Source organism: Saccharospirillum alexandrii (assembly GCF_043641555.1).
GTDB classification, from domain to species: Bacteria; Pseudomonadota; Gammaproteobacteria; order Pseudomonadales; family Natronospirillaceae; genus Saccharospirillum; species Saccharospirillum alexandrii_A.
Genome location: NZ_JBHZRJ010000002.1, coordinates 549,342 through 606,045 on the forward strand (window position 1 = coordinate 549,342; position 56,704 = coordinate 606,045).

The 56,704-nt window shown below is 57.3% G+C and carries 55 protein-coding genes and 1 tRNA gene (2 of these 56 only partly in view); 22 read left to right on the top strand and 34 right to left on the bottom strand.

The annotated features are described in order from the left end of the window. The 3 genes in view from ACHUE7_RS08395 to ACHUE7_RS08405 are tightly spaced (each overlapping or abutting the next) and all read right to left on the bottom strand, a layout consistent with a single transcriptional unit that may run on beyond the window. A protein-coding gene (locus tag ACHUE7_RS08395; RefSeq protein ID WP_394169570.1) for an ABCB family ABC transporter ATP-binding protein/permease crosses the window boundary here: on the bottom strand, positions 1-308 show its start. Its footprint begins 1,501 nt before the window's first position; the window shows 308 of its 1,809 coding nt (coding positions 1-308); the start codon lies at positions 306-308; its stop codon lies beyond the left edge, outside the window. Further along, positions 309-1,073, bottom strand: coding sequence for a pseudouridine synthase (locus ACHUE7_RS08400; RefSeq protein ID WP_394169571.1), 765 nt, complete (start codon positions 1,071-1,073; stop codon positions 309-311). Then, positions 1,066-1,293 carry a hypothetical protein gene (locus ACHUE7_RS08405; protein WP_348475531.1) on the bottom strand — a complete coding sequence of 76 codons (228 nt, stop codon included), beginning with the start codon at positions 1,291-1,293 and terminating at the stop codon, positions 1,066-1,068. The genes ACHUE7_RS08400 and ACHUE7_RS08405 overlap by 8 nt, the downstream gene beginning before the upstream one ends. A 123-nt stretch (positions 1,294-1,416) precedes the next feature. Between ACHUE7_RS08405 and ACHUE7_RS08410 the strand changes: the two genes are divergently transcribed. Then, positions 1,417-1,977 carry a hypothetical protein gene (locus ACHUE7_RS08410; protein WP_394169572.1) on the top strand — a complete coding sequence of 187 codons (561 nt, stop codon included), beginning with the start codon at positions 1,417-1,419 and terminating at the stop codon, positions 1,975-1,977. Between the two features lie 169 nt (positions 1,978-2,146). Here the strand turns inward: ACHUE7_RS08410 and hda are convergent, their stop codons facing one another. Together hda and ACHUE7_RS08420 are read right to left on the bottom strand one after the other, a co-directional pair. Next, positions 2,147-2,842 (bottom strand): DnaA regulatory inactivator Hda, encoded by a 696-nt coding sequence (gene hda, locus ACHUE7_RS08415; protein WP_394169573.1) that lies wholly within the window; start codon positions 2,840-2,842, stop codon positions 2,147-2,149. A gap of 86 nt (positions 2,843-2,928) precedes the next feature. Beyond that, positions 2,929-4,002: a DUF2066 domain-containing protein gene (locus tag ACHUE7_RS08420; protein WP_394169574.1), complete on the bottom strand. Its 1,074-nt coding sequence runs from the start codon at positions 4,000-4,002 to the stop codon at positions 2,929-2,931. A 246-nt stretch (positions 4,003-4,248) separates the two neighbouring features. Between ACHUE7_RS08420 and purM the strand changes: the two genes are divergently transcribed. The 4 genes from purM to ACHUE7_RS08440 all read left to right on the top strand — a co-directional run bounded on the left by purM (position 4,249) and on the right by ACHUE7_RS08440 (position 7,744). Beyond that, positions 4,249-5,289, top strand: a complete 1,041-nt coding sequence (gene purM / locus ACHUE7_RS08425) for a phosphoribosylformylglycinamidine cyclo-ligase (protein WP_394169575.1) — start codon at positions 4,249-4,251, stop codon at positions 5,287-5,289. 2 nt (positions 5,290-5,291) lie between these two features. Next, complete coding sequence (purN, locus tag ACHUE7_RS08430; RefSeq protein ID WP_394169577.1) at positions 5,292-5,942, top strand: phosphoribosylglycinamide formyltransferase; 651 nt, start codon at positions 5,292-5,294, stop codon at positions 5,940-5,942. Next, positions 5,939-6,658 carry a DUF3108 domain-containing protein gene (locus ACHUE7_RS08435; protein ID WP_394169578.1) on the top strand — a complete coding sequence of 240 codons (720 nt, stop codon included), beginning with the start codon at positions 5,939-5,941 and terminating at the stop codon, positions 6,656-6,658. The genes purN and ACHUE7_RS08435 overlap by 4 nt, the downstream gene beginning before the upstream one ends. A gap of 87 nt (positions 6,659-6,745) precedes the next feature. Beyond that, positions 6,746-7,744 (top strand): 2-hydroxyacid dehydrogenase, encoded by a 999-nt coding sequence (locus ACHUE7_RS08440; RefSeq protein ID WP_394169579.1) that lies wholly within the window; start codon positions 6,746-6,748, stop codon positions 7,742-7,744. Positions 7,745-7,828: 84 nt separating this feature from the next. Here ACHUE7_RS08440 and rplT read toward each other — a convergent pair whose 3' ends face one another. From rplT to thrS, 4 genes are all read right to left on the bottom strand, one after another. After that, positions 7,829-8,185, bottom strand: a complete 357-nt coding sequence (rplT, locus tag ACHUE7_RS08445) for a 50S ribosomal protein L20 (protein WP_127555127.1) — start codon at positions 8,183-8,185, stop codon at positions 7,829-7,831. Between the two features lie 59 nt (positions 8,186-8,244). Beyond that, positions 8,245-8,439, bottom strand: a complete 195-nt coding sequence (gene rpmI, locus ACHUE7_RS08450) for a 50S ribosomal protein L35 (protein ID WP_028669579.1) — start codon at positions 8,437-8,439, stop codon at positions 8,245-8,247. Positions 8,440-8,695: 256 nt separating this feature from the next. Beyond that, on the bottom strand, positions 8,696-9,238 hold the full coding sequence (gene infC, locus ACHUE7_RS08455) for a translation initiation factor IF-3 (RefSeq protein WP_127555125.1): 543 nt from the start codon (positions 9,236-9,238) through the stop codon (positions 8,696-8,698). Next, positions 9,235-11,172 (bottom strand): threonine--tRNA ligase, encoded by a 1,938-nt coding sequence (thrS, locus tag ACHUE7_RS08460; RefSeq protein WP_348475538.1) that lies wholly within the window; start codon positions 11,170-11,172, stop codon positions 9,235-9,237. The genes infC and thrS overlap by 4 nt, the downstream gene beginning before the upstream one ends. Before the next feature lie 350 nt (positions 11,173-11,522). On the opposite strand from thrS, the gene ACHUE7_RS08465 reads away from it, so the two are divergent. Beyond that, positions 11,523-12,788, top strand: a complete 1,266-nt coding sequence (locus ACHUE7_RS08465; protein ID WP_394169580.1) for an efflux RND transporter periplasmic adaptor subunit — start codon at positions 11,523-11,525, stop codon at positions 12,786-12,788. Continuing rightward, positions 12,788-15,868, top strand: coding sequence for an efflux RND transporter permease subunit (locus tag ACHUE7_RS08470; RefSeq protein WP_394169581.1), 3,081 nt, complete (start codon positions 12,788-12,790; stop codon positions 15,866-15,868). Before ACHUE7_RS08465 ends, ACHUE7_RS08470 begins: the two co-directional genes overlap by 1 nt. An 8-nt stretch (positions 15,869-15,876) precedes the next feature. Here the strand turns inward: ACHUE7_RS08470 and ACHUE7_RS08475 are convergent, their stop codons facing one another. Together ACHUE7_RS08475 and ACHUE7_RS08480 are read right to left on the bottom strand one after the other, a co-directional pair. Further along, complete coding sequence (locus ACHUE7_RS08475) at positions 15,877-17,682, bottom strand: ABC transporter ATP-binding protein (RefSeq protein WP_394169582.1); 1,806 nt, start codon at positions 17,680-17,682, stop codon at positions 15,877-15,879. Positions 17,683-17,697: 15 nt separating this feature from the next. Next, positions 17,698-18,915: an MFS transporter gene (locus tag ACHUE7_RS08480; protein WP_348475542.1), complete on the bottom strand. Its 1,218-nt coding sequence runs from the start codon at positions 18,913-18,915 to the stop codon at positions 17,698-17,700. Positions 18,916-19,197: 282 nt separating this feature from the next. Here ACHUE7_RS08480 and ACHUE7_RS08485 point away from each other — a divergent pair, with 282 nt between their 5' ends. After that, positions 19,198-20,457, top strand: coding sequence for an MFS transporter (locus ACHUE7_RS08485; protein WP_394169583.1), 1,260 nt, complete (start codon positions 19,198-19,200; stop codon positions 20,455-20,457). On the opposite strand, the gene ACHUE7_RS08490 is transcribed toward ACHUE7_RS08485, so the two are convergent. Further along, the gene (locus tag ACHUE7_RS08490; RefSeq protein WP_394169584.1) at positions 20,395-20,949 is read right to left on the bottom strand and encodes a mechanosensitive ion channel family protein; all 555 of its coding nucleotides are present in this window, start codon (positions 20,947-20,949) and stop codon (positions 20,395-20,397) included. The two genes, ACHUE7_RS08485 and ACHUE7_RS08490, sit on opposite strands and share 63 nt — an antisense overlap. A 121-nt stretch (positions 20,950-21,070) precedes the next feature. Between ACHUE7_RS08490 and ACHUE7_RS08495 the strand changes: the two genes are divergently transcribed. Then, positions 21,071-21,805 (top strand): VC0807 family protein, encoded by a 735-nt coding sequence (locus tag ACHUE7_RS08495; protein ID WP_394169585.1) that lies wholly within the window; start codon positions 21,071-21,073, stop codon positions 21,803-21,805. Positions 21,806-21,966: 161 nt separating this feature from the next. Here ACHUE7_RS08495 and ACHUE7_RS08500 read toward each other — a convergent pair whose 3' ends face one another. Continuing rightward, positions 21,967-22,281 carry a hypothetical protein gene (locus tag ACHUE7_RS08500; protein ID WP_028669587.1) on the bottom strand — a complete coding sequence of 105 codons (315 nt, stop codon included), beginning with the start codon at positions 22,279-22,281 and terminating at the stop codon, positions 21,967-21,969. Between the two features lie 263 nt (positions 22,282-22,544). Between ACHUE7_RS08500 and ACHUE7_RS08505 the strand changes: the two genes are divergently transcribed. Continuing rightward, complete coding sequence (locus tag ACHUE7_RS08505) at positions 22,545-23,069, top strand: META domain-containing protein (RefSeq protein ID WP_394169586.1); 525 nt, start codon at positions 22,545-22,547, stop codon at positions 23,067-23,069. A 70-nt stretch (positions 23,070-23,139) separates the two neighbouring features. Here the strand turns inward: ACHUE7_RS08505 and ACHUE7_RS08510 are convergent, their stop codons facing one another. The 3 genes from ACHUE7_RS08510 to ACHUE7_RS08520 form a co-directional block, all read right to left on the bottom strand. After that, positions 23,140-26,409 (bottom strand): S8 family serine peptidase, encoded by a 3,270-nt coding sequence (locus ACHUE7_RS08510; RefSeq protein WP_394169587.1) that lies wholly within the window; start codon positions 26,407-26,409, stop codon positions 23,140-23,142. Positions 26,410-26,785: 376 nt separating this feature from the next. Then, positions 26,786-27,583 carry a hypothetical protein gene (locus ACHUE7_RS08515; protein ID WP_394169588.1) on the bottom strand — a complete coding sequence of 266 codons (798 nt, stop codon included), beginning with the start codon at positions 27,581-27,583 and terminating at the stop codon, positions 26,786-26,788. Between the two features lie 31 nt (positions 27,584-27,614). After that, the gene (locus ACHUE7_RS08520) at positions 27,615-28,364 is read right to left on the bottom strand and encodes an FCD domain-containing protein (protein WP_394169589.1); all 750 of its coding nucleotides are present in this window, start codon (positions 28,362-28,364) and stop codon (positions 27,615-27,617) included. Between the two features lie 170 nt (positions 28,365-28,534). On the opposite strand from ACHUE7_RS08520, the gene ACHUE7_RS08525 reads away from it, so the two are divergent. The 4 genes from ACHUE7_RS08525 (at position 28,535) to ACHUE7_RS08540 (ending at position 33,069) form a co-directional block, all read left to right on the top strand. Further along, positions 28,535-29,308, top strand: a complete 774-nt coding sequence (locus ACHUE7_RS08525) for a (Fe-S)-binding protein (RefSeq protein WP_394169590.1) — start codon at positions 28,535-28,537, stop codon at positions 29,306-29,308. 3 nt (positions 29,309-29,311) lie between these two features. Then, positions 29,312-30,769 carry a LutB/LldF family L-lactate oxidation iron-sulfur protein gene (locus tag ACHUE7_RS08530; RefSeq protein WP_394169591.1) on the top strand — a complete coding sequence of 486 codons (1,458 nt, stop codon included), beginning with the start codon at positions 29,312-29,314 and terminating at the stop codon, positions 30,767-30,769. After that, on the top strand, positions 30,766-31,419 hold the full coding sequence (locus ACHUE7_RS08535; RefSeq protein ID WP_394169592.1) for a LutC/YkgG family protein: 654 nt from the start codon (positions 30,766-30,768) through the stop codon (positions 31,417-31,419). The genes ACHUE7_RS08530 and ACHUE7_RS08535 overlap by 4 nt, the downstream gene beginning before the upstream one ends. 84 nt (positions 31,420-31,503) lie before the next feature. Continuing rightward, positions 31,504-33,069, top strand: coding sequence for a methyl-accepting chemotaxis protein (locus ACHUE7_RS08540; RefSeq protein WP_394169593.1), 1,566 nt, complete (start codon positions 31,504-31,506; stop codon positions 33,067-33,069). 3 nt (positions 33,070-33,072) lie between these two features. Here ACHUE7_RS08540 and ACHUE7_RS08545 read toward each other — a convergent pair whose 3' ends face one another. Beyond that, positions 33,073-33,861, bottom strand: a complete 789-nt coding sequence (locus tag ACHUE7_RS08545) for a MipA/OmpV family protein (protein WP_394169594.1) — start codon at positions 33,859-33,861, stop codon at positions 33,073-33,075. A gap of 290 nt (positions 33,862-34,151) precedes the next feature. Between ACHUE7_RS08545 and ACHUE7_RS08550 the strand changes: the two genes are divergently transcribed. From ACHUE7_RS08550 to ACHUE7_RS08570, 5 genes are all read left to right on the top strand, one after another. Then, positions 34,152-35,045: a chemotaxis protein gene (locus tag ACHUE7_RS08550; protein ID WP_394169595.1), complete on the top strand. Its 894-nt coding sequence runs from the start codon at positions 34,152-34,154 to the stop codon at positions 35,043-35,045. A gap of 75 nt (positions 35,046-35,120) precedes the next feature. Beyond that, positions 35,121-35,540 (top strand): S24 family peptidase, encoded by a 420-nt coding sequence (locus ACHUE7_RS08555; RefSeq protein WP_394169596.1) that lies wholly within the window; start codon positions 35,121-35,123, stop codon positions 35,538-35,540. 521 nt (positions 35,541-36,061) lie between these two features. Further along, a complete protein-coding gene (locus ACHUE7_RS08560) occupies positions 36,062-36,550 on the top strand; it encodes a hypothetical protein (protein WP_394169597.1) in 489 nt (162 codons plus the stop codon). Positions 36,551-36,749: 199 nt separating this feature from the next. Next, on the top strand, positions 36,750-37,148 hold the full coding sequence (locus ACHUE7_RS08565) for a globin (RefSeq protein WP_394169598.1): 399 nt from the start codon (positions 36,750-36,752) through the stop codon (positions 37,146-37,148). 109 nt (positions 37,149-37,257) lie between these two features. After that, a tRNA-Val gene (locus ACHUE7_RS08570) sits at positions 37,258-37,334 on the top strand. 92 nt (positions 37,335-37,426) lie between these two features. Here ACHUE7_RS08570 and ACHUE7_RS08575 read toward each other — a convergent pair. The 8 genes from ACHUE7_RS08575 to tcdA all read right to left on the bottom strand — a co-directional run bounded on the left by ACHUE7_RS08575 (position 37,427) and on the right by tcdA (position 46,182). Then, positions 37,427-37,630 carry a 2-hydroxymuconate tautomerase family protein gene (locus tag ACHUE7_RS08575; protein ID WP_394169599.1) on the bottom strand — a complete coding sequence of 68 codons (204 nt, stop codon included), beginning with the start codon at positions 37,628-37,630 and terminating at the stop codon, positions 37,427-37,429. A 13-nt stretch (positions 37,631-37,643) separates the two neighbouring features. After that, complete coding sequence (locus ACHUE7_RS08580) at positions 37,644-38,390, bottom strand: alpha/beta fold hydrolase (protein WP_394169600.1); 747 nt, start codon at positions 38,388-38,390, stop codon at positions 37,644-37,646. Between the two features lie 252 nt (positions 38,391-38,642). Continuing rightward, positions 38,643-40,661 (bottom strand): excinuclease ABC subunit UvrB, encoded by a 2,019-nt coding sequence (gene uvrB / locus ACHUE7_RS08585; RefSeq protein WP_348475562.1) that lies wholly within the window; start codon positions 40,659-40,661, stop codon positions 38,643-38,645. A gap of 79 nt (positions 40,662-40,740) precedes the next feature. After that, a complete protein-coding gene (locus ACHUE7_RS08590; protein WP_394169601.1) occupies positions 40,741-41,931 on the bottom strand; it encodes an amino acid aminotransferase in 1,191 nt (396 codons plus the stop codon). A gap of 122 nt (positions 41,932-42,053) precedes the next feature. Then, a complete protein-coding gene (locus ACHUE7_RS08595; protein ID WP_394169602.1) occupies positions 42,054-42,866 on the bottom strand; it encodes a pseudouridine synthase in 813 nt (270 codons plus the stop codon). A gap of 54 nt (positions 42,867-42,920) precedes the next feature. Continuing rightward, entirely contained in the window at positions 42,921-44,780 is a 1,860-nt protein-coding gene (locus ACHUE7_RS08600; protein WP_394169603.1) for a TIGR03545 family protein, read from the bottom strand. A 12-nt stretch (positions 44,781-44,792) separates the two neighbouring features. Then, on the bottom strand, positions 44,793-45,296 hold the full coding sequence (locus tag ACHUE7_RS08605; RefSeq protein WP_394169604.1) for a TIGR03546 family protein: 504 nt from the start codon (positions 45,294-45,296) through the stop codon (positions 44,793-44,795). A 79-nt stretch (positions 45,297-45,375) separates the two neighbouring features. Further along, the gene (tcdA, locus tag ACHUE7_RS08610; RefSeq protein WP_394169605.1) at positions 45,376-46,182 is read right to left on the bottom strand and encodes a tRNA cyclic N6-threonylcarbamoyladenosine(37) synthase TcdA; all 807 of its coding nucleotides are present in this window, start codon (positions 46,180-46,182) and stop codon (positions 45,376-45,378) included. Between the two features lie 202 nt (positions 46,183-46,384). Between tcdA and ACHUE7_RS08615 the strand changes: the two genes are divergently transcribed. Next, positions 46,385-47,533, top strand: coding sequence for a MalY/PatB family protein (locus ACHUE7_RS08615; protein ID WP_394169606.1), 1,149 nt, complete (start codon positions 46,385-46,387; stop codon positions 47,531-47,533). Here ACHUE7_RS08615 and ACHUE7_RS08620 read toward each other — a convergent pair. Further along, positions 47,497-47,844 carry a DUF3024 domain-containing protein gene (locus ACHUE7_RS08620; RefSeq protein WP_394169607.1) on the bottom strand — a complete coding sequence of 116 codons (348 nt, stop codon included), beginning with the start codon at positions 47,842-47,844 and terminating at the stop codon, positions 47,497-47,499. The genes ACHUE7_RS08615 and ACHUE7_RS08620 overlap by 37 nt on opposite strands. A gap of 3 nt (positions 47,845-47,847) precedes the next feature. Between ACHUE7_RS08620 and ACHUE7_RS08625 the strand changes: the two genes are divergently transcribed. Both ACHUE7_RS08625 and ACHUE7_RS08630 read left to right on the top strand, forming a co-directional pair. Further along, complete coding sequence (locus ACHUE7_RS08625; protein WP_127555093.1) at positions 47,848-48,075, top strand: DUF3820 family protein; 228 nt, start codon at positions 47,848-47,850, stop codon at positions 48,073-48,075. Then, complete coding sequence (locus ACHUE7_RS08630) at positions 48,072-48,767, top strand: M48 family metallopeptidase (protein ID WP_394169608.1); 696 nt, start codon at positions 48,072-48,074, stop codon at positions 48,765-48,767. Before ACHUE7_RS08625 ends, ACHUE7_RS08630 begins: the two co-directional genes overlap by 4 nt. Before the next feature lie 19 nt (positions 48,768-48,786). Here ACHUE7_RS08630 and ACHUE7_RS08635 read toward each other — a convergent pair whose 3' ends face one another. The 8 genes from ACHUE7_RS08635 to prfB form a co-directional block, all read right to left on the bottom strand. Further along, the gene (locus tag ACHUE7_RS08635; RefSeq protein ID WP_394169609.1) at positions 48,787-50,352 is read right to left on the bottom strand and encodes a methyl-accepting chemotaxis protein; all 1,566 of its coding nucleotides are present in this window, start codon (positions 50,350-50,352) and stop codon (positions 48,787-48,789) included. Between the two features lie 122 nt (positions 50,353-50,474). Beyond that, positions 50,475-51,854: an ATP-binding protein gene (locus ACHUE7_RS08640; RefSeq protein ID WP_394169610.1), complete on the bottom strand. Its 1,380-nt coding sequence runs from the start codon at positions 51,852-51,854 to the stop codon at positions 50,475-50,477. A gap of 7 nt (positions 51,855-51,861) precedes the next feature. Then, positions 51,862-52,545, bottom strand: coding sequence for a response regulator transcription factor (locus ACHUE7_RS08645; protein ID WP_127555089.1), 684 nt, complete (start codon positions 52,543-52,545; stop codon positions 51,862-51,864). Continuing rightward, a complete protein-coding gene (locus ACHUE7_RS08650; protein ID WP_394169611.1) occupies positions 52,526-52,870 on the bottom strand; it encodes a PepSY domain-containing protein in 345 nt (114 codons plus the stop codon). Before ACHUE7_RS08650 ends, ACHUE7_RS08645 begins: the two co-directional genes overlap by 20 nt. 16 nt (positions 52,871-52,886) lie before the next feature. Then, a complete protein-coding gene (locus tag ACHUE7_RS08655; RefSeq protein WP_394169612.1) occupies positions 52,887-53,453 on the bottom strand; it encodes a glycine zipper 2TM domain-containing protein in 567 nt (188 codons plus the stop codon). A gap of 594 nt (positions 53,454-54,047) precedes the next feature. Beyond that, complete coding sequence (locus ACHUE7_RS08660; RefSeq protein WP_394169613.1) at positions 54,048-54,512, bottom strand: DNA binding protein; 465 nt, start codon at positions 54,510-54,512, stop codon at positions 54,048-54,050. Positions 54,513-54,525: 13 nt separating this feature from the next. Continuing rightward, entirely contained in the window at positions 54,526-56,028 is a 1,503-nt protein-coding gene (gene lysS / locus ACHUE7_RS08665) for a lysine--tRNA ligase (protein ID WP_394169615.1), read from the bottom strand. Positions 56,029-56,109: 81 nt separating this feature from the next. Further along, the gene (gene prfB / locus ACHUE7_RS08670; protein ID WP_394169616.1) for a peptide chain release factor 2 occupies positions 56,110-56,704 on the bottom strand; it runs 501 nt beyond the window's last position. Within the gene, positions 56,110-56,704 belong to an annotated coding region that runs on past the window's edge; the region does not span the whole gene.

The following is a 56,704-nucleotide window of genomic DNA, read 5'->3' on the forward strand; positions in this document are numbered from 1 at the left end:
GCATCGCGCAGCTCGCCAAACGCCACCGAAGTGAAGCGGAAAAAACCATAGGCGAACAAAAACGCCAGAGGCACGGCAACCACCTGGGCTTGTTGCGAATCGAGCCCGTCAACGATGTGCTTCAGTGCCCAGGGCATGGCGACTGCCACCCCTTTGGCGGCTACCAGAAACACCAGAGCGATGGCAACACGCCCGCGGTAGGCCCATAAATAAGGCCAGAGTGATCGGGCGATGAACCCGAGATCGAGATCGGAAACCGTCTTGGCCGTTGATTCCGACGACCGATTTTGTGCGTTACCGGGCCCCATTTAATCGGTTTCCTGTCCTGTCGATACGTTGGATTGCAGGCTATACCAGCCAAGCTGGCGAAGCAGATCAGTCCAATCGCCATTCAGTCCGGCCCGAAGGCACAGGCGCTCGCCCGTTTCCGGGTGCGACAGACTCAATTCCATGGCGCGCAGAGCCAGTGTACTGAGCACCAGATGCTGCGCCGCCCAGTGATTGTGATGCCGGTCGCCATAGCGTGTATCGCCCAGAATCGGGTGGCGCAACGTTTTGAGATGCCGGCGTATCTGGTGCTTGCGCCCGGTTTGCGGGCGACACTCGAGCAGGCTCAGCCGAGCCTTGGGGTAACGGCTGACGGCCAGGCCGACTTCGGCAATGGCCAGGCGGCGAAATCGCGTCTCTGCTGGCTGAGCAGCCTTGTTTTGCTGTGCTTTGCGGTCCGAAACGGCATCGGTTTCTTCCACCAACGCCCGGTCACACCCAAAGGCTTCGGCGGTGAAACCACGAGCCAGTGCCCAGTAGGTTTTGGTAACCGTGCGGCTGGCAAATTGGTCCGCCAGGTGGCGCGCCACGCCTGCGGTTTTGCCTACCAGTACGATGCCAGAGGTGGGCCGGTCGAGCCGGTGCACGGTATGAACCGGCGCCCCTTGCAGGTAGTGTTTTACCCGGCCTGCCAGCGTGTCGGTGGCGGAACGGTCAATCCAGCTGGGGTGCATCAGCAAGCCAGCGGGTTTGTCGACGGCCAGCAACCAGTTATCTTCATAGAGAATACGCAGTGGCTCAGCCATCTACGTCATCGTCGTCTTCAACCAGTTCGGTGGTAACCGTTTCGCCACACACCCGGCACTGCCCTTCAATGAACAACCGCCCTTTCAGCGTATATTCAACCGGATCCGACATGCCCAAATCCACTTGCTGGCAGTGGTTACACCAGGTGTTTTCCAGAAAAGCACTTTGTTCTTCAGCATCCCGTTCGTAAAAATCGCGGAGCTGGCGTTCATCACTCATCGTTCCGACACCCTTTCTTCAGTACAAAGCCGCAAGTATAGGGGATGCCTTGTCCGGTGTCCTGTGCCTCGGGCCTTGTGACCGTTATACTGCGCGCCTTTACTGATGACGGAAACGAACCCGATGCAATTACCGGTTTTTATCGCCTTTGAAGTGACGGATGAAGATCAGGGGTACCCCTATTCGGTTGCCTGGAGCCTGAAAAACGGCCAGTACAAAAGTGTTCTGCTCAAGCCGGAAGACGCCTGGCTCATCGACTGGGACAGCGGGCAGAATGCCGCCGGCGCCCCGCCCCTGCAAGACTTGCTGGATCGCGGCGAAACCGTGCTGGATGTGCTAAAGGAATGGGCAGAAGACCTGAACGACGGCGAGGTCTACTGCGAAGACCCGGCTCTGGTGGAGTACTGTCTCGACATGATGTACGACGCCTACGACAAAGAGGTCGCCGCTGAGGTCGTCCCGGTTAGCGAGCTGTTTACCGACATCGACCCTCTGGATCTGGATGATCAGCGCCGCTGGATCATGGATACCGAAGGCCTGATGGCGGTTCAGGCGGAAGACTCGGTGCGCACCTATATCCATCTCTATGCACAGGTACACGGCCTCGAACCTGAACCGGCAGACGACGAGTCAGACCATGAAGAGGAAGCCCCGCGTGACCCGGAAGAGGACGAAGGGCTCTAACAGGCTGTTGAAATTCAAAGAATTTCAGCGGCCTGTTACCGGAACAAGGATGTTCCGGCAAAATCAATGACGATTAAGTCATTGATTTTGTGAGAGAAGCAAAAATCGTAATTTTTTGATTCTCGTGTTTTGAAAAAGGCAGGAAGCCTTTTTCAACAACCTGATAAGCTCAGAGCCCGAGTTCAGATTTCACAAAGGGAATGGTCAGCCGGCGCTGCTGGGCCAGAGAACCATGATCCAAGCGTTCGAAGGCATCCACCAGCGCTGTCATCGAGCGTGCCGTGCGGTTGATCAGAAAGGCCGCCACATCCGGTTCCATGGTGAGCCCCCGGCGCCGCGCCTTCCAGATCAGCCAGTCGGTCTTCTGTTCGTCGGTCAGCGGCTGAATGTGAAAGGTTAAGCCCCAGCTCAGGCGCGAAGCCAGATCGGGCAAGGCGACGGTAGGGTGTAGCGGGCTGGTGTGGCTGGTGACCAGCAATACGCGGCCACTGTCTCGCATCCGGTTGAACAAATGAAACAGTGCCTCTTCCCAGTCGGGCAGTCCCGCAATGCTGTCGATGTCATCGAGTGCCAGCACCGCCATTTCATCCAGCCCTTCCAGGGCGTCCGGGCCGTATTGCACACAATCGGCCAGCGGCAGATAGAGACTCTCCAGCCCCTGCGATTGCAAGTCGTGAACGCAGGCCTGCAGCAGGTGGGTGAGGCCGGAGCCGCTCGCACCCCAGAGATAGATCAGAGTTTCATCCAGACGCGCCAGGGCATGGCGCAAAGCGCCCAGCGTTTGGGCGTTGTCACCGGGCAGATAGTCTTCAAAAACGGCATCTTCCCGAAAGGTGACACCAAGAGGGAGTTGTTGAATCGCCACTCAGAATCTCCTGGCGGCCGGCATGATGCTCAATCCTGCCGGGTCGTTAAAATCAGTCAGCGTTGGCCCGGGAAAAAGACGGGTAATCATTGCCAGTGATACACCAGTTCGTTATCGAGCTGGGCTTCCAGGGTAAGCTCTTCAACCGGCAGAATCCGGCGGTCCAGCGCCAACACGTCCCTTAGCTGGTTGCGGTCACCGCTGATCTCAAGATCATATTGCACCGAGTCTGCCTCAACCTGGCGCAAGGTGATCTGGGAGACCACATTCAAGGATTCGAGATAGCGTTCCACGGCGGCCAGTGTCGCCAGCTCAGTGACGTTATTTACCCGCAAGGCCAACTGCCCAGCCATTGCCGGGTCCCGCAACACAGCGTACTGATCGGCAATTCGGTTCGACAGTTCATCGGCCAGGGTCTGCATCAGTTCCGCTTCGGACTCTCCGGTGACTTGCAAGCGCTCACGGTTGCCGCGCACCAGAAACACCAGGTCGGCCTGAAAGCCGCCACTTTGTCGCGCCACCCGGCCAACCGCAATGGCATCGCTGGGGTATCGCTCCGATGCGGCTTCAATATCGCCCGTAAACAGACCATAGATGTCGGTAAAAGAGACATTAAGGGTATCGGTCAGATCCATGATCGGCAGCAAGACCGGCAGGCCGCGTTCATTGAGCCGGTTGCCCAGCGCCACCGCCAGGTCATGGTTGTCACCATCGGTCAGAATACGGTCTCGCCCTTGCAGCCGGTCGCCCAGCCACAATAGCACTTCGGGGCGGCGCGTTCCCCAGACCGGCAACCGCTGGTTCACCAGCCATTGTTCAATGGCCTGCTGGTCAAACTGCATGACCATGCGCTTGGTCGCTACGGATTCACCGAGCACATTGGTCAGCAGGGTGTCGCTTGCCTGGAAGCGGAAGGTCGACAGGTAATCGGTTGCGTTGCGCAGCAAAGGCTCTGTACGCCCCTGGCTGGCAATGTCGGCATCACCGGTCGCCCGAATCAATACCCGGCCCAGTGCTTCCCGTACTGCCTGATTCTGATCCCGATCGGAGGCATTCTGAGCAAGAATGGCTGAATCGGAATAGACATCCACCGTCCGGGCCGCCCAGACAGGCAGTGCCAGCAACAGCAAACAGGCAAGGGAGACAGTTCGAAAAAGCATAAGTCCGGCTTCTATTAGGTGATGATCGACTATTGTGACAGAGCGCGCTGTGAAAATCAGGTCGTGTCGTCGATATTATTGTGCAAAGCGATCGTCATTTCCTGACCGAACAGACAAGCTGATTCCAGACACAGGGCCTGCTACAATCCGCGCGCCCAAGAGGGCTGTGGCCAGGATCGTCACCCGCTGACGCAACGGTACTGACCAGACCCTTCTTTTATCCGATTTGCCGCAATGGAGCCAGTGATGTCAGACGCGCCCAAACCCCTGAGTTACAAAGACGCCGGTGTTGATATCAACGCTGGCAATGAATTGGTGGAACGCATCAAAGACACCGTTAAACGTACCCGACGCCCCGAAGTCATGGGTGGCCTGGGTGGTTTTGGCGCCCTCTGTCGTATTCCCAGCCACTATAAGAAGCCGGTTCTTGTCTCTGGCACTGATGGGGTTGGCACCAAATTGAAACTGGCCATGGAACTGGGACGTCACGACACCATTGGCATCGATCTGGTCGCCATGTGCGTGAACGACCTGATCGTCTGCGGCGCCGAGCCGCTGTTCTTTCTCGATTACTACGCCACCGGCAAACTGTCGGTCGATATCGCCTCTCGGGTGGTGCAAGGCATTGGTGAAGGCTGTCAGCAGGCGAACTGCTCGCTGGTCGGCGGCGAAACTGCAGAAATGCCCGGCATGTACCAGGGCGATGACTACGATCTGGCCGGTTTCTGCACTGGTGTGGTCGAAGAAGACAACATTATTGACGGCACCCGGGTTCGCGTTGGCGACAGCGTGATCGGCCTGCCCTCCTCTGGCCCGCATTCCAACGGCTATTCACTGATTCGCAAGGTCATCGAGGTCTCCGGCGCTGACCTGCAACAGCCTATGGGCGAAACCACCCTGGCCGATGCGCTGATGGCCCCGACCCGCATTTACGTAAAATCGGTGTTGCGCCTGCTGGCCAACCAGTCCGTTCATGCCATCTCCCACATCACCGGCGGCGGTTTCTATGAAAACTTGCCAAGAGTGGTACCCGAGACACTGGCGATCCGCCTGAATGCCCACAGCTGGACTCAGCCACCGGTTTTCGACTGGCTGAAGAAAGCAGGCAACATTGATGCCCACGAAATGTACCGCACCTTCAACTGCGGCATTGGCCTGGTGCTGGTTGTGCCCGCCAGTGAACAGGAAGACATTCTCAGCCAGCTCAAAGCCAGTGGCGAAAGCCCGGTGGTAATGGGTCAGGTTGAGCAACGCACGGGCGACGCTGTCATCATCGACGGGGTTTAACCGTGACTCGCATCGTTGTGCTGATCAGTGGCGGGGGCTCCAATCTGCAATCACTGCTCGATCAGTGCCAGACGGATTCAATGGATGCCAACATCGTCGCGGTGATTTCAAATCGTCCTGACGCCTTCGGTCTGTCAAGGGCACGTCAGGCGGGCGTAAAGGCACTCACGCTCGACCACACCGGCTATGCCGACCGGGCAGCCTTTGACGCTGCCCTGGCTGAGCTGATCGAAGCCCAGAAACCCGACCTGATTGTTCTGGCGGGTTTTATGCGCATACTCACCGACGATTTCGTCAGACGATTTCCAGGGAAGATGATCAACATCCACCCTTCCCTGCTGCCCCGGTACCCTGGCCTGAATACCCACCAGCGTGCGCTCGACGCCGGCGATTCGAAAGCTGGCGCTACCGTGCATTTTGTAACCGCCGAACTCGATGGTGGCCCGCCGATAGCCCAGGTTGAAGTGCCTATATCGGACCAGGACGATGCCGACTCGCTGGCCCGAAAAGTACTGGTACAGGAACACAGACTCTACCCGACGGTCGTTGACTGGTTTGTAAAGGGGCGGCTGCGTCTCGACGCCAGCCAGGTGCTACTGGACGAGCAACCCCTTCCCAAAAGCGGGCGCCTGCTGGATACTGCATCGCTATGAAACGATTGCTCATCAGCTCACTCATCTATGCTCTGTCCCTGACGGCCCTGGCCGAGGGCATGCAACCGTTCACGGCCGAAATGGAAGCCATACGGCATGGCGCCATCGACATTAAAGCCCGCGGCACTCTGCAATTGCGAGAAACCGCACCCGATGAATGGCACTACCGCCTGAGTACCGATGGGCGCACCCTGTCACTTCGCGAAGAGAGCTGGCTGACGGTTGTAGACGACCAAATTCGGCCGACGCGCTATGAGTTCGAAAGCAAGGTGTTCTGGGTCAAAACCACCAAGTCATTGCGTTTTGATCATGAACGTCAGCGCGTCACCGGCCGTGTGGAAAAGGACCGTATCGACGAACGTTTCGCAGCCCCCATTTATGATGCCATCGGCTACCAGCTGGCGTTGCAACAGGCACTGGCGCGCGGTGAAGAATCCATCACGCTGAATGTGCTTCGCCATAAACGACCTGACGACATGTCGTTTCGGGTTATCGGTGAAGAGATGCTGCAACTGCCGCAGGGCGAAATTTACACCTGGATCGTTGAACAGACCGAGCCGGTCAGCCGCGATGAACGCAAGCTGATCTGGATAGCGCCCGGCCTGGGCTATACCCCCATGCGCTTCGGGCGTTATGAAGACGGCGACCTGAAAGAGGAAATTCGGGTGTTGTCACTGCAGTTGAATGGCCAGCGGGTTGATTTCAGCCAACAATAAGGCAATGCTGGCATCAGCCGGGTCAGTCACGCTGTATTATGCCCTGCACTAACACACCCACGGACCGGCACAGGGAGCTCGTCAACCATGAAAGTCGCCGTCTTCAGCAGCAAACCTTACGACATTCGATTCTTTTCCCAGGCCACACAGTCACAGCACCAGTTCACCTTTCTCGAACCTCACCTGAATGCCCAGACGGCGGCGCTCAGCCAGGGACACGATGCGGTCTGCTGCTTCGTCAACGACAGTGTCGACCGACCCACGCTGGAACAACTGCACAAGCACGGCATTTCACTGGTGGCGCTGCGCTGCGCGGGGTTCAACAATGTCGATTTGCCAGCCGCCGTCGAACTGGGCATCACCGTTGCTCGCGTGCCTGAATACTCGCCCTTTGCCGTGGCTGAGCATGCCGTCGCGTTGATTCTGGGGCTCAACCGGAACTCGCATCGCGCCTACAACCGGGTTCGCGAAAACGACTACAGTCTGCACGGCCTGCTTGGTTTTGATGTGCATGGAAAAACCGTCGGTGTGATCGGTACCGGTAAAATCGGTCAGGCATTTATTCGCATCATGCATGGCTTCGGGTGCCGGGTAATCTGCTACGACCCCTACCCCAGTGAAGCGGCTGTCACCGCCGGTGCCGAATACGTTGAACTGGATGAGCTGTGGGCCCACAGCGACATTATTTCCCTGCACTGTCCGCTGGTCGCCTCAACCCGGCACATCATCAACAAAGACACCCTGGCAAAAATGAAGCATGGCGTCATGGTGATCAACACCAGCCGAGGTGCGCTGATCAACACCAGCGATGTCATCACCTCACTGAAAACCGGCGCTGTGGGTTACCTGGGGCTGGATGTCTACGAAGAAGAAGCCGACCTGTTCTTTGAAGACAATTCAGACGACATTTTGCGCGACGATGTGTTTGCCCGTCTGCTGACCTTTCGCAATGTGCTGATTACCGGCCACCAGGCGTTCTTTACCAAAGAAGCGCTGCAAGCTATCACCGCAGTCACGCTGGCCAACCTGGATGCCTTTGAACGTTCTGACCTGAGCGCACTTCACCAGGTATTGCCGCCAGCCTGAACCCCGGCAAGCCTTGCACGCTTATAGAATTCAGAGCCATAAAAAAACCCGCCATTCGGCGGGTTTTTTTCTAACCAGTCAGTCTCAAGCCAGCTTGGCTTTTGCCTGCTCGGTCAGTGCAGCAAAGGCAACCTTGTCGTGCACCGCCAGATCCGCCAGGATCTTACGGTCGATTTCGATCGCTGCTTTCTTCAAGCCATTGATGAACTTGCTGTAAGACAGACCATTCACCCGGGCTTCGGCATTGATACGGGCAATCCACAAGGCGCGGAACTGACGCTTACGCTGACGACGGTCGCGATACGCATACTGTCCTGCCTTGATGACCGCTTGCTTGGCCACACGGAATACTCGTGAACGAGCGCCGTAATAGCCTTTAGCCTGGTCCAGTACCTTCTTGTGGCGACGACGAGCCACTACACCACGTTTTACACGTGCCATATTTCTTTCCTCCTAATCCTGTTTTTCAGCCTGCTGCTTTTCAACAGCAAGGCCAGACCTTAAACGTAGGGCAGCATGCGCTTGATCAGCGCTACGTCGGACTCAGCAATAAGCTGGGTACCGCGCAGATGACGCTTACGCTTGGTGCTCTTCTTGGTCAGGATGTGGCTGCGGAAAGACTGCTTGTGCTTAAAGCCGTTGGCCGTCTTCTTAAAGCGCTTTGCAGCGCCAGAGTTGCTCTTGATCTTAGGCATTTTCAATCTCCCGATCTACTTCCAATAACCGTGTCGCATCCCCGGTGATGCCTGGTAAACCCGACATCGGGAGCTAACGGTTGCCATGTCGCCCGGTGGCGCTTAAGCACCCCGAGCCCCTTCAACGATGGTCTAACCGGCCAAAAGCCATTCAACCCACCATAAAAAACGACGGCTCAAGGCCGTCGCCGCGCGCAGGATACCAGACCCTGCTGGAATAACCAGCCATGTGCGGCCAATTATTCCTTAAAACGCCTTATTTCTTCTTGATCGGCGCCATAACCATGGTCAGCTGACGGCCTTCCATCTTGGGCCGCTGCTCTACCGTCGCCAGATGCTCGAGATCTGTCGCAACGCGAGCCAGCAATTCCATACCCAGTTCCTGGTGAGCCATTTCCCGGCCCCGGAAGCGCAGGGTGACCTTGGTTTTGTCGCCATGCTCAAGAAAACGAGTCAGATTACGCAGCTTGACGTTGTAGTCACCAATGTCGGTGTTCGGCCGGAATTTGACTTCCTTGACTTGCACCTGAACCTGGTTTTTCTTGGCCACTGCCTTGGCTTTCTTCTCTTCGTAGAGTTTTTTGCCGAGGTCCATGATCTTGCAGACCACTGGATCGCCGTTCGAAATTTGCACCAGTTCCAGACCTTCCTGCTCAGCTTTCTGCAGGGCCTCTTGCAAGGGAACCACTCCGATTTGCTCACCGCCGGAACCGATCAGACGAACTTCATCCGCCTTGATCTGATCATTTACGACATGACGGTTAGCCGCCGCTTTTGCACCTTTCGCGTTGCGTTTTATAACTCACTCTCCATTTCTACCAGACGGCCTTTTCGGGCGTTATCCGCGCTGAGTATCTCGATGAACGCGTCAATGGACATGACACCAAGATCTTTGCCCTCTCGGGTGCGGACCGCTACGGCCTCGTTTTCGACTTCCTTATCACCAATAACCAGTAAATAAGGAACTCGCTGAATTGTATGCTCGCGGATTTTAAAGCCGATCTTCTCATTTCTCAAGTCGGCTTTGGCTCTAAACCCTTCAGAAATCAAGCGATTTTGCACTTTTTGTACGAAATCGGCCTGCGCATCGGTGATGTTGCACACCATGGCCTGAACCGGTGCCAGCCAGGGTGGCATCGCCCCGGCGTGCTGCTCGATCAGGATACCAATGAAGCGTTCAAAGCTACCCAGTGTCGCCCGGTGCAGCATAACCGGTGTCTGCCGGTCGCCATGTTCATCCACATATTGGGCGTCCAGACGACCCGGCATCGAGAAGTCGACCTGAATGGTACCACACTGCCACATCCGACCGAGACTGTCTTTCAGGGTGAACTCGACTTTCGGGCCATAAAAAGCCCCTTCGCCCGGCAACAGCGACCAGGGTTTGCCATAAGCATCCAGCGCCGAGGCCAGTGCCTGCTCGGCACGATCCCAGTCTTCATCGTTACCGACGCGTTTTTCAGGGCGAGTCGACAGCTTCAGAATGACTTCATCGAACCCGAAGTCGTAATAGACCTCGTTCAGCATCTCGATGAACTGAGCCACTTCTGACTGAATCTGGGATTCTGCGCAAAAAATGTGGCCATCGTCCTGGGTAAAGCCGCGCACCCGCATAATACCATGCAAGGCACCGGAGGCTTCGTTACGGTGGCAGCTGCCGAACTCAGCCAGTCGCAACGGCAGGTCGCGGTAGCTTTTCAGGCCCTGATTGAACACCTGAATGTGGCAGGGGCAGTTCATCGGCTTGACGGCGTTATCCCGGGATTCACTGTGGGTGGTGAACATGTCGTCACCGAATTTGTCCCAGTGGCCCGACTTCTCCCACAACGACCGGTCAACTATCTGCGGCGTGCGAATTTCCTGGTAGCCATGCTCGCGCTGTTTCTGGCGCATGTACTGCTCGATCACCTGATAGAGAGTCCAGCCGTTGGCGTGCCAGAACACCATGCCCGGCGCTTCTTCCTGCAAGTGAAACAGGTCGAGTTTTTTGCCAATCTTGCGATGGTCGCGCTTGGCCGCCTCTTCCAGAAAGTGCAGATGCGCTTTCAGTTGCTTCTTGTCGGCCCAGGCAGTGCCGTAGATCCGCTGCAGCTGGGCATTGTTGCTGTCGCCACGCCAGTAGGCACCGGACACCCGCATCAGCTTGAAATGGTGACAGAACTTCATGTTCGGCACGTGCGGACCGCGGCACATGTCGACGTATTCTTCGTGGTGGTACAAGCCTGGCCGGTCATCCCGGGCGACGTTTTGCTCCAGAATCTCCAGCTTGTAAGGCTCATTGCGTGCCTTGAAAGCGTCTACCGCTTCCTGCCAGCTGACCTTGTGACGCACCACCGGGTAATTGGTCTTGGCCAGTTCCAGCATGCGTTTTTCCAGCGCGACCAGATCGTCTTCGGTCAGCCGGTGCTCCATATCGATGTCGTAATAGAAGCCGTTTTCAATGGTCGGGCCGATCGCCATGCGAGCATCCGGCCACAGCTGCTTGACGGCATGGCCAAGCAAGTGAGCACACGAGTGCCGGATAATTTCCAGACCGTCGTCGTCTTTTGGCGTGATAATCTCTACCGCAGCGTCGTTACTGACCACATCGACCAGATCAACACGGGCGCCATCAATACGGCCGGCTACCGCGTTTTTGGCAAGGCCAGGGCCGATGTCTTCGGCAATTTGCAGGATGCTGACGGGTTGTTCGAACGAGCGCTGGGAACCGTCTGGAAGGGTAATTACAGGCATTGTGGTGCTCCTTCAGTGGTGACCCCTACCATGGGCCACGTGTTGGATGTCAAAATCACCGGTGGGTGAACAGGACACATACGTTGAGTCAGACTGCTTGCCGGCATCACACCCGAACCTACCCCTACCAAGGGACCGTATTCGAGCGGGCGGCACGCGCCGCCAGCCAACCAACAGAGCATCGCAGTCTACCGGAAAGCGAACGCCGGTCATACCACTGACCCAACCGAAAATAAGGTGTTTGAGTAACATTCACCGGGTGCTTTTACCGAACATTGACCGGCCAGTGCACATTTACTTCACGATTGATGCGTAAACTCCGAGTCAATTACACAGTAGGAACTGTCAGAATGTGGAAGAAAGGCGTGGTCGTTGTGGCCCTGTTAGCGATTGGTTTTGCCGGCTATCGCTGGATGAATGCACCGGAAGAATCAACGGCCAGCGAGCAACGCCGGGGCAATGCTGCCATGTCAATGCGTGCCGGCATTACCGGGTCGCGCTGGGGACGCGACGGCGTGGACAGCTCGGCCATTCAGGTGGAAGCTCTGGCAGTATCCAGATCCGCCCATGCGCCACAGATCCCCCTGCTGGGAACCGTTCAGGCAAAACGCCAGGAAACCATCACCGCCTCCCAGGAGGGCCGGGTCACTGACATTCTGGTCCGGTCCGGTGAGTCGGTCGCCGCGGGCCAGCCCCTGGTGCGGCTGGAAGCCCGGGCACTGGACTGGGCGCTGCGCCAGCAACAAGCCAACATCGACCAGCAACAAGCGGGCATTCGCATCGCTGAGCGTCAACATGAACGCAACCTCGAAGCACTGGCCATCGCCGAACGGGACCTGGCGCGCGAACAAAACCTGCTGGAACAGGGTTTCTCCAACGAAACCAATGTCGCCGCCGCACGACAAACCTGGCGCAGCGCTCAACTGACCGTGGCCAACTACGACGATGAGGCCGCCCAGCGACAATCGCAACTGGAACAGGCGCTGATAGCACTTGAACAGGTGCAAGACCAGCAGCAGGACCTCACCCCCACAGCGCCGTTCAGCGCCGAGGTGGTGTCAATCGATACCGCGGTTCAGGTTCAGGTCGATGCTGGAGAAACCCTGCTCAGCCTGGTCGACCGGTCTTCGCTGTTTGTGCGCACCCAGGTCCCCCTGCGGGTTTATAGAAGCATCACCGGGACCGACATCGAGGCAACAGCCTGGTTGAACAATTCGCCCTACCCACTGACCCTCGATAACCTGGCCGCGACGTCCAACACCGGATCGGTGGACCTGACTCTGAACCTGCCAGAAAACATTCCGGTGCTGATCAACGAAACACTGGAAATCAGTCTGACATTGCCCGCTGTCGAGAGTTTTGCCATTCCTCAGGATGCCGTTTACTACGGCGACCAGATTTACCAGATTATCGATGGCGTGTTGCACGCTCTGCCCATCCGCATACTCGGTTACCAGCAACGCGATGGCGAACAATGGGCTCTGATTGACAGTGAAACGCTGGATACCGAAGCCGCCATTCTGACTACCCGGCTGTCACAGCCGACCAACGGCACTCCGGTAACGGTTATCGAACCAGGCACCACGGCCGCCATAAGCAGCGGAGACAGCAACTGATGAACGGTTTCTACGCCAAGCTGCTCGATCATCGCCTCGCGGCCAACCTGTTAATGATGGTCGTGATCGGTGCCGGTATCTGGGGGTTACAACAGGTCCGTTCGCAGCTGTTTCCCGATACCGAACTGCCCATCGTACGCGCCAGTATCGACTGGCCGAACGCCGACGCCGAGGCGGTACGCACCGGCATCGCCGAACCGCTGGATCGCGCCATACAGGATTCGCGACGGTTCGATTTTGTGCGCTCAACGGCACGCGAGGGTGGCGTCAGCCTGTTCGCCCGAGTATCCGACAACTACACCGCCGCTGAAGGCCTGACCGCCCTGGAAGAAGCCATCGATGGGCTGGATTTGCCCGACGGGGCCGAGGTGGATGACGTTGAAGCCATCGAGATTACCGAACCTGTCGCCAGTGTGTTGATTTACGGCGACGTGCAACGCAGCGAGCTCACGGTCCTCGGCTATGAAGCCCGGCAATCGTTACTGAACCGGGGCATGGCGACGGTTGAACTGGACGGAATACCCGGTCGGGAGCGGCTTATCACCATTGACCTTGCCGCCCTGAACTCGCTCGGAATCACGCTGGACACTCTGGCCAGTCGCCTGAGCACCCAGTTTGCCATCTCTACGGCAGGCTCGGTCACGGTCGGCCAAAACACCACAGCGCTGGTCACCGACGCCCCGGACTGGACGGTCTCGGATTTGCAAGAAGCCATTGTTTCCCAGAACGCGGACGGTGGCGTGGTGCGCCTATCGCAAGTGGCCAGCGTGGAAGAGCGGTTCGACACCGCCGACATTCTGCGTTACCAGGGTTTGCCCGCCATCAAACTCGAAATCGAGCGCGTCGCCGGAGAAGACACCCTGGAAAACGCGAAACTTCTCGAACAATGGATGAGCGACTTCGCACTGGAGCTGCCCTATGGCGTTGGTGTTCACGCCTACAACGAAGTCTGGCGCGTAGTGGAGGCTCAGTTGAACCTGGTGCTGACCAACGGCATCGGCGGCATGATTTTGGTCATACTGGTGTTGTTTATATTCCTGCGCACCCGTCTGGCCGTCTGGGTCGCGGCGGGCATTCCCATTTCGTTCATGGGCACCCTGGCGTTTATGGGGTATACCGACACCACCATTAATACCATCAGTCTGTTCGGGTTCATCATCGCCATCGGCATCATCGTTGACGATGCCATTGTTGTGGCCGAAGACACAGCGGCACTGGAATCCGAAGGGCTGGCCCCAAGGGAAGCCGCCAAAACTGCAGCCTTGCGGATGATGCCCGCCGTGGTGGCGTCGAGCCTGACGACTATTGCGGCTTTTTTACCGCTGATGCTGATTGGCGGCAGCTTCGGCAACTTTCTGATCGATATTCCCATCGTCGTAACCGCCGCCATTGTCGCCTCCCTAATCGAATGCTTCATCATCTTGCCCGGCCACCTGGGCCACCACAAACGCATGCGCGAACCCAGCGCCTGGCGGGCGGGTTTCGACAAAGGCTTCGGGAAATTCCGCGACGGCCCCTTTCGTACTCTGGTGGCCTTGTCGATCAGCAATGGCGCTGTCTTTATCGCGGCGCTGGCAATGATCAGCCTGATCGCTCTGGGGGCCGTCACCAGCGGCAAGATTGCGTTCGAGGCATCGCCGTCTCTGGATCAGCCGACCATGAGCGTCTCGCTCGACCTGCTCGATGGCACCAGCCTCGGCCAGGCAGAACAGGCGCTGGACAAACTCGAAACGGTGGTTAGGGACATCGACTCATCCGTCGGTGGCGGCCTGATCGACACCCTGGTGCATGAATACAACCAGCTGGATGAACCCAGTCGCGCTGAATTGAACATGTCACTGACCAGTGACACCGACCGGCCGCTGACCAACGCTGAGATACTGCAACGCGTTCAGCAAAACTATGAACTGCCCGCTGTCGTACGCAGTTTTTCAACAGGCCGGTCGTTTCGGGGCCCGGGCGGTGGTGGCGACCTGTCGATTCGGCTCGAAGGCAACGACATCGACACGTTGAAAGAGGCATCCCTGTTACTGCAGACTCAGCTGCAAACGCTGTCGGACCTCAGTGACATAACCGATGACCTACCCTTCGACGCCCAGCAATACCAGCTGACGCGAACCCGCGCCGCCGAAGCCGCTGCCATTGAAATCAGCGATGTGGCGCGCCAGGTCTCCTCACAACTGTCCGGCCTCAACCTGTACACCGTAGAAACCGGTTTCGAACAAATTCCAGTTCGGCTGCAACTCGAAGACCGGCAACGCGAGAGCGAAAGCTGGTTGCAATCGTTACCGATTCAGGTAAGCGACGGCAGCACCCTGCCACTGGGCAGCCTCGTTGATTTTTCCTATCAGAAGGGGCTTGACCGAATCAGCGCCCGTAACGGCGTTCTGTCGGTTACCGTTTCCGGCAGTTACAACGGCGACCAGCTATCGGATCTGTACGGCGTGCTGGAATCCGACATCATGCCGGTGGTGACATCGCAGTTCCCGGTCGATTACGCCATCGAAGGCCAGGCAGAAGAACTGGATGCGTTTTTCAGCGACACCCTGATCTCGGTGCTGATATCCATCATCCTCATCTACTTTATTCTGGCCTGGGTGTTCGAATCCTGGCTATGGCCTTTTGCGGTGCTGATCACTGTACCCTTCGGGTTGATTGGGGCGGTTGCCGGCCACTGGATCATGGACATGCCGCTGTCGACCATTTCCATTTTCGGCCTGATCGGCCTCTCCGGCATTGTCATTAACGATTCGATTATTCTGGTGGCCGTATTCCGGCGACTGCACGCCCAGGGGCAATCGTTATATGAAGCCACCGTGGCTGCTGCAACATCGCGCCTGCGTCCGGTGATCCTAACGTCCATCACCACCATGGCCGGCTTATCACCGCTGCTGTTTGAAACCAGCATCGATGCCGCATTGCTCAAACCCATCGCTGTCGGTCTGGTGTTTGGTCTGGGCTTTGGCACCCTGCTGATATTGCTGATGGTGCCGGTACTGCTCTACAAGATCGGGCAGCTCACAGACTGGGCCGGCCGCCGCAACGACGATCCGCCCTCAACCCGGGCGGTTAATGTCTGATACGGTGTTTACCGATCCAGCTCCGCCTGAGCCAACTGTCCGGTTTGCACTTGCCACTGGGACCAGTAAGCGCCCTCGCCCGTCAGCAAACTGGCGTGGGTGCCCTGCTCCACAATGCGGCCGTGTTCGAGCACCACGATCTGGTCGGCATGCACAATGGTCGACAGCCGGTGCGCGATCATAATAACGGTGCGGTCTTCCGCGATGTGGGCAAGTGACCGTTGTATCGCTGCTTCGGTTTCGTTGTCGACCGCACTGGTCGCTTCATCCAGCACCAGCACCGCCGGGTCTTTTAACAGGGCCCGCGCCAGCGATAAACGCTGACGCTGGCCGCCCGACAATTTGACGCCGCGTTCACCCACCTGGGTATTGAACCGGTCGGGCAGCCGTTCAATGAATTCCAGCGCTTCAGCTGTTTTGGCAGCGGCCTGAATGTCGTCGAGGCTGGCATCGGGTCGGCCATAGGCAATGTTGTCGGCGATGGTGCCATCGAACAGGAACACATCCTGACTGACCAGGCCAATATGGGTGCGCAGATCACGCAGTGACAGTTGTTGGATGGGAATGCCGTCGAGTTCTATCTGCCCTTCGCGGGGTTCGTAAAAGCGCAGCAACAATTTCATCAGCGTTGATTTACCCGACCCGGTCGCCCCGACCAGCGCCAGGGTCTTGCCCGCTGGCACCTCAATGCTGACGTCATGGACGCCAGCGCCACTCTGACCGTACTCGAAGGACACCTGCTTGAACTGAACCCGGCCCGCCACCGGGCCTTTAAACACCTGATCGCCATCATCCGGCACCGATACCTCGGTGTGAATCAGCACCAGAATACGCCGGGTGCTGGCCATGGCGCGCTCGAACAAATCAATGGTTTGCGCCAGTTCAGTCAGGGGCCACAGCAGTCGCTGGGTCAGAAACACCAGAACGCCATAGGCACCCACACCGAGCACACCGTTCAATACCTGAAAGCCACCGACGACGAAGGTAAATAAAAAGCCGGTCAATATGGCCATGCGGATAATCGGAATAAACGCCGAACTGATGGCAATGGCCCGACGGTTTGCTTCGGCATAGGCATCGCTGTCGGCGCGAATCTGTTTTGCTTCCCGCTCTTCAGCGGTAAAGGATTTGATGGTCGCCATGCCGCCAATGTTGTTGCTTAGCCGGGTCGCCAGCACACCGACCCGCTCACGCACATCCGCATACAATGGCATGGCTCTTTTCTGGAAGTAGAACGCCCCCCAGATGATCAGTGGAATCGGCGTGAACGCCAGAAACGCAATGAGCGGTGACAGCACGAAAAAGACGGCACCGACGGCGACAACAGTCACCAGCACCTGAATAATGTCGTTTGCGCCGCCGTCGAGAAACCGTTCCAGCTGGTTGACGTCGTCGTTCAAAACCGAAATCAATTGCCCACTGCTGCGCGATTCAAAGAAACTCATGTCCTGCTTTTGAATGTGCTCGTAGGCATCCTGCCGAATGTCGGCCTGCAGATGCTGCGCGAGGTTACGCCACAGAATCATGTACAGATACTCGAACAGGGATTCCCCGGCCCAGATCACGAACGTCAGCACCGCCAGTGCAATAATCTGCGACTGGGGTGTGACCAGGCCAAGCTGGGCGACAAAACTGGCTTCCTGATTCACCACCACATCAATGGCAATACCGATCAGAATTTCCGGTGCAATATCAAACAGTTTGTTCAGCGCGGAACACACCGTCGCAGCAATGATGCGACGCCGGTAACCGCGCGCGTATTTCAACAGCCGTATCAGAGATTGAAAACTGGTTGCCGGTGCAATAAACGTCATGTGCTTCCTTAACAATTAAGTCGATGCCTGCTGAATGCGAGCGATGGAATCTTTCTCTTCAATCGGCCAGTGTAGCCAGGCGGCAATGAGACCGAGAACGATACCGGCAATCCAGATGCCGTCGTAACTCTGATAATTTTTATACAGCCAACCGCCCAACCAAACACCGCTGAAACTACCGACCTGATGGCTGAAAAACACGACACCGTACAGAAAGGTCATGTAGCGCGTACCGAACAAGACAGCGACCAGGCCCGACGTCGGCGGTACCGTCGCCAACCACAGGAAGCCCATGGTGGCACTGAACACCAGTATGGTCACCAGCGACACCGGAATCAGCAGAAAAGCGGTAATGGCCACGACACGTCCCAGATAAATAAACGCCAGAATGGTTCGTTTGGGGCGCAGGCTGCTTTGTACACCAGCGACGTAGGCACCCACCACATTGCACAGCCCGATCAGACTGATACTCCAGGCGCCGACCTTGGCATCAAAGCCAAGATCAACCACATAGCCCGGCATGTGAACGGTAATAAAGGCAACGTGAAAACCGCAAACGAAAAAGCCCAGCACCAGCAAGGTATAGGAACGCACCTTCAAAGCCCGCTTGAGAATGGTCCAGAGCGAGGCGTCGATCTTGGGGCTAGAGTTGTCGTTGGCACCCCCGTAGGGAGCCAGCGGCAACGCCAGTACGGCCATGATGAACGCCGAGGCACTCAGCCATTGCAAGGCACGGAACCAGCCAGCCAGATCAACCAGTTCCTGCATCAGCGGCACCACCAGAAACTGGCCAAAACTGCCGGCCGCGGTACCAACCCCCAGCGCCCAGCCACGGCGGTCTTCCGGAACGGCGCGCGCCAGCGCCGGCAGCACAATGCCAAAGGCAGTACCCGCCACACCAGCCCCCACCAATAGCCCGGCGGTGGAGATCATGGCCAGTTCAGTGGTCGAGTACGACATGCCCCACATGCCAGCGGCGTAACACACAACGCCGGCCAGCAGCACCTTAAGATTGCCAAACCGGTCGGCCAGGCCGCCGGCAAAAATGGCAATCACACCCCAGGCGAGGTTCTGCACCGCCAGCGCCAGTGACAACACATCACGGCCCCAGCCCCGTGCCTCGGAAATGGGCTGCATAAAGAGCCCAAACCCGGCCCGATACCCGAACGACAACATCAACAGCAAACACGCACTGATCAGTACCGGCAACACCGGCATCAAACGACCTTTCATGACACGTCTCCGGCAGGCACCAGACTGGCAGATGGAAAGAAAACAGGCCCGGAACGATACTCCGACCCGGGCAGGAGAACAACGTTCAGAACGCTTCGTCCCAGTGCGAATAGCGTCGTGAAAAAGCCGCCTCAGGCCTTCAAGGCCCGATGATGGCGAGAAGCAAGACCGCGCTCCAGTGGATTGCTGGAGCGCTACTTAATCGATATAGTCACCTGCCCGTCAGCGTCTTTCGGGAGTAAACGACCTGACCTGGTGTCTCCCCTGTTATTGGAGTGAAGCATGACCGACCGCCGCCGCTTGATTCTTATCTGTCTGTGCTTCATTGCTTTCATTTCACTGGGCTTGCCCGATGGCTTGCTGGGCGTTGCCTGGCCTGGTATCCGGGCAGATTTCGAGCAGCCATTGGATGCCCTGGGCTGGCTGCTGGTGGCGACCACCGCCGGCTATATGATCAGCAGCTTTTTCAGTGGCGCGGTCAGTCGCTTTTTCGGCATTGGTCGACTGCTGGCCATCAGTTGCACGCTCACAGGCGCTGCCTTGCTGGCGTTTACGCTGGTTCCATTCTGGGCCGCTTTCGTGATTCTCGGCACTTTGGTGGGCGTGGGTGCCGGGGCTATCGATGCAGGCCTGAATACCTACGTTGCCGAGCATTACAGTGAGCGGTTGATGCAGTGGTTGCACGCCAGTTTTGGGGTCGGCATCACGCTGGGTCCGCTGATCATGACCGCCATGCTGAACCTCACCGGGCAGTGGTCGCCCGGCTATTGGCTGGTCGGCAGTGCCCAGATCTTTCTGGGCATCTGTTTCTTCGTCTCTGCTAGGCTGTGGGAAACACCAGCATCCATTAAAGCTGAGCCCAGCCTGACCGAGGATGCCGGTAAAGTCGCTCTGACACACCCGGCAACAGACGCCAAACCACAACCGGCAATAGCCTCGGCCAATTTCACCGCATCCCTTGCGACACCAGCGGTCTGGCTAAGCATGGGCCTGTTCTTCGCCTACACCGGGCTGGAGCTAACGCTGGGTCTGTGGGGGTATTCACTGTTGACCGAGTCACGCGGCGTAGAGGCCGCCGCCGCAGGCCTGTGGATCGCCATTTACTGGGGCATGTTCACCCTGGGCCGCATGGTCGCCGGTGTTTTTGCCAATCACCTGGGCAACCACCGGCTGGTCACTTACAGTCTGATTCTGGCGCTGGCCGGTGCAGTTCTGCTCGCCTGGAACCCGGTGGCCTGGGTGGGTTTAATGGCCATAGGTGTGGTCGGCTTTGCCTTCGCTCCGGTGTTTCCCGGCCTGGTGTCCGGCACGCGTTTGCGGGTTGGCGAGGCCCATCTGGCAAACACCATGGGCATGCAGATCGCGGCAGCAGGCATTGGCGCTGCCTGCCTGCCCGCTCTGGCAGGCGTAATGGCCGACCGCCTATCGCTGGAAATTGTGCCGGCCTTTCTGATGGTCTTTATCGTCGTACTGAGTCTGTTATACGGTGCCTCCCGGCGTCTCGGGCGGCACCAGATCGGCATCGACCCGATTGATCACTGACGTTTTACTGCCCGAGAGCTTGATAACCGGCGTCTGCAGCATCAACGAATTCGGAAAAGTCATTAAATCGCCTTTATCGTGCCGGATCATGACGTGAAAGGAAGAGATCTCCTCAATTTCACCGGTTAGATCAAAATCGGCATTGAGAATCCGTACCCGGTCGCCAATCCGGTAAGGAAACTGGAAAAAGATGATCATGCTGGCAGTCAGATTGCTCAGAATGGACCATTGCGCAAACATGGCAATGCCGATGACCGCAAACAGCGACGACAGGAATACCGTGAGCTCGCCGTATTCAATGCCAAACGTCAGCCCCACCGCAATCAGGAAACTGACGGCATGTACCGTACGCAGCAGTTTGCGCACCAGCGCTTTGCGCTGTACCGGTACATCCTTGGTTTCGACCCAGCGCCGAATGAAGTAATTGAGGGACTTGTGAGTGACGAAAAAGCCGATTAACAAAGCCAGAAAAACCGCGTATTGCCAGGACACTCGCGAAGACTCCTTGACCGAACGATAAGAGTTTACGACCTTCAGACCCGATATCGGGTGCCTCAGGCCCGTGAATTGCTTACACTTTACCGCAAATCATCAGTACGTCGAGAGATAGGCTTTGACTCAGCAACCACAGCGCGGCGGATTTTTCAGCAATCTGCTGTTCAACATTATCATCCCCGTCGTGATACTCAGCAAATTCAGCGGGCCAGAGCGGCTCGGCCCGGCCTGGAGCATCGTTGTCGCCCTGGCCTTCCCAATCGGCTATGGCCTCTGGGAAATGCGTCAGACCGGCAAACTGAACGCCATGTCGGTCATTGGCGTGATCAGTGTGTTTCTGACTGGCGGTATCAGCCTGCTGCAACTGGACCCGAAGTACATTGCCATCAAGGAAGCCGCCATTCCCGGCCTGCTTGGCCTGGCCGTGCTGATCAGCCAGAAAACTCGCTGGCCGCTGGTGCGCACGCTTATTTTCAACGCTCAGCTGATTGCCATAGATCGCGTCAATCAGGCGCTCGACCAGCGCGGCACCCATCGACAACTTGAACAAAGCCTGTCGCTGGTTTCCTACATTGTTGCCGCCTCCTTCTTTTTGTCATCCGTACTGAATTATGTGCTGGCCAGAATAATCCTGGTCAGCCCACCGGGAACTACGGCGTTCAGCGAAGAGTTGGGAAAGATGACCGCCCTGAGTTATCCGGTCATCGCGCTGCCCAGCACCGTTGTGCTAATGGCGGCTATCTTTTTTCTGCTCTACCGGCTCAAGAAACTGACCGGACTGGATCTCGAGTCTTTGCTGGTTGAACAAAACTCAGCCAAAGACAACGACAAAGAAACGACAGAGACCAAATAATTGCTGCAACAGGCATAAAAAAGGCGGGGAATCCCCGCCTTGAGCGTATCGATTGTATGAGCGGCACTTACGGGTCAGCCATCAACCGGTAACAGCACCTCCTGACTCACTATCCCCTGACTCACTATACGTCGGTGGATAAACCCCCCGATACGGATCTATCAGTGCAAGGTCGCACTGCCGACAACGCCGGCGCGACCGTACTCCTGTGTTGCTTCCTGGACGGCGCGGAATCGCTCGATTTCGAGGTCCGCCGGGCCACCATTCTGCAAATGAAAATCGTACAGAGTGCTGATCAACGTTGATAACACGTCGTTGTTGTTCAACAACCCTTCTTCAATGCCCGAGGCCGACAGGATATCGGCAATAGGCTCCAGGTTAGCTTGCAATTCGCCCTCTTCATCACGACTTATTTCCAGGGCGCCGAAATCAAACGATTCAGAAACGATCAGCTCGAACTGTCTTACATCATTCATAGCCTTACCTCGCTCTTAAGAGCCTCGATCGGAAGCAGCGTGCAGAACCACCCGAGGCTCTCAGGGTGGCTGCGTGGATAGACCGATTGCGAACGCAATCCCCTACACCATACTAGAAAGCGGCGCATCCTCCAAATAACGGGGCCTGGAGCCCTATAACCCCAGCACTCGGCACCCTTCACAACCCAGCGGATCATGGTTCACCCGCCGTTCAGCCTGTGGGGTCTAGACTGAACCCAACTGTCTGCCTATGGAGTTGCTTCATGATATTAACCCGCTTGCCAAAAGGCGCCTGGCGCGTGGCTGCATGTCTGCTACTGGTGGCTAGCGTCAACGCCGGCGACACCGGCATCACCACGACACCGGCCGAATCGACGATCGACACCCGGCGGGCCGAAACGCAATCGGCACACCGGCTTATCGGCCGGGTCTTTCAGTGGCAATACGGTCTTAATGAAGACGGTACACGGGTGCAGCCAGACACCCCGGGCCGGTATCTGCTCCGGTTCAACAGCGAGGGGCGAATCAGCCTGAAAGCTGACTGCAATAACTACGCGGCTTCCGTTCGGCTAACCGACACTGTTTTTTCGACCGGCCCCATGATCGGCACACGTGCACTGTGCCCGAAAGGCAGCCTGGAGCGACCCTACGTTAACGCCATTGAATCGGCCGCACAGTGGTCGTTCGACGGTGAACAGCTGATGCTCAGACAACCGCATGACGGTGGTGTAAGTGTCTTTATCGCTGTATCCGAGGATGAAAGCGAGGGAAACGGCGAGCGTAATTAGGCCCTTACGGCCAGTGCAATAATAAAAAAGGGCCCGTGCAGGGCCCTTGAAACAGCTGTTGATCCAGCCTCTACTGGCGAACCAGATCCACCAGCACAGTCCCCAGATTTCCAGGGTTCGAGCCGTCGGTTCCGAGACTGAAAGAGCCGTAATAGCGCTCGCCCGAGACCGAGTCTGGCAGGTTGAAGCCCAGGTCCACGCTGAAGGTTTCACCGGCCGGTACAGTGACTGGCACATCCACAGTGAGGTTACCCTCATCGCCAGTCACAGCGGCGGTGTGAATTGTCAGTGCCTGGGGCTCGGTATGCCCCGCTTCCCAGTTCTGCACGACCACCCACAGAGTGCCCGCTGGCGGGTTCTCAATATTGATGTACTCAAGCGCTGACCCGGTGGCAGCATAGTCGATCAGGCTTCCAAAGCCTGGCGTATCGCCAGAGCCAACGAAGACATCCAGATCACCGGACTCCGAAGCAGACACCTCTGCCACAAAACGCGTAGCGTTTTCGGGTACCTCCAGGGTGAAGAAGAAGGTGCCATCAACCGCAGGATCAAACCCGTCGAAGGGGTTGTCGTTGGTTGGATCTGACACCAGAGCGGCCTCCGTGGCGGTCGATTGGGCCAGACCGGTCATGCTGACCTCGGCCGAGCTGATTTCCACCGCTTTCAACCCATCGAGGCTGACGACATCACTGGCCAGCGGCGCGGTGATGGTTATGGCACCGGGCAGATTACTAAGCGCGGGTTGAATCGCAACCGGGAAATGGACATCGGGCACATGACGGGTCAGCGATTTAAGCCCCAGTTGGGCAAATTGCCACTCACCTACAGGAGCGTCCGATGCATCCGCTTCAATGGTCAATACCTGACTTTCGCCCGGAGCCAGCCGGAACCGTTCCGGCGAGACGGTAAGGCCAGGCTGTCGCTGGGTTCGCCAGTGTGTGCTCTGGTTCGATACGTTGGTAACCGTGCGAGTCCACTGGCAGTTCACCACACACCGAGCCTGCCCGAGTCCGGTCAGGTTCAGCACAGAAGGCTCGCCCCCCACGAACGGATCGGCGGCCAGAAAGGCATCGAGTTGCTCATCGAGAACCAGGGCGGCCTGAGCGGCTCGGGGCAAATCGATGCGGCCGCCACCCATGTCAAACGGGTCGGCCTGGCGAGTTCCGTCCTCTTTGAGGTGCTCTTTAACGGCGGTTGTCATCATTGCAGACTGAATCTGCATCGGTGACCAGTCCGGGTGCAAGGCGGTCAGCAAGGCACCCGCGCCGGCAATGTGCGGGCTCGACATCGAGGTACCCTGAATGACATTGTAATCCTGCTCCGCATCGCTGTAGCCCTCGTGAAAGGCCGCAAAAATGGCTCTCCCCGGTGCGGTGATGTTGGGCTTAACCACACTGGGCACTGAAGGGTTTACCCCTCGCGAACTGAAATAGGCCAGTACATCGGCCGTTTCCGGTTCATACACCATCTCGGTACCGCTCAGTCGGCCCTGGTGTCCATTCCCCGAGGCCAGCCACTCCCGCAACTGGGTTGCATCGGTGAAGGTGATGTGGGTCGCCGGCAAGGCATGTGAATCGGTCTCCAGATAGCCCGACCCATCGGGAGTGGTGGGTTCCCTCGTGAGAATCATGGCACCGCCACCATTGGCAGCAACATGCTCGCCCTTGGCCACCCGACCGATTTCACCCGCCTCGCACAGAACGATCTCTCCATCGAACCGGCCGCTGAACTCATCCGCCAGGCAGAGGGGGTTGCCGAAGTCGGCCGCGTCAATAATGGACGCCGGGCCGTATCCCGGTGAAATACCCTGACCCACAATGTCTACCGGTGGCGACTCCAGCCCTCCGCTCAGATCCACCAGGGTGTTTTTGTAGAATAAGGGGTGTGCGCTGGCTGCAACCGAGGTGACCCAGGGTGCATCGGCCGGGTTACCGAGGGTCGCGAAATCCGGCCCGGAATTGCCCGCTGAGGTGGCCACAAATATACCGGCGTCCATCGCGGCCAGAAAGGCCAGTGAATCCGGATCGCCCCAGGGGTCGGAAGCCCCACCGCCAATGGAGTAGTTGATCACATCGACACCGTCGGCGATGGCCTGGTTAATTGCGAACAGAATGGCACTCAGGTAACACCCGGCCTCTGCGCACACGCTGTAGGCAACCACATTGGCGCGCGGCGCCACCCCCGCAATATGCTTGGTCAGAGAGAAACCGGTGGGGGCCGTAACCCTTGCGTTGTACACCAGGTTCCCGGCTGCGGTTCCGGCTGTATGAGAACCGTGACCGTCGGTATCACGCGGGCTCCCTTCGTTGATCAGCTCATATCCCCAGGCGCCGATCAGCTTGTCGTTACAGGGAAAGTCAGGATCGAACACTCCGGAATCCGGATCACAGACACCCAGATACCCGCTTTTCGGGTTGCGGTGCCGGTAGCCGTCGCCATCGACCTCGGCGAAAGAATCACTGACCGGGTTGATGCCGGTATCAATAATACCGACCACCACGCCTTCACCGCGGGTACCGGCCTGGCCTGCCACGCCGCGCCATACTTCGGGGGCACCAATCCAGGCAAACCCGCCTTCCCACAGACACCCGGCCAGGCCCAGAGTGGCCAGCAAGGAGGCGGTCAGGCCATGCCGGCGATTCAGTCGCCCGGTTGCCAGCGCCCAGACCAGCGTTGCCAGCACCAGACTCAGTGCGACCACCACAGACCACCACAGCCAGGCTGTCGAACCGGCGTCACCCGCATTGGGCAAGGCATAACCGGAGGCATCGCTGGGCGTTCGTGTCAGTTGTCGCAGTTCATCTTTGTGAATGCTGCGAATGCCCGGCAAGCTTGCCAGTTGGCTGGCCTCAGTTTCGGTCAATTCCACCACCACTGCGTTGACGGCCAGGTGAAACTGGTCAATGACCTCAACCGAACGACCCAGACGCAGGGAGATTTGCTGCAGCAACTTGGCCTGCTGAGACTCCAGGTACTGCCCGTAGGCTCTCACTTCGGGAGTATGCACATCCAGCGAAGCGCGGCCTTCCGGGCTGGTAGCCTGGTACCCGGATACTTCACCTCGGTACCGCGCTGCGGCAGCGGCATCCCCGGTGATGATGTAGCGGTTCATGGGTGCGGCAAAGCGGCTGAATGGCTGAATGCCCGCTGCATTGTCCGATGCTGACGGGGGCGTTTTTTCCAGCACATTTCGCTGGCCTGAGAGGTTGCGTTCGGAAATTTCAGATTCGGCCAGGGCAGTTGCCGCGACCAGTGACAGGCAGAGCCCCGCTAACACTGCATACAGCGAGGCCCCAGACCATCTGCGACTGTGCCGCAGGGTAAATTGAGACAGGGTCATGTCAGTTCCTTGTTTGTCGAAGTTGAGAAACACGGAGCCCTTCCAGGAACACCGTATTCACAGGCCTGGAGACAACATGACCCAGCAATGCGCTGCCTGGCGCCCTTTCGGGAACCAGGTCAATCGTGCGCTGGAACGCCACCTTCCGACAAAACGCCTGCATCCTTGCCCGATTCACGCAACAATCCGTCAATGGATTGAAGACAAGCCGTAAAACGGATGCTTCAGGCACGCTATCAGCTCACGAGGTGTTGCGGAAACCTTAGTGGTGAAACTGAGACCGAATTAGCACAATCATTCGTCGGGTGATTTGTAAAGGGGTGCTTACAGAGGGGATTGATGACGCCCGTTTAACAACGGCGTCACCGGTCGGCCGTCAAAACTGACAGGACGTTCGCATCGGCTCAATGACGTCGGTAAAACCGGTCATATCAAACACCGCGGTAATGGGGCTGTAGTTATAAGGTGTGGTTCGAAACACCAGAGTGGCATTGCCAGCCTCGGTTTCGGTCTCAAGCTGATTAACCAGTTCGACCTTGGAAAACCCCGATGCAGTGCCAGGGAAAATAGTGCGCTCACGGAAACGATCGGTTTGCCAGGTTCCGGTGACCGATTCGCCCTGGCCAATACGGGTAGTCACTTCAGGCTCGGTGCTGGGCAGGAACTCCCCCCAATTGAGCACGAGCTGGAAATCGCCTGGCTGGGTTGAATCGCAGGTGAGCTCCAGTTCGATCGGGTTGCGCCGACGGTTCAGACCACGATCCGACCGCAGGAACACCGAATGCTCGGTTTGCCCGGTGATGGGGTCAGAGTTTGCTTCATAATCGAACTTGCCAATGTCACGCGTTACGTTCTGCGCCTCGGCCAGCACCTGCTCAGCGTCATCGTAACACTGGTAGCGTTGCTGCTGGACTGTCAGTGAACGGCATTCCTGAATGGATTCGGCAAAGGTTTCAGCCTGGCTGACGGTTGCGATTGTCAGGCCGACGGTAGCCAAACCCAGAATGAAGAAGGTTTTGTACGAATACGATACACCAACGGTCATGTGTGCGTGAAACTCCTGTTCTTCGGCATTGTACAACTGATATGGCAACCTGAGGTGGGCTGTCCTGGCGCTTAGCGTATCAATCAGCGCTCGTGGCACACTGACTGGCAGCAGCCAGAGCCCCATCATGCCCGAGGGCCACGTAAAGCGAAACCGCCGTTTAGCCAGGCATCACCTTAAAGGCCTCTAACCCACGCTGACGCTGACGCCCCTGTCGGTGCGATTCATTCAAACAGGATTCCACAAACCCCAGATGCGTTTGCGATGCCTGCTGCGCTGCAGCCGCATCACCACTCATAATAGCCTCAAGTAACCGCTGATGCTGCTCCAGCAAACGATCGGCGGTGTCCCCTTGCCCGGCAATTTGAAAAACACTCTCGGCAATGGACGATGCCAGCACTTTGAACAACGCCTTCATGTTGTGCAACAGCACAGCATTGTGACTTGCCTCAGCAATGGCCAGGTGAAATTCTGCGTCTGCCTTGGCTTGCTCTGCTGCGTTGCCTGCCTTATGGCTACGCTCCAGTTCGGTCGCACAGGCCTGAAGCCGGTGACGGTCAGCCTCAGTCGCCCGCAAGGCTGCGTACCAGGCAGCCATGCCTTCTAGGGCATTCCGGTATTCCAGAATATCGTACTGGTAGTCTTTATCAGTACTGAGCAAGGCCAGCAACGGATCACTAAAGCCATCGCCCAAGTGCTGACACACTCGGTGTCCACCGCCCTGTCGACTCTCCAGCCAGCCCCGGGCGGCCAGGGTACCCAGCGCTTGTCGCAGCGTCGGGCGAGATACGCCCAGCTGGATGGCCAATTCACGTTCGGGCGGTAACTGGCTCCCCACCGGGTACTGCCCTTCGGTGATGGCTTTTTCCACCAAACGGGCAACCTGATCCGACATTCGCTCTGCTTTCATGACACCCCGCTCACTTGACTGGCCCTCGCATGGCGGATTGACAGCCCTGTGAAGTCAGCCTATTCTCACTGGAAACAATTGGTAAATTGGTATTACCAATTAATAGAGCATCGTACCCCAGGCAAGGCAAGCGATGCAACCGTGCACCCCTTTTTAACGCCGAGGTTCCGATGTCACAGCCCGTTCTGCTCTACCCGAGCAAACCCGACAAGGTCTATTTGTTTGGTACCTGCCTGGTCGACCTGTTTTATCCGGAAGCCGGTCTTGCCGGGGTCGACCTGCTGGAGCGGGAAGGCATTGAGGTGATCTACCCTCAGGATCAAACCTGTTGCGGTCAGCCGGCCTATACCTCGGGTCGCAGCGACGAAGCCCGGGCAGTGGCGCAAGCCCAGCTGGATTTGTTTCCCGGAGACTGGCCGGTCGTCGTGCCCTCCGGTTCCTGCGCCGGCATGATGCGACACCAGTACCCAAAATTGTTTGAGGGCACGGAAGATGCCGAAAAAGCCCGCAAGCTGGCTGCCAGAGTCTGGGATCTGGCCGATTTTCTGGTGAACGTCTGTCAGATCAAGCTCACAGATACCGGTGATCCCGTTACCATCGCCTTACATACCTCTTGCTCGTCACGCCGGGAAATGGGCGTTGCGGACAGCGGCCCAGCCCTCCTGCGGCAATTGAACAACGTCACCCTGGTCGAGCCGGCCAAGGTGACGGAATGCTGTGGATTCGGTGGTTCTTTTGCAGTGGGCCATGCCGATATTTCCGGTGCCATGGCTAACGATAAGGTAGCGGCTTTGGCGCAGACCGGTTGCGACCGCTTTCTGAGCACTGATTGCGGGTGTTTGATGAACCTCACCGGTGTGGCCGAAAAACAAAAGACGGGCCTGGCCGGTGAGCACCTGCTGAGCTTTCTGTGGCAACGCACTCAGTCGAACCGGGAGGTTTAAACGATGTCCCAAACCCGAGAAGACACCTCGCAGCAAGGCCACAACAGTGCCATCAACTTTCAGCCACAGGTAGCATCCGCGCTGGCCAATAGCCAGTTGCGTGGCAACTTCGACAAGGCCATGACCGGCCTGATGCACAAACGCAGCAATGCCTTCGCCGACTGGGATCTGGACGCCCTGCGTGATCTGGGCCAGGCCATCCGGCAACGGGCACTGCAGCAGCTACCCGACCTGTTGGAGCAGTTGGAACACCAGTGCCAGGCCAACGGCATTCAGGTGCACTGGGCCCGCGATGGCGACGAAGCTTGCCGGGTTATCACCGAAATCTGCCAGCAACGCCAGGCGAAAACGGTGATCAAGGGCAAGTCGATGGTGACCGAAGAGATGGAACTGAATGACCATCTCGAGCAGCGCGGTTACAGCGTGCTCGAATCCGACCTTGGCGAATACATTGTGCAAATGGCCAAAGAAACGCCGTCGCACATCATCATGCCGGCGATTCATAAGAACACCGCTGAAATCGCCGAACTGATGCACACCATGACCGGCGTCGAGCGGCGCGAAGACGCCCATTACCTGACCGACCAGGCCCGGCAGCAATTGCGTGAAAAGTTCATGCAGGCTGACGTGGGCATTTCCGGCGTTAATTTTGCGGTCGCAGACAGCGGCACTCTCTGTCTGGTCGAGAACGAAGGCAACGGTCGCCTGACCACCACCACACCGCCCTGTCACATCGCCGTAACCGGCATCGAAAAAGTGGTTCCCAGCCTCACCGATGTCGCGCCCTTGCTGAGCTTGCTGACCCGCTCTGCCACCGGCCAGTCCATCACCACCTACGTCAACATGATCAACCGGCCGCGTCAGCCAGACGAAAAAGACGGACCGGAAGCGGTGCATCTGGTGCTGGTCGATAACGGTCGCTCGGATATTTACCAGGACGACGAACTGGCCCAGACCCTCCAGTGCATCCGCTGCGGTGCCTGCATGAACCATTGCCCGGTTTATACACGCATTGGAGGCCATGCCTACGGCACGACCTACCCCGGGCCCATTGGTCAGGTGCTGATGCCGCAATTGTTGGGGCTGGAGCAAACGCCAGACTTTGCCAGCGCCTCGTCACTGTGCGGATCCTGCGCAGAGGTGTGTCCGGTTCGTATTCCGCTGCCCAGTCTGCTGCTGCGATTGCGTCGTGAAGCAGTCGACGGCGACAAAACACGCCCCTCAACCGTACCCGGCCATGGTAGCAAGCGTTCTGGACTGGAATCACTGATTTGGACTGTCTGGCGCATCGCGCACCGACACCCGATGCTCTATCGTCAGTCAACGCGCCTGGCCAGCCGGTTCAGGGCGCTGAGCCCGAAACGACTGGGCGGCTGGACCCGCTATCGCAGTGCGCCAAAACTGGCCAAAACAACCCTGCACAGCGCCATGAACGCCCGCTCCGGGAGGCAACAACCATGACCCCTTCTGCCCGCCAAACCATTTTGAGCCGCCTGCGTGAGCGCAAACCGCTTCCTGCCACAAGCCAGCCAGATTTTACCGTTATGGAACAACGTCGCTGGTCGCTGGAAGCCGGCATAGAGCGATTTATAGCCCAGCAAGCGGCCGTGCATGGCGACGTTCACCGGGTGAGTCAGGCCAAACTGAGCCAGGCCATATTGGCAAGACTGACGCAGGCAGGCGCTCAACGGGTACTGATCGGACCCGACAACCCGGTGCATCACGAATTGACCAGCAACGCGCCCGACCTTCAATTCCACGGGTACGATCAGCCAGTCGAAGCCTGGCAAAGCGAGCTGTTTCACCAGACCGATGCCGCCATCACGGGCTGCCATGCGGGCCTGGCCGATACCGGCTCACTGGTCGTCATTCCAAGCCCCACTGAACCCAGGCTGATGACTCTGGCACCGCCGCTGCATATTGCCATCCTGCCGGTCAGCCGACTGTTCAGCAGCTGGTACCAACTGATCACGGAGGAAGACTGGACAGGCCCCATGCCGACCAATACTCTGCTGATTTCCGGGCCCTCCAAGACAGCGGACATCGAGCAAACGCTCGTCTACGGTGCTCACGGCCCCAAGGCGTTAACGGTTTTTCTGGTCGATGGTTGATGACAAACGGCTAATCTTGAAGGAACGCTGGCCGATAACGCTCCTATACTGCTTTTGGCCAGCTAATTCAGGAATCCGACTTTTATGCGCAACAATCAACCCGTCACTGATCGCGAATATGTCCTGGCGGACGACCAACAACTGATTTCCTCGACTGACCGGAAAGGCCGTATTCAACATTGCAATCAGGCGTTTGTTGATGCCAGCGGTTTTTCCCGCGACGAACTGATTGGGCAGCCGCACAACCTGATCCGCCACCCCGATATGCCACCGGCCGCCTTTGAGAACATGTGGACCTACCTCAAGGCCGGCAGCCCCTGGATGGGCCTGGTGAAGAACCGGCGTAAAGACGGCGGGTATTACTGGGTCAACGCCTATGTGACGCCCATCACCAAAGGTGGCGAGGTGGTCGGTTATGAGTCAGTCCGGGTAAAACCCCAGCGCGAAGACATCGACCGGGCGTTTCGCATCTATCAGCGCATCAACGCTGGCAAATCAGGCATCGCCCCGCTTCGCCGATTCCGGGATGCGGCCGTTGCTCTGGGCCCTGCCGCAGTGTTGATTGCTGCGATGATTGCTCTGGGAGCCTACAGCGGGCAATGGCTGGCGGCACTGTCCGGTGCCGTCGCCATAGGCGCCGCGTCGCTCTACGGCCGCCAGGTCCAGAAGCAATCACTGGCAACCGTTGCCGGTAAACTGGAAGGCCGCTTCAACGATGCTCTGATCGCCAGCACCTATTCCGATGCATCGCTGTCGCTGGCCCGGGTGGAACTTGCCGCCAGTGTCACCAGTGCGCATCTCAATACCGTCCTGACCCGCATAGACGACGCCGCGCGTCAGGTCTTTCAGCAATCGCAAAAGGCGCACGAACTGGCGGGCCAGTCCGAACATGCCATCGACGAACTGCAAAGCGAAACCACCCAGATTGCGGCAGCCATCAATGAGATGACAGCAACCATTCATGAAGTGTCGGGTAATGTGCAGGTTACCGCCAACGAAGCCGATACCGCTCACGACCTGGCCGAAAAAGGCACCCGCACTGTTCAGCAAACGCGCGATGAAATACAACAGCTGGCGCAAGCCGTGCAGTCGATTGGCGCCACGGTCAGCGAAGTGGTTGCCCAGACCGATTCAATCTCCAAGGCGGCCGAGCTCATTCAGAGTGTGACCGACCAGACCAATCTTCTGGCACTGAACGCGGCGATTGAAGCTGCACGCGCCGGCGAACACGGCCGGGGATTTGCCGTCGTAGCCGATGAAGTACGCTCACTGGCCGTTCGTACCACCGAGACCACTCAACAGATCCAGAACATCATCGACAACCTGAAATCAAAAACCGGCGAAGCTGAATCGGCTGCAGACGCAGGCCGGCATATTGCCGAGCAGGGTGTCGCGCGAGTGGAAGAAGCCGACCAGGCGCTGCATGAGATTGCCAGCGCGGTCAGCCGCATTACCGAAATGACGCACCAGATGGCCACCTCCATCGAGGAACAGAGCCAGGTGTCTGAAGAGATCAACCAGCAACTGACCCGCATCAGTGGCCTGGCCGATCACAGCCTCGATCAGGCCCACAGCTCGGTCAGCGGTGCCCAGGCAATGAACGATCTGTCGACCGAGCTGCATGAACTGGTGGAATTGTTCAGACAGTAGCCCTTAAAACAAGCCGTTGTAGGTGACGCCCCACACCAGAAACACCCGGTTCAACGCGCCGGTATCCCGCACCAGCGGGCTATCGGCAGCGTCGCCCTGGTATTGGTTAACCGACGTCAGCCAAATCGTCGACCAGCGTTCCGTATGCTGGTAGGAGGCGATCAGACTGAGACTCAGATTCTTCAAACCCGCTTCGGGCTGATAGGCACCAACACCCATATCGGGCGTTGCCTCCACCCCAAAAAACGTCGTCATATGAGCCTCGGTTCCCCACTGACTGCCGAGTGAGCCAATCAGAGTCAATCGATCTGTCACCGGACTGACCCAGCCTACCGAGGGTGCAAAAACGGCCGTCTCATGGCCGCCCGGTAAGGTGGTCACCAGATCCGCCGATGCCGTCAGTATGCCTGGCAAAGGCACCCCGACAACCCGCCACGGAATGCCAGAGCCGATGCTGACGCCGACCTCCGCAGAGGCGGGTATGTCTGCCTGTTGTTGATATTTCGCCGGCAGTTCATCGCTCTCCCGCCCTCCTGAATATCGCACCAGCGGCCCCAGGCTCAGTGCCCGGGAAGGCACCAGGTCAGCCGCAAGGCCCGGGCCCCGGGTAGCCAGCCGGTAACCCTCGTACTCGACCGAAAAACTCGGCGCTGGCAGCGCTCGCCAGCCTTGCCCAAAGGGCTGCTCACTGGCCGTCACCCCAAGCCCCAGGCTGAATGCGTTATCCGCCAGGCTCGGGCCAGAGACCCCGAAACACCCCAAAACAACCAACACCTTTGCGGCCATGCGCATCGTTCACGGTTTCCTTATTCGTTCGTCGACAGTATCCGTACGGCAATCACCAGGCGGGGACGCTGCGTCCAGATTGCCTGAAGTCCGGGCATTAATCCCACACTCAATTCACCTTCTAGCCCGGACTAGCCTACCATTACGCAGGCGCCTTCATTTTGTACCATACCCGATTTCTAACCAGACTGATCAGTGGTCAAATCCACCCTTGGGTTTCGTAGCGACTGGCCGATAACGTATCATGCCAAAGGTGCCCGAAGTGTCGGGCGCCAGGACAGTTTCGCGAGGTTTTTATGAGCAGTAAGGCAAAGCATGCCCAAAAGTTACTCCTGTTTACACTGACGGGCCGTCAAACCTTTGCCATCGGCACCCTAAAAGTGCGGGAAATCATCCCAACTGCCAAGCTCACCAAAATGCCTCAGGACCACCCTTCGGTGCTGGGTGTGACGACCATCCGGGGTAAAACCATTCCGGTGATCGATATGGCCTATGCAGTCGGCTACCAGCCATTGTCGCCAGACGAAATCGCTTCCGCATCCATCATCATTACCGATTGCCAGCGCCGTGAAGTCGGCTTTCTGGTTCGAAAGATTGAACGCATTGTCGACACCAACTGGCGCGACATTAAAACGCCGCCCTCGATGCTGGGGCGCAATGCCTTCCTGACCGGCTTGCTGATCGATGAAAAACAGACCATTCAGTTGCTGGATGTCGAACTGTTGCTGTCGATTGTCTACCCGGCACCCGCTGACAAGAAGTTCACGGTACTGACCGACGTTCAGCGCGAGAAACTCAAACCACTGAACATTCTGCTGGTAGACGACTCCCACGTCGCCCGTCGGCAATTGTCTGATGCCCTCGATAACCTGAACATTACCTATCAGGTAACCAACAACGGCATGGAAGCGCTGGAGATTCTCAAAGCCGAAGCCAGCAAGGGCCACCCCATTGACCTTCTGGTCAGTGACATCGAGATGCCCGGCCTCGACGGCTACGAACTGGCCTTCAATATTCGCGACAATGCCGACCTGGCGGGCGCCTACATCATTCTGCACACCTCCCTGAACAGCGAAATGAGCGTCAGCTACGCCAATCAGGTGGGTGCCAATGAAGCCCTGACCAAATTTGACGCAGAAGAGTTGGTTATGGCCATGCTCCGGGGCGCAGAGTCGGTTCAAGCTTCATAAACCTCACTTCGGCAGTTGGCAAACCCGCACGCATCCACCATACTGTATGCATAAACAGTATTTGGAGGAGTCGTTATGTCTGTGCAACTGCTCGGTCGCTGCAATACAGGCCCGCAACTGAATCTGCCGCTTTTTGTCGAAGGCCAGTCCGTCGATGATGATGAAGGGCTCGATCACGATATACCGGGTATTGACCTGGCCAGCCTGTGCATCCGCAATCCGGAATCCAGCATCCTGGTCTCGGTACACAGCATGGCTATGGCCGAGGCTGGCATCATCGCGGGCGACACCCTGATCGTTGACCGCAGTGCCAGAGCCAGCCAGGGCGACATCATACTGGCCGGCTACAATGGTGAGCTGATGGTGCGGGAACTGCAACTGACTCCGAGCCCAAGGTTACTGCCAAGACACCCGGATTTTGACATTCTGGTGGTGCCGGAACATGAAACCCTTAGCCTGATTGGCAAAGTGAGCCACATTATTCGGTCACTGTAAGCCTATTGCGGCAATTGAAAGCAAATGCGATATCGACTAATATTCCAGCGGCGTCAAATACTGACTTTTCGCCAGACAGTCTTCTTATTTGTACTATATTATTTCGCGGCGAATTGAATTTGGTTTAACCGCTAATCCCAACGCCAACGCGGATACACCAGGGTTATTTGTGAACGTCTTTAAATGAGTCGCTTTACCGGGTTACTGCTCCCGCTTTAAAACCCTGTCGATTCAATGGCCTGTCATAAAAGCCATAACGCACATTTGATCCAGTCTGGCAAAGGCAACGGATATAGTCTGTTATTTCTGTTTTTTGCGTTAACCATTGCACTAAAAACCAGGGTGAACGACAGGCCCTTTACCCGACCCTGGCAATTACTGATGGCGCCACCCCCCAGTTTGAGCCTGTTTAGGCGATATGGGGTGTCACAAACATAAAGACTCAACGGGTTTGCCTGCAGATGGTCCGGCACTCCTATAACACTGTCACTATTGATATTAACCGTGAACATTGGAAGCCTATGACACAAACACACTCTGCTGTTCGCATCGACGCGCTAAACATTGATGCTGAAATTCAGAAATACGAATCTGAGCTTGAAAACCTGATTCGCCTAAAAGAAACCGCGCTGAAAAAAGAAGCCGGTTTTAACGCCTACATGGAATATCTGGCTACGCTGGAGCGCGAATACGGCATTACCGAAGAAGATTTGTTTTCCCGGCGCAGTGTGAAAATTGGTGACTGGATTACCAAAACCCTGGTTCGCCAAAAACAATCGGCTTTGTTAAAACGACTGGCCAGTTTTTTCGAAGAATATGCCAAAAAGCAGCCGAAAAAGGTAATTGGCAAAGGCCGTCCGCAGCCAGCAAAAGCGCTGGAGCCCGGTGTTTATCGTCACCCGATGAGCCTGGAGACGGTAGAAAAGAAAACCCGTGCGCCCAAATTGCTAAATACCTGGATACTCGAAAATGGGTTGGAAAAGGTACAAAGCTGGCGCGTCAGCGAATAACCAAAACCCCGCTGCACTCCTACGAATCCGGATCACCCGATGCTCGGTGTGATCCCGGGTTTGTTGCCCCCTTCATAGCCAACCTCTTGATTTCGATCAGTAAACTTCCAGTCTTCTGCTGATAGCCTACCCGTTCGGCCCGCTGCAAGGACCGCAAAACGCAAAGGCCACCCACATTGCACTTTCAAGAGGCACCACAATGACGTCGAAAGACAGCGACAGTGTATTCCAAAGCTATGGACGCGTTTGCAACAAAGACCGTTTTTTCGTCGATTTCTACGACCATTTTATGAGCAGCTCAGACGCCATTCGTGCGCAGTTTGTCGACACCGACATGAAACAACAGCGCCACCTGCTGCGAAACGGCATCATGCAACTGGTATTGCATGCCCGTGGCATGCCAGACACCAAGCTCAGAGCCCTCGGCAAAAGTCATGACCGTACCGGCTATAACATCAAACCGGAATGGTATGGCCTCTGGCTCGACGCCCTAATGCGCACCTTAAGAAAACACGATCCGGAATTTTCGGATGATCTTGAAACCAGCTGGCGCCGGGCGATAGAACCTGGTGTCCGTCTGATCAAAGAGGCCTACTAACCAGCCAGCCTAAGCCCCGCCAAATCCGGTAACTGGTTGAATCCGTTATCTTTTTGCTAAAAAAGGCTTGCACTGGAACCCGGTACAGGTATCATACGCCTCGTTCTTCAGGACTATAGCTCAGTTGGTTAGAGCGCTACCTTGACATGGTAGAGGTCCCCAGTTCGAATCTGGGTAGTCCTACCAAATTACATAACAAAAGAAGCCGCCCTTGGGTGGCTTTTTTTGTTATGTCAGGTGGGAAACCGGCTGCGAACTGGCAGTTCGACCCGAAAGCTCTACTCTCCGCGCTTTCGTCGAACCGTGACGGACTCGCCGCCAATTCCCCAATTGTCCGTCTCGACCTCCTCTATAACCACAACGGTCGTGGCCGGGTTCTTACCCAGCACATCGCGCAGTAATTCGGTGGTGCCCTGTATCAATTGCTGTTTCTGTTCGGCTGTAGCGCCTTCTCGAGTGATCTTGATATTGACATAAGGCATGGGGTTTCCTCGGTTAGTCGTTCAGATGCAACCACTGCTCGATTTGCGTATTCAGAGCCGCTTCATGAGTCAGCGGCGCCATATGACCGCCCGGTGTGTTCACCACCCTGGCCTCCGGCAACCAGTGTTTCAGTTGCTCTATCAGGGCACGAGCGCTGGACCGGGTTTGTTCGCCGTGCAGTAGCGTCAGCCGGTCAGCGATCGGTGCCAGAGCATCTGCGGTGAAAGTTGGGTGCATCAGCGCCTGAAAGTCGAGATCGACTTTCTTAACCTGGTGGGTAAACAGCTGCTGCAGCCGTTCGGGCATGGCATCAAAGGCACCCGGGCCATTCCAATACTCAATAAATCGCCGAGCCTGCGCCGTTGGATCTGAAGCGGTCGATGCATCGTCAAACACATGCAACACCGATTCAAGGTCCTTCAAACCTTCATGCCCATCCTCCAGAATGGAAAAACACACCGGTTCAAACAGCACCAGACGCTCTACCCGATCAGGATGTTTTTGCGCAAAGGCAAGGGCGACTGCGGCACCGTAGGAGTGCCCTACCAGCCTCACTGTTCCCTGAATCTGCTCCTGTTCCAGTATTGTTTCCAGCAACGCCACTTCATGCCACAGTGTAAATGACTGCATATGTTCAAGCGCAGGCATCGGCGTCTCGCCGTAACCGTATAAATCCATCGCCAGGCACTGAGCCCTGCCCCGTAGTCGGCGAATAAGATCACGCCACTGGCCCGATGAACTCAGTGAACTATGAAGCATTACTACCGTTGAGCCCTGCCCCACGCTTATAAAACCAGGCACATTGGAAATCCTTAATATTAAGATGTTTGGAGTTAGCAAATAGCGAGCGGCGGATACCGGGTATGGCTCTGCGGGGTAGTCCGCAGCATTGATGCTGCGGTCTAGGCTCCACGGACGGATTCACGCCGAGCGAGTGTCGCACCACCCGAGAGGCATACCCGGTAACCGGTGCGGATTCCAGCCAACGTTCAACATTCAACCTCGGAGCCTTCAGACTGATTTTAAATGTTCTTTGGCTTCCATCATCTCGTCGCGCAAGGCGGCCGCTTTTTCAAAGGCCATGTCTTTGGCCGCCCGGTGCATGTCGTCTTCCAGCCGGACGATCACTTTCGACAGTTCCGCCGCCGTCATGGTGGCGTAATCGCGTGCTTCAGCATCGATGCGCTCAACCTTCTTGCGATTGCGCGCTATCTTGCCTTTGCGCCCCGGCGCCACGGCCCCTTCGAGAATGTCCTGCACGTCTTTGACCAGCGCCTGAGGCGTAATACCTTCAGCCAGGTTGTGCGCAATCTGTTTTTCACGGCGCCGGTCGGTTTCGCCAATGGCGCGTTCCATTGAACCGGTCATTCTGTCGGCGTACAAAATCGCTTTACCGTTCAGGTTACGCGCCGCCCGGCCAATGGTTTGAATCAGGGATCGCTCGCTGCGCAAAAAGCCTTCCTTATCGGCATCCAGAATGGCCACCAGCGACACTTCGGGCATATCGAGACCTTCTCGCAGCAGGTTAATACCAACCAGCACATCAAATTCGCCCAGCCGCAAATCACGAATGATCTCCACCCGTTCAACGGTGTCGATGTCCGAGTGCAGGTAACGCACCTTGACGCCGTTTTCATTCAGGTAATCGGTTAAATCTTCCGCCATGCGCTTGGTCAGAGTGGTTACCAGAACGCGCTCGCCCACCGCTACCCGCAGATTGATTTCGTGCAACAGATCATCCACCTGGGTGGTTGCCGGGCGGATCTCAATAATCGGGTCAACCAGGCCCGTTGGTCGAACCAGTTGCTCAACAACCTGCTGGGTGTGTTCTTCCTCGTATTTACCCGGTGTGGCCGACACATAAATGCCCTGAGGCGCCAGTCGCTCCCATTCCTCAAACCGCATTGGCCGGTTGTCGAGTGCCGAAGGCAAACGAAACCCGTACTCAACCAGCGTCTCTTTGCGCGAGCGATCCCCTTTATACATGGCACCCAATTGCGGCAAGGTCGCGTGGGATTCATCGATAAACATCAGCGCGTCTTTGGGCAGGTATTCGTACAAAGTCGGTGGCGGATCACCCGGGTTGCGGCCAGAGAGATAGCGCGAGTAGTTTTCAATGCCGTTGCAGTAACCCAGCTCGCGCATCATTTCCAGATCGTACTTGGTGCGCTGCTCCAGCCTCTGGGCTTCGACCAGGCGGCGGTTATCCTCCAGTACCGTCAGTCGTTCCTTGAGTTCAACGTCAATTTTATCGACGGCCGCCAGTATGGTTTCCCGAGGCGTTACATAGTGGGTTTTCGGATACACCGTATAGCGGGTGAGCTTTTGCAATACTTCACCGGTGAGCGGATCAAACAGGCTGAGGTTTTCCACCTCGTCATCAAACAGTTCGATGCGCAATGCTTCCAGTTCCGATTCGGCCGGAAACACATCAATGATATCGCCCCGGACTCTATAGGTACCCCGACCAAACTCGATGTCATTTCGGCTGTATTGCAACTCTGCCAAACGGCGCAGCACCTGTCGCTGATCAACAGCATCGCCACGCTTCAGATGCAAAATCATTTTCAGGTAGGATTCGGGCGACCCCAGACCGTAGATGGCCGACACCGTCGCAACAATCAGTACATCGCGTCGCTCGAGCAAGGCTTTGGTGGCTGACAGCCGCATCTGTTCAATGTGTTCGTTCACCGACGCATCTTTATCAATAAAGGTATCGGAAGACGGCACGTAGGCTTCGGGCTGATAGTAGTCGTAATAGGAGACGAAATACTCGACGGCGTTTTCCGGGAAAAACTCCCGGAATTCGGAATATAATTGTGCTGCCAGCGTTTTATTGTGTGCCAGTACAATGGTCGGCCGTTGCACCGATTCAATGACCTTGGCCATGGTGTACGTCTTGCCGGAGCCAGTCACCCCGAGCAGGGTCTGAGCGGTCAGGCCGGCGTTCAAGCCGGTTACCAGTTGGTCGATCGCCTTGGGCTGATCTCCCGCTGGCTGGTACCTGGAATGAACTTTAAAGGGTTTCATGGGCATCACTGGGCTGGGAGCTTGGTTTACCGGGCGGGGAGCAGAGCCGGTTTACCTCTCTGCTCCCCGCCCGGTCAGATTACAATACGTCGACGATGGCGTCACAGACGGCATTGATATTGGCTTTCGACATGCCCGCAACATTTATGCGACCACTGCCGACCATATAAATGCCGTAGTCTTCACGCAATCGATTGACCTGATCGCCGGTCAGGCCGGAAAACGAAAACATGCCGTTCTGGCGCTGAATAAAGCTGAAATCGCGCTTCGCGCCCTTGGCTTTCAGGGTTGCAACCAGGGCATCACGCAGTTCATGAATGTGATCGCGCATGTCGGCCACTTCCTGAATCCACTCGGCACGCAAGGTGTCATCCTTGAGAATGGCAGCAACCACCTTGGCACCATGCGCCGGCGGGTTGGAATAATTCCCCCGAATGATGGATTTCACCTGGCTGAAGGCGCTGTCGGCGGTTTCTGCCGAGCTGGCCACCAATGTCATGGCACCAACACGTTCGTTGTACAGACCGAAATTTTTGGAAAACGAATTCGCGACTATCAATTCCGGAATACGATCGACAAAGGCGCGCAAACCGGCGGCGTCTTCGTCCATGCCCTTGCCGAAGCCCTGGTAGGCAAAGTCGAACAGAACGACAAAGCCCTTGCGCTTGGCCTGTTCGGCCAATTGATGCCATTGTTCACCCGTCGGGTCGATGCCTGTCGGGTTGTGGCAGCAGCCGTGGTACAGTACGGCGTCACCGGCATCAACCTGTTCCAGGTCGGCCAGCATGCCATCAAAATCGAGCCCTTGCTGTTCCGCATCGTAATACCGGTACTGACTGATACCGAGGCCAGCGCTTTCGAAAATATTGCCGTGGTTGGCCCAGGTTGGGTTGGACACGTGTATGCGGTTCACGCCCAACTGGCGTTTCATGAATTCGGCCGCCGTGCGCAAGGCACCAGTACCGCCGGGAGACTGTGCGGTGCGGGCTCGCTTCTCCAGGATCACCGGGCTGTCAGCCCCGAACAACAGAGCCTGAACCTGGCGGCCGTACTCAACGTCGCCCGATATGGCCAGGTAGCTCTTGGTGGTTTCGGAATTCACCAGCTCGGCTTCGGCCTTTTTAACCGTGTTCAGAATCGGTGTCTGCCCTGCATCGTTCATGAACACCCCAACGCCCAGATTAACCTTGTGCGGGCGCTTGTCGGCGGCAAAGGCGTCGTTTAACCCAAGAATGGGGTCGGCCGGGGCTGCTTGAACTCGTTCGAACATGACAGTCAGGATCCTTTTGTTATGTAGTCGTGAGGGTTGGGCTTGGTCACCACCGGTGACAGCCGATTATAACGCGGTGTCACAACCCCAGCCACGAAAAAACCGGGGCGCTGGATCAGTCACTACAACAACGAAAACACCTGCGTCTCTTTAGTAATTGGGCAGTCGAAGCGCATTTCAACCGCTTTCAATTTCAGGTTCTCGTGACTCTCGTTGTTTTTGCCATATCGCGGGTCGCCCATGACCGGGTGGCCAATGCTGTCGAGGTGCCGGCGAATCTGGTGTTTGTTCCGGGTTTTCGGCCAGACATCCAGTACCGACCGGTTCGGATGTGCTTCATAACGCTGTTTTCTAAACCGGGTCTGGGCTGGCTTACCGTCCAGCGGTGTATCAATATCCCCGTCTTCGGGCGCATCACCCGCCACTTCGACGCGAAATTGCTGGCTCACCGCATTGGGAGTGTCAAACAGCTCGGTTAACAGCGCCGCAGCCTTGCGGCTATGGGCGACAATGACCAGACCAGAGGCCGCGCTATCAAGGCGCTGTACGACAAACACTTCCCGGCGCGGTTTGAAGTAAAGCTCAACCAGCCGGATCAGCGATGCATGGTCGCCCCAGTCGGTTCCTTCAATCAGCAAGCCCGGCCCTTTATCCCAAACGCTGTAGTGCGTCAGGTCCTGAACCAGACGGGGCAATGGCGGTCGCAACGACAGCAGATCTTCATCATAAAAGACCTCCAGCCGATCGCCGATTTTGAGGTCGGTCATCGCCCGGCGCAGCCGCTGCCGGTTTTCTTTGGCATCAACGTGCCAGACCGCCCCCTTGTTCATCATGTCTTTCAGACGGGACTTCGACAACTCAATGTTATCGACCAGAAAATCGATGGCGATCAGCGAGTCGGTTGCCTCCACCTCGAGTACTACATCTATGCGCATAGCCGGTTTCCGTTGTCAGGTCGAACCAGCAGAAAACCGGACCGACCTCAGTATTTAAAAGCTGGGTAGCTTAAGATCTTCCAGCGCGTCTTCGGCGCGCCGGCGGGCTTCATCTTCGGCGCGGCGACGCTCGGCGTCGGCCGCATTGCTCAGACGGTCGCGCTCATCCAGCAGTTCCTGTTCCAGTGCGTCCAACCGGTCCATAACCTGCTGCTGGAACTCATCAGCCTGATCCCGGACTGCATCGCCCTGGGCTTCAATTTCATCAAACCGTGCCCGTAAGGGCGCTGTCAAGGTTTCCACTTCAGCATCCAGTCGCGCTCTTGTGGCCTCCAGCCAGCGGTTGTATTCCGCCTGCAAGGCGGCCGACAGTGCCGACCGGATCTGATTGTCCAGATCGGATGTCAGTTGCAGTTCAGGCGCATCAATGTCGCCGGTTACCCGAATGCCAATGTCGAACGCGGCTATGCTTTCAAGCGCATCGCCGAGCGTTGTTGCGATCCGGCCTTCACCGCGGGCTTCAAATTCTGAGCCGCTGAAGCTCAGCTCGATCAGGCCATCGACCTGATCACCGGTTACGGTGACTTCACCACCCAAATCAACCGTGCCTGGTGCCCAGTCGACATCGACACCCCCCAGGTCCAACGACCGTGGCGAGAACGCCAGGTCACGGCCAATCAACTCAAAGCGATCGACCGTGGTCGCTTGCCGGCGATCCAGCACCGCGTCAATGCGCATGGCTTCATCACCGGCTTCACCCCGCATTAACTGCAGTCGAACCGGCTCCCCGGTTAGGCGTTGCTGACCGGTTACCTGACTCATGGTCAGTGACCAGGGCCAGTTATCCGCCTCAAAGCTGATCAGCCCCTGGCGCAAAAGAAAGTTGGGCGTTGGGTTGGGTGTGTCGAACCGGACATAACGGCCATCCAGCCGGGCTGGCGCAGCTTCCTCTTGCTCGCCACCCGAAGGCGCCAGCCGGCGCAGCCAGGGAGCAGCCTGGGTGTAGTACTTACGGGCCTGATCGTATCGGTCGAAAATGGCATCACCAAGCAGCAACCGACCAGCCCGAACCGCCGAGGCCTGGTTCAGCGGGTAAGCTTCGCGCAACGCAGCCCAATCAGCAGCCGGTGCCGCTAACACGGCTTCAAGCGCTTCCTGGCTGTTACTAACGGCCGCATTCGCCGCCTGGCGCGCCGCGGCTACTGACAGTTGATCTTCCAGGGCCTGACGCTGCAATTCTTGCAGATCTGACCGGGCCGAACGAATCGCGTCCAGTGAGTTCAACGAGCGACCACGCAGGGCTTCAATGCGTTCATCGTATTGCTCAATGGAGTCATCGTCCGGAAGGTTAGTCAGGGCGCTGCCAACCTCAGAACGGGAACGCTCAAAGGTGGTGCTGGCCTGGTTTGTGGCTGACCGGGTTTGCGTCAATGCCTGATCGACCGCATCAGTCGGTTCCGGTAATTCCGCACGAACCGATTCAGCTCTGCTGGCGGCTGTATCGCGGGCTCTCTGAGCCACTCCAGGGCCCGAATCGCTGGTGTCGACCGGGACGATGCGCCCGGGCTCATCACGCTCGGTACCGCTGCTCAAGCCTGAGACAGTGAGATCATCAATGCTGATTTTGCCAAGAAACAACTTGGGCAGATCCATCGCCAGCCGGGCGGTACCCAGCTCAAACAGGTTGCGCTCAGGGTTTTCCTTATCGGTTACCTGGACGCCGCGAATATCAAACCCAAGCGGGCTGAGCGACAAATCCACCGAGGCGACGTTGACTTCCGCACCGTGAACCCGGGTACCGCCGGCCTCCAGAGCCGATTTAACCCAGTTATCCAGAAACAGGACGCCGATCACAATGATCAGTGACAGCACAACCACGAAAGCGATCAGGCCGCTCCATCGAAAAAGCTTCATCTGTGGCGCTCCTTAGCTCACTCGTTCGTACAGGGAATAGACTTTACTGGCCTTAACAATTTGCACCAGTTTCAGACGGTTCGCCCAAGGCATCAGCCGGGCTCGATACTGCACCACCCCGTAACGCATGATCAGCACTACAGGCATAAACAGCAGCACCGAAACCACGACGCTTGCGAGTGTGATCGTGTGATTGAACCTGATGATCTGCCAGACATCACTCTGGTACAGGGACGTCCAGGTCGCGGTCAGGCCGGGGTGCGTCAGCCAGGCGTAACCCCAGGCGTCAAAGGCCGGGTCCAGCAAGTAGGCAAACCCGGTGAACACCACCCAGAACACCAGAAAGGTGCCAAAATGCACCCGCAGAATGCAGGCCAGTAGTATGATCAGCAGGTTGTGCACCGACCACAGCGGCGTCAGCCCGATAATGAGCGCCAGCCCTACGGCAAAGGATAGTTGCCAGGGGCCGGCGTCTGAATTCAACGCTTTAAAAAATTTCAGAAACTGAGTCAGCATGGTGTCCCTCACGCATGGTTGTCTGGTAGCCAGTGTATAGCCCGGACGATGTTAACGACAGCCGTCAGAGTCTTTGGAATCACCCGGCCTGATTGGTCGGGTTATCCTGGCGCTCTTTTACCTTCAGCAACTTGTCGACAAGCCGGCTTGCGGCCACCATGCCGAAGCTGGCCGTTACCATCACGGAGGCACCGAAGCCCGTGGCACAATCAAGACGCCGGCTGCCGTCGTCGCCAGGCTTGGTGGCGCAGACATCTCCGTTGGCCTGGGGGTACAGCAGTTGCTGGGTCGAATAAACACAGTCTACGCCAAATTTTCGTTTCGGATTGCGACTGAATCCATATTCCCGGCGCAACAACTGCCGGGTACGGGCGGCCAGCGGGTCCTGCTCGGTGCGCGACAAGTCGGTCACCTGAATCTGCAGCGGATCTGTCTGACCACCCGCACCGCCGGTGGTGACCAGCGGAATTTTCTGCCGCTGGCAATGGTTGATCAGCGCCGCCTTGACGCGCACGCTGTCGATCGCGTCGAGCACAGCTGAGGGTCGGGGTGTCAGATGCGAGATCAAATTGTCCGGTGTCAGAAAGTCATGCCGGGTCTCGACCTCACAGTCTGGGTTAATATCGCGCAAGCGCTGGGCCAGCACATCCACCTTCATCTGGCCAACCGTGCTGCTCATGGCATGAGACTGACGGTTGGTGTTGGAGACACAGACGTCATCGAGATCGATCAGCGTCATGCGGCCGACGGCAGTGCGCACCAATGCCTCAGCAGCCCAGCTACCAACGCCACCCACACCCACAACAATCACATGCTGCTCACCGAGCCAACGGGTCTGGTCGATGCCATACAACCGCTCAGTACCCCCAAATCGTTCCGACGCCATTACTGGAATAACCCTCTTGATTACTGACAGAATAAATCGTGCCCACTCCCGCCCCAACTATGGGGCTGGCGGCGGAGTATAACAACTCAAGGTTCGGAGTTCGCCAGCAAAGCGCCAGCCGGTGCTTGCCACACGCCAGTACATCGGGCAGCATTTATTAACAAACTGTGCTCTTATCAGCCGTCAGGATCCCCTACCCCTCATGCCGTTTACTTTCGACACCATCGACCGCAGCGATACCCATGCCATCAAACACGAGTTGTACCGCAGCCAACCGGTACTGCCGATGTGGGTTGCCGATATGGATCTGGCCTCTCCGCCTTGCGTAACAGAAGCGCTTCAGTCCAGAGCCGCCCATCCTGTGTATGGCTACAGCCACCCCTGGCCGGGGCTGAACGAGGCCGTGGTTAACTGGTGCCAGCGCCAGTATCAATGGGCCATTGACCCGAGCTGGATCGTTTGGCTACCGGGCGTGGTACCGAGCTTTAATCTGGTTATAGACGCCTTTGCCCGGGGGGGCCGCGTGCTGGTGCAGGAACCCAATTATCCACCGCTGCGCAAAGCCGCCGAATTGCGTGGAGCCACCGCCGTTACATTGCCAGTGTCTGCCCGGTCGCCTGCCGGATGGGACTGGGCAACGCTGGAACAGGCGCTGGCAGACCCGGACTGTCATTTGATGATTCTGTGTAACCCGATGAACCCCCAGGGTCTGATGCTCGGCCACCGCGAATTACTGCGCCTGGCTGAGCTGTGCCGAGAGCACCAGGTCATGCTGTGTTCAGATGAGATTCATTGCGACCTGATTCTGGAACCGGGAGCGCGCCATTATCCGGCGGGTTCCCTGCCAGATATCGCCGACCAGAGCATTACGCTGATGGCGGCCAGTAAAACCTTTAATGTGGCGGGGCTGGGCTGTTCATTCGCCATTATTCCCAATGGCGACCTGCGCCGGAAATTGCAGAACACAGGTCAGGATGTGATGCCCCACCCCAATTTTATGGGGCTGCTAGCAACCGAAGCGGCTTTCAGTCACGGGCACGACTGGCTAATGGCGTTGCAGGCTCATTTAAAGGCGAACCGGGAAAGAGTGGCGTCTGTCATTGGCGAGCTGGACGGGCTGAACTACGAACCGGCGCCCGCTACCTTTCTGGCCTGGATTGAAAGCGACCTGGCGCCCGGCGAGGCCATGGCCCGCTTTAACGAATCCGGTATCATGCCAAGCGACGGTAAAGACTTCGGCGACCCGCGCAGTGTCAGGCTGAATTTTGGAACGGGTCGCGATACGCTTGATCTGGCGCTGGACCGCTTACACACCTACTGGCGCCAAAACAGGCACAGCTCGTCCCGGTAGACCTGGTTCAGCAAAGGCGTGGGACTGACACTCGGCTCTGTGCCGGGGTAGCGCTGCCACCGCCCCCGGCTGCCACGAAAATACAAGCGCCAGGTTGCATCGCGCCAGTGCAATAATGCCATAGGCAGTAACACGGTCTCTCCGGTTATCGGGTGGGGTTGCTGCTCCTGAATCAACAAGGCGGTTTTCTGGAATCGCCCGCGGAATGTCCCGGCAGACGACGATTCCTGCAGAAAGCGCCCAAGCGCGACCTGTGCCTGGCGATGCACGAATTCAGGGAGTCCGTCACTGACGACTAACGAGGTTTCCACAGAATGTCCTTTCAACACGACGATTTGCTGGCACTGGCACGCACGGAAATGCCCTTCGGTAAATATAGCGGAAAACCGCTGATCCGGTTGCCCGAAGAATATCTGCTCTGGTTTCAGAACAAAGGGTTCCCTCCCGGCAAGCTGGGCGAACTGATGGCCCTGGCACTGCTGATCAGATCCGAGGGGCTCGAATCCCTGATCGAACCGCTGATGCCCGGCAACCGTCGATGACCGAAACACTGAGCTGGTCGGGCGGTACCATTCCGGTAAGGCGCTCGAAGCGCAAGACAGTGGCGTTGCATGTGCGGGACGGTGCGCCCGAACTGCGCGCGCCCTGGCACCTGTCCGATACCGACCTGAAACGTTTTCTGATCGACCGCGAAGACTGGCTGAACAAGGCCTTGCACAGTCAGGCCGAGAAGCAATTACAAAAACCCGACTTTAGCCAACAAGACCACTGCCCGCTGATGGATGAGCAGTTAACGCTGAGGCTCCAACGCGGCGCACGGTCGCAGTGGCGCCGTGAGCAAAACCGGCTGACGCTGGTCGCACCAGTGCTGGACAAACCCCACGTTCACCACGTACTGGCCGACTTTTATAAAACCCAGGCCAAGTATTATTTGTTTAAAAAAACCCGGCAATTGGTGCTGGCTGAAGGCTGGGAAAATCGCCTAACCGATGTCTGCTTGCGCCGTACCAAAACCAAATGGGGGCACTGCACCGCTACCGGTCGCATACAGTACAACTGGCTGATCATGCTGGCACCGGAGCGTATTGTCGATTACCTGGTCGCCCACGAGACAGCGCACTTGCTGCACCCACACCACGGGGCAACATTCTGGGCCGAAGTGGGCAGACTGCACCCAGGCTGGCAGGCTGATCGACGCTGGCTGCACGACCATGGCCATCGCCTCTGGATATAACGCAAAAACCAGCGCCCGGTTACAACCGATAACGCCGAATCAGCTCGCTCAACTGTTGCGCCATTTCATCAATGCGTTGTATGCCGGCGACCAGGTGCTGAGTCTCAGAGGCGTTCGCTTCCGACAGATCGCTGATGCGCACCACATTGGTGTTCATGTCTTCTGCCACCTTGCTTTGCTCTTCAGAGGTCGTGGCAATCAACTCGTTCATGGATGAAATCGCCGATACTGAATCCAGAATGTGCTGCAGCCCTTCGCCAATGGCGACAATGGTTTCTCCGTTACTGCGCACCACCTCGACGCTGTCACGGGCGGAGCTGGCGGCAGCGTCACTGCGCGTTTGCAGCGAGCGGATAACACTCTCGATTTCCTGAGTGGATTGTGAGGTCTTCACCGACAGGTTGCGAACTTCATCAGCTACGACGGCAAATCCCCGCCCCTGCTCCCCTGCACGCGCCGCTTCAATGGCAGCATTCAATGCCAGCAGATTCGTTTGTTCAGCGATGTCGTTAATGGTTTTGACGACGGTGCTAATGGCGTCGGACTGATCCTTCAATTCCAGAATATTGTCCGACAGGGTGCTCATCTGCCCCTGCATGGCCCGGGCAGAGCCAATAGCCTGCTCAATGTCCTGACGAGAATGACCGGCGTGCTGGTTGGCATCCTGGGCGCGGTGCGAGGTTTCTTCGGCGTTCTGTGCCACTTCGCGAATGGTCGCTGACATTTCCGTCATCGCCGTGGCAACCTGCTGCGTCTCTTCCGACTGGGCCTGGGAGCGCTCTGCGTAATTGCGACTGGCCGCGTTGAATTCACCGGACATGTTGTGTAACTCGGTCACCAGCTGCGAGACCTGCCCCAGCGTATCGGTCAGGCTCTGGGCCAAATGATTGAAATGCCGGGCCAGTTCACCAAATTCGTCTTTGGCATCTGCCTGAGCCCGAACGCTGAGGTCACCCTGTGCCACCGCGGCAAACGAACTGAGCAGGTTACTCATGCCTCGCCGCAATACCCCGCCCAGTGACCAGGCCACCCCCAGAAACACGATCAGGGATACCGCTGCAATGGCTGCAATCACATTGAGCACGGTGGACTGAACTGACTGAATCTGACCGTCGACGGTGGTAATGATGTGTTCAATCACCGCATCGGCATTGGGCTTGTAGGCATCCCAGGCGTCGATGGCCTGCTCCAGTTCTGGTGTAACCTCCTCGCCGGGCGGGTGAGCAACAACCAGCGTCCGCAATCGTTCCAGCCGGCTGACGATTTCATTGATCGGGCCGACCACCCGCTGATCTTCCTGGAAGGGCCCCTGACTTGTGGCGGCAGCCAGGCGCTCGGCTGTATTGCGCGCCTGTGCCTCGTAGCGATCTACCGACGCCTGATCGCCACTGTAAACCGCAACCTGCAGCTCCTTGGCCGCTACCCGCATGTCGTTGTACACCTGAATGGCGGGAATCAGGCTGCCGGAATAATAGTTGGCAAGACTGGCGACGACCCGGGACCCAATAAACCCTGCCAGTGCTACAACGCACAACAGAATGAACAAACCAGAGAGGGACAACCGGATACGGGATTGAATCGTCATGGGCGACTTCCTTTAATCATTAATACGACCATTGATTACTTGCGCACCAATAGCCATCTAGCAATGATAATCGGCGGGTAATCGGGTGACTTTAATCAAAGTAGTCGCTTGACGGAAAGCTGTCAGGGTGCCGCCGGCAAGACCAGTCGAAAGCGGGCACCGCCCAGCGGGCTGTCGTCGATGCGCAGCGAAACGCCGTAACTGCCCAGAATATCGGTCACCATACTCAGGCCTATGCCCTGCCCCGGCTGCAAGGTATCGAGCCGCTGACCCCGGTCAAGCACGGCCCGGCGCCGTTCGAGGTCAATCCCCGGGCCATCGTCATCGATGTCGACCACCCAGCAATCAGGGAAATCAGGCTGGCGTGTCACCGAAACGGTGATGACCGAGCGGGCGTATTTGAAGCCGTTTTCCAGCAGGTTGCCGAAGACTTCCAGCACATCGTTGACGTCCATGGCCAGTGTCCATTCCTGATCGGGCTCGGGCAAATCCAGCACTTTGTCTTCGTGATGAAAGGCCTTGCCCAGCGCACGACCAAGCCGGTCGAGGCTCTGATTCAGGGAACTTCTCTGGCCAAGCACCGGCCCCTGCCGGGTTTCCGTGACAGCCCGTTGTAATTGGTAGCGCACGATCTGATCCATGCGATGCACCTGTTCGTGCAACTCCCGGCTATCGGCCGGCTCCAGCGTTCGAATCACTGCCAGTGGTGTTTTCAGGCTGTGGGCCAGGTCGGCCATGGCGGTGCGGTAGCGTTCGCGCTGGCTTTGCTCGGCATCCAGCAGGCGATTGAGGTTATCCGTCAGCGGCTGCAGTTCACTCGGGTAGCGCCCCTGCAAACGACCTTGCTCGCCGGTGCGGATTTTCTGAAGGTTTTGAGCTAACTGATGCAGGGGCCTTAGCCCCCAGCGGGCGACCAGCCAGAGCGCAATCAGCAAGGCCAGGGTGACTGCGGCCAGTCCGCCCCATAATTGTTGCCGAAAGGTTTGAATAATCTGATTCAGGGGCGCAGCGGTCTCCAGCACCCAGAATTCATAGCGTTGTTCGCGCCCGTCTGCCGCTTCCCACAGCACCGCGTAGCGTTCAAAGATATAGTCGCCCCGAAATCCGAAGTCTTCCTGCCCGATGTTGATGTTGGCCTGGGCAACGACCCAGTCGATCTGATCAAACCACTGGCTCGACAGGCTCTGCCAGACCACCTGGCGCTGTTCATCCAACACCAGGGCTACCAGCCCCGACTCGGGAGAGTTATACCGTTCTTCAGCGAGGTAGGCAGGGAGCCAGAGGCCATCGGCTTGATATTCAGATTCGGCCAGTAACGTCAGAATGCGCAAAAACAGGCGCTCCGACTGGCCCGACATCTGGCTGCGTTCAAACGCCCGGTCCAGGGCGACACCGGTCACGCCCAGAAACACTAGAAGCACCAGGCTCGCCGACACCAGCAAACGGCGACGCAGTGAAAACGTTGCTCCGGGTCTGGTGCTGCGTGGTGGGAACACAGACATTAGCCGGTCATTCAGCCACGGCGTCCGCGTTGAATCGATATCCCATACCCCGCTGGGTCGTGATGGGGTTGCGCTCGTTATCGGGATCCAGCTTCTTGCGCAGGCGGCGAATAAACACCTCGATGACGTTGCTGTCCCGATCAAAATCCTGCTCGTACAGATGATTGGTCAACTCAGTTTTGGAGACGACTTTTTGCCGGTGCATCATCAGGTATTCCAGGGTGTTGTACTCATAGCTGGTCAACTCGACATCCCGGCCATCGACTCGCACCCGGCGCGAAGCGGTGTCCAGTTCGTAGGGGCCGACCGTCAATGTAGCGGTCGCCATGCCCACGCTGCGGCGCAACAGTGCCTTAACCCGCGCCAGCAACTCGGCGAATACAAACGGCTTGGCCAGGTAATCATCGGCACCGGCTTCCAGGCCGGCGACTTTGTCCTGCCAGTGGCCGCGCGCCGTTAATATCAGTACCGGGTACTGTTTGTCGGCGGCGCGCAACTGGCGGATCAGTTCGATGCCATCCAGCCCGGGCAAGCCGAGGTCGATGATGGCGACGTCGTAGTCGTTCTCAGTCGCCTGAAACAAGCCGTCGTTGCCATCGGCCGAGGTGTCGACCGCAAAGCCTTCTTTTTTGAATCCGCCGTGCAGGTGTTCGCGTAACCCGGCTTCATCTTCAACGATCAAGAGTTTCATTCACTTCCTCCAGCACCGCCGGATTGGTCGGCATGCCCGATGTTCGATTCAAATCCACGGTTCGGACCCGGCCACCATCGAGCAGCAAGCGCAGTCGATAAGCCCAGTCGTTCCCGGCACTGACTCTGTCTACCTTGACCACCCGGCCGTCAAACAGGCATTCGGCGGCTTGCACTACCTGACGCTCTGTCGACAGAGGCAGGCGTTCGCCGGTACAGGGGTGAGCGCCACTCTCAGCCCGGGCAGCACCCGAGGTCATCAGCATCAACAGAATTCCGGCGCTGATTCCCAGGCGCCTGAGGCGCACCGCAGCATTGCTTGACATGAACGTGCCTCTTTAATTAACGGGGCGTCACCTCCACAGCAAGCTCGACGTAGCGTCCGGGGTGACGGTCCATAAAGGTCATGAATTCGCGACCATTGTACCGGTAGCGCACTTCATAGCCTACCAGATCACTGCGCCGGTGACGGTATTCCACTTCGCACTCGCGCTCGGTCCGGTAACGAACCGTGGTTTCACCACGACCGCCCAGTTCGTGCCCAATCGCACCGCCGATGATACCCCCGGCAATGGCCCCGAATACCTGGGATTCCGGAGAGTTGCCGCTGTGCGAACCGACCGTGGCACCCACGGCACCGCCAATGAGGGTTGCGGCCGGGTTACCGCTGCGATGGCTGCGGCTGACCTCCACATCGCGCGTACGGCAAATTTCATAGCGGTGATCGCTGTTGCCCCGGCTCTGCTCGCGGTAGTAGTAGGTTTCATAGACTGGCTCCACCTGCACTACCCGGCCTTCAGCAAAAAACTGCTGACGATCACCGCGGTAGCGGTGGTCATCGTGATCGGCCACAGCCAGACCGGATGTCGCCATGCCAATGACCAGTGCCAGACCCATTACTTTGTTCATACTGTGGCTCCTTTATACGTTGCCATCGTTATTGCCATGGACCCACCTTACCGGCTCTGGCTGAACCATGCCTGAACCCCCTGATCCCGTTTCCCGATCAAAGTATTTCATGCCCGCTAAAAAGCGCCACCATATTGACTGTAAGGCTCGCATACACTCGCGCCAGACGCGGCAAGGGCTGGCGCTGAGTGTCCACAAAAACTGTGGATATCTTTGTGAACAACCCCATTTGAACCGCCCCTAGCCACCATTACTCAGGGACCTCAACAAATTGATCATTTTTTAACCAACTAAATAAACTCTTTATTTTTCAATAGGTTATAAAGTTTTCTTAACGAGTTCCGCACTATTTCTTGGTCGCGTACTGGAAATGGGGGGCTGCAAGAGTTGGTTTTCACGATTGGGGATATATCGCCTAAACCCTTTTTCAAAAGTCATCAAGATGCGCCGACTTCTTATGTTGTATCTTTTTGTAAATTGTCACCCAAATGTCGTTTAAGTGTGCATTACCGGCGTCCATTGCCAGCTGTTTAGGGGCTAATCGACGGGCCAAAAAAAAGCCGACCTTAGGCCGGCTGGTTCAACCATTAAATCTTATTCGCTGGCTTCACGCCACTGAGCGACTTCTTCAATGCCAAACGCTTCGATCCACTCATCCAGTGTTTTGGGGTTACGGCGCTTCTTCTCGATGCGCTCGCCCGTATTCGGATGCACATATACACCGATCTCCAGCTTCGGACCGGTCGATTTGGCGGCTTTGGCGGCCTTGCGTGAGCCCTTGCTGCCACCCTGGCGCGCGAAGTAGCTTTGCAGCTCCTCAAAGAAAGCAGGCTTGTCAGCTTTCTTGCCATGGGCTTTCAACCAGTCGACGATGGCCTTGGCACGAACATCAAAAATATCGTACTCGGAAATGCCATACTCATCGAAGAGGTTCCGCACTTGCTCATGGTAAAGGTCATACCCTTCCTGGCGCTTGGACTGCGCTTCCTTTAACTGGCGCAGTTCTTCGATTTTCTCTTCGTGTTCTTTGATCTTCAGATCCAGATCCTGGTCAAACATGCTGAGCTCCTGTTCACTCGCCCGACTGGCGAGGTTTCATATGGGGGAAGAGAATAACGTCCTTGATCGACGGAGAATCGGTGAAGTACATCACCAACCGGTCAATGCCGATGCCCTCGCCGGCCGTTGGCGGCAGGCCGTATTCGAGGGCATTGATGTAGTCTTCATCGTAAAACATGGCTTCGTCGTCCCCGGCGTCTTTCTCGGCGACCTGGGCTTTAAAGCGCTCGGCCTGGTCGATCGGGTCGTTCAGCTCCGAGAAGCCGTTGGCGATTTCGCGACCACCGATGAAGAATTCAAATCGGTCGGTCACCTCAGGGTTGTCGTCGTTACGACGTGCCAAAGGTGATATTTCTGCCGGGTAGGCGGTAATGAAGACCGGGTTGCGCAGCTTTTCCTCAACCGTTTCTTCAAAAATCTCGGTCTGAATGCGGCCCAGGCCCCAGTTGTCCTTTACCTGAATGCCCAACCCAGTGGCCACGGCAGCGGCGGCCTCGCGGGTATCAATATCGGCCGCGGACAGGGTTGGGTTGTACTTGAGAATGGCATCGAACATGGTCACCCGCTCAAACGGCTGGCCCAGATCGAACGTTTCGCCCTGATACACCAGTTCGGTGGTCCCCAGTACATCACGCGCGAGGGTACGCAACATATCTTCGGTCAGGTCCATCAGTTGGTGGTAGTCGGCATAGGCCTGGTACCACTCCAGCATGGTGAATTCCGGATTATGCCGTGTGGATACCCCTTCGTTGCGGAAGTTCCGGTTAATTTCGAAGACTTTTTCGAAGCCACCAACAACCAGCCGCTTCAGGTAGAGCTCGGGCGCCACACGCAGATACATGTCGATGTCCATGGCGTTGTGGTGGGTGGTAAAGGGCCGTGCCGTGGCACCGCCGGGAATCACCTGCAACATGGGTGTTTCCACTTCCATAAAGTCACGATCAGACAGATAGCGACGAATGCCATTGATGATGCCGGCGCGAATCTGGAAGGTCCGGCGTGTTTCATCGCTGGTAATCAGGTCCACATAACGCTGGCGATACTTCATTTCCTGGTCCGAAAGGCCATGGAATTTATCGGGCAGCGGGCGCAGTGATTTGGTCAGCAGCACCATGTCATCAATGCTGGTCACTTCAACGTACAATTCACCCTTGCCCGATTTGGACAGGGTGCCACGCACACCGACGATGTCGCCGATATCCAGCAACTGCCAGTCGGTGCTTTCTTTCTGCAGGGCTTTGCCCAGGTAAAACTGAATGCGGCCGCTGACGTCATGCAAACCGACGAAAGGACCACCCCGGCGCATGACACGGCCGGCAACGCTGACTTCAACCTTCAGATCGACAATGGCTTCTTTTTCCAGCTCACCATACTGCGCCTGGAGGTCACCGGCCATCTGGTCGCGTTTGAAGTCGTTCGGAAACGCCTGTGGGCGGCTCTCGGCCAGGGTGGTGAGCTTTTGCTTGCGCTCGGTGATGATGTGGTTTTCATCGTGGTCGGTGTGCTTGTCGGTCATATGCAGTCTGTCCAGTGTTGCTCAGCCGCTCTCGGCGGCTGCAGATTAATCGGTGCCCGACTAAAGCCGGGCTGGCCAGGCTTAGAGGCCTTTCTTGAGCGAGGCTTCGATGAAGGGATCGAGCCCCCCTTCCAGCACGGCCTGGGTGTTGCGCGTTTCAACGCCGGTGCGCAGATCCTTGATGCGGGAATCATCCAGCACGTAAGAGCGAATCTGGCTGCCCCAGCCAATATCTGACTTGGAGTCTTCAACCGCCTGAGCCGCTTCGTTCCGTTTTTGCATTTCGAACTCGTACAGTTTGGCCTTCAGCATTTTCATGGCCTGGTCTTTGTTCTTGTGCTGGGAGCGGTCATTCTGACATTGGGTGACGATGCCGGTCGGGTTGTGGGTAATCCGCACGGCCGATTCGGTCCGGTTAACGTGCTGGCCACCGGCGCCCGAGGCTCGGTAGACGTCAATGCGCAAATCGGCCGGGTTGATGTCGATTTCGATGTCGTCGTCGACTTCGGGCGATACGAACACCGATGAAAACGAGGTATGGCGACGGTTGCCCGAGTCAAACGGCGATTTACGGACCAGGCGATGCACGCCAGTCTCTGTGCGCAACCAGCCGAAGGCGTACTCACCTTCAAAGCGAACGGTGGCTGATTTAATGCCGGCCACTTCGCCTGCCGAT

Coding starts and splice junctions, on each gene's coding strand:
- ACHUE7_RS08400 (WP_394169571.1), bottom strand. CDS start 1,073: ATGGCTGAGCCACTGCGTATTCTCTATGAAGATAACTGGTTGCTGGCC.
- ACHUE7_RS08405 (WP_348475531.1), bottom strand. CDS start 1,293: ATGAGTGATGAACGCCAGCTCCGCGATTTTTACGAACGGGATGCTGAA.
- ACHUE7_RS08410 (WP_394169572.1), top strand. CDS start 1,417: ATGCAATTACCGGTTTTTATCGCCTTTGAAGTGACGGATGAAGATCAG.
- ACHUE7_RS08420 (WP_394169574.1), bottom strand. CDS start 4,002: ATGCTTTTTCGAACTGTCTCCCTTGCCTGTTTGCTGTTGCTGGCACTG.
- purM (WP_394169575.1), top strand. CDS start 4,249: ATGTCAGACGCGCCCAAACCCCTGAGTTACAAAGACGCCGGTGTTGAT.
- ACHUE7_RS08435 (WP_394169578.1), top strand. CDS start 5,939: ATGAAACGATTGCTCATCAGCTCACTCATCTATGCTCTGTCCCTGACG.
- ACHUE7_RS08440 (WP_394169579.1), top strand. CDS start 6,746: ATGAAAGTCGCCGTCTTCAGCAGCAAACCTTACGACATTCGATTCTTT.
- rplT (WP_127555127.1), bottom strand. CDS start 8,185: ATGGCACGTGTAAAACGTGGTGTAGTGGCTCGTCGTCGCCACAAGAAG.
- rpmI (WP_028669579.1), bottom strand. CDS start 8,439: ATGCCTAAGATCAAGAGCAACTCTGGCGCTGCAAAGCGCTTTAAGAAG.
- thrS (WP_348475538.1), bottom strand. CDS start 11,172: ATGCCTGTAATTACCCTTCCAGACGGTTCCCAGCGCTCGTTCGAACAA.
- ACHUE7_RS08465 (WP_394169580.1), top strand. CDS start 11,523: ATGTGGAAGAAAGGCGTGGTCGTTGTGGCCCTGTTAGCGATTGGTTTT.
- ACHUE7_RS08470 (WP_394169581.1), top strand. CDS start 12,788: ATGAACGGTTTCTACGCCAAGCTGCTCGATCATCGCCTCGCGGCCAAC.
- ACHUE7_RS08475 (WP_394169582.1), bottom strand. CDS start 17,682: ATGACGTTTATTGCACCGGCAACCAGTTTTCAATCTCTGATACGGCTG.
- ACHUE7_RS08480 (WP_348475542.1), bottom strand. CDS start 18,915: ATGAAAGGTCGTTTGATGCCGGTGTTGCCGGTACTGATCAGTGCGTGT.
- ACHUE7_RS08485 (WP_394169583.1), top strand. CDS start 19,198: ATGACCGACCGCCGCCGCTTGATTCTTATCTGTCTGTGCTTCATTGCT.
- ACHUE7_RS08500 (WP_028669587.1), bottom strand. CDS start 22,281: ATGAATGATGTAAGACAGTTCGAGCTGATCGTTTCTGAATCGTTTGAT.
- ACHUE7_RS08505 (WP_394169586.1), top strand. CDS start 22,545: ATGATATTAACCCGCTTGCCAAAAGGCGCCTGGCGCGTGGCTGCATGT.
- ACHUE7_RS08510 (WP_394169587.1), bottom strand. CDS start 26,409: ATGACCCTGTCTCAATTTACCCTGCGGCACAGTCGCAGATGGTCTGGG.
- ACHUE7_RS08515 (WP_394169588.1), bottom strand. CDS start 27,583: ATGATGGGGCTCTGGCTGCTGCCAGTCAGTGTGCCACGAGCGCTGATT.
- ACHUE7_RS08520 (WP_394169589.1), bottom strand. CDS start 28,364: ATGAAAGCAGAGCGAATGTCGGATCAGGTTGCCCGTTTGGTGGAAAAA.
- ACHUE7_RS08525 (WP_394169590.1), top strand. CDS start 28,535: ATGTCACAGCCCGTTCTGCTCTACCCGAGCAAACCCGACAAGGTCTAT.
- ACHUE7_RS08530 (WP_394169591.1), top strand. CDS start 29,312: ATGTCCCAAACCCGAGAAGACACCTCGCAGCAAGGCCACAACAGTGCC.
- ACHUE7_RS08535 (WP_394169592.1), top strand. CDS start 30,766: ATGACCCCTTCTGCCCGCCAAACCATTTTGAGCCGCCTGCGTGAGCGC.
- ACHUE7_RS08540 (WP_394169593.1), top strand. CDS start 31,504: ATGCGCAACAATCAACCCGTCACTGATCGCGAATATGTCCTGGCGGAC.
- ACHUE7_RS08545 (WP_394169594.1), bottom strand. CDS start 33,861: ATGCGCATGGCCGCAAAGGTGTTGGTTGTTTTGGGGTGTTTCGGGGTC.
- ACHUE7_RS08550 (WP_394169595.1), top strand. CDS start 34,152: ATGAGCAGTAAGGCAAAGCATGCCCAAAAGTTACTCCTGTTTACACTG.
- ACHUE7_RS08555 (WP_394169596.1), top strand. CDS start 35,121: ATGTCTGTGCAACTGCTCGGTCGCTGCAATACAGGCCCGCAACTGAAT.
- ACHUE7_RS08560 (WP_394169597.1), top strand. CDS start 36,062: ATGACACAAACACACTCTGCTGTTCGCATCGACGCGCTAAACATTGAT.
- ACHUE7_RS08565 (WP_394169598.1), top strand. CDS start 36,750: ATGACGTCGAAAGACAGCGACAGTGTATTCCAAAGCTATGGACGCGTT.
- ACHUE7_RS08575 (WP_394169599.1), bottom strand. CDS start 37,630: ATGCCTTATGTCAATATCAAGATCACTCGAGAAGGCGCTACAGCCGAA.
- ACHUE7_RS08580 (WP_394169600.1), bottom strand. CDS start 38,390: ATGCTTCATAGTTCACTGAGTTCATCGGGCCAGTGGCGTGATCTTATT.
- uvrB (WP_348475562.1), bottom strand. CDS start 40,661: ATGAAACCCTTTAAAGTTCATTCCAGGTACCAGCCAGCGGGAGATCAG.
- ACHUE7_RS08590 (WP_394169601.1), bottom strand. CDS start 41,931: ATGTTCGAACGAGTTCAAGCAGCCCCGGCCGACCCCATTCTTGGGTTA.
- ACHUE7_RS08595 (WP_394169602.1), bottom strand. CDS start 42,866: ATGCGCATAGATGTAGTACTCGAGGTGGAGGCAACCGACTCGCTGATC.
- ACHUE7_RS08600 (WP_394169603.1), bottom strand. CDS start 44,780: ATGAAGCTTTTTCGATGGAGCGGCCTGATCGCTTTCGTGGTTGTGCTG.
- ACHUE7_RS08605 (WP_394169604.1), bottom strand. CDS start 45,296: ATGCTGACTCAGTTTCTGAAATTTTTTAAAGCGTTGAATTCAGACGCC.
- tcdA (WP_394169605.1), bottom strand. CDS start 46,182: ATGGCGTCGGAACGATTTGGGGGTACTGAGCGGTTGTATGGCATCGAC.
- ACHUE7_RS08615 (WP_394169606.1), top strand. CDS start 46,385: ATGCCGTTTACTTTCGACACCATCGACCGCAGCGATACCCATGCCATC.
- ACHUE7_RS08625 (WP_127555093.1), top strand. CDS start 47,848: ATGTCCTTTCAACACGACGATTTGCTGGCACTGGCACGCACGGAAATG.
- ACHUE7_RS08630 (WP_394169608.1), top strand. CDS start 48,072: ATGACCGAAACACTGAGCTGGTCGGGCGGTACCATTCCGGTAAGGCGC.
- ACHUE7_RS08635 (WP_394169609.1), bottom strand. CDS start 50,352: ATGACGATTCAATCCCGTATCCGGTTGTCCCTCTCTGGTTTGTTCATT.
- ACHUE7_RS08640 (WP_394169610.1), bottom strand. CDS start 51,854: ATGTCTGTGTTCCCACCACGCAGCACCAGACCCGGAGCAACGTTTTCA.
- ACHUE7_RS08645 (WP_127555089.1), bottom strand. CDS start 52,545: ATGAAACTCTTGATCGTTGAAGATGAAGCCGGGTTACGCGAACACCTG.
- ACHUE7_RS08650 (WP_394169611.1), bottom strand. CDS start 52,870: ATGTCAAGCAATGCTGCGGTGCGCCTCAGGCGCCTGGGAATCAGCGCC.
- ACHUE7_RS08655 (WP_394169612.1), bottom strand. CDS start 53,453: ATGAACAAAGTAATGGGTCTGGCACTGGTCATTGGCATGGCGACATCC.
- ACHUE7_RS08660 (WP_394169613.1), bottom strand. CDS start 54,512: ATGTTTGACCAGGATCTGGATCTGAAGATCAAAGAACACGAAGAGAAA.
- lysS (WP_394169615.1), bottom strand. CDS start 56,028: ATGACCGACAAGCACACCGACCACGATGAAAACCACATCATCACCGAG.